The following is a 57671-nucleotide window of genomic DNA, read 5'->3' as shown; positions in this document are numbered from 1 at the left end:
CCCACCTATGCGGTGCAGAACCTCAAGCTGCCCTCCTACGCCGGCTACCTGGGCGGCATCATCTCCGGGATCATCACACTCATCGGCGCACCGTTCGCGGGTAAATTGGCCGACCGGATCGGCTGTGTGAAGGTCATGTTCAGCGCTGCCGTGGTGGCCATGGTCGTCGCGTTCCCGCTCTTCCTCATCCTGGTCGCCTCCCCCAGCGTTGCAGTGCTGACCATCGTCCAAGTCGTCCTGGGAATCCTGATGGCCACCTACTTCGGTCCGTTGCCTGCCCTGCTGGCCGACATGTTCCCCACGAACATCAGGACCACCGGCATGTCCATCGCCTACAACGTCGGCGTCACCCTGTTCGGCGGGTTCGCCCCGCTGATCCTGGCCTGGCTGGTCAGCACCACCGGGTCGTTGCTGGCACCGAGCTTCTACTACATCGTCATCGCGCTGATCTCCCTGGTCGGGTTGGTGATTGCGCGCCAGCGCTTCGGGAAGCGGTGAGCTGGTGGGCGGTCGCGGTGCACGGGGTTCACTGATGACGACGGCGGCGTCCCCAGACGAAATGCGATCGCTGAGTACGACGTCGGGTCGTCACCTAGGGGCGATGTGACCGCCGGGGCCCTACCGCCGCTCTCGCCCTCGGGTGAACGCCCAATACTCGATCTCGTCCAGCTCAATCTTGCGGCCAACCTGTTCCGATGCATCAGCTGCCCACACACCCATCGCTTCCAGCGCGCTCCGGTACACCCGGCGTCCAAAGTTAAAGCGAAGGTCGAAATCGCTATTGCCCAGCTCCGAGTGAAGTGTGTCGAGAACGTACTGGTCGACAATGGCCGACGAGTGTCCGTTCCTACCGGCCTCCGCAAAATACATGAACTTCGTGAAGAAGGCTGGCCCGAGGTACGCGAACGTATTTCGACCACGTACGGACCTGAAGAGGCCAAAGGCTTCATCAGGGTCATTTCGCGACGCTGCTGCGGCATCCTGGAGAATTTGACGCGCATCGGGAGATGATTGAACGGACAGGATCCTTTGGCCGTTATTCCGCGATCGCGTGCCTGTTCCCCATGCCAAAGCGTTCCAAAGCAACCGTTCTGCCCAATCGTCATGTCCATCATCATGAGCGAGCTCGAAGAGATCCGACCGGCGAATGGCCCCCTGGGGACGTGCGCTGCCTGGAGCGACTGCCTCGGACCCCAGCCGTCCGTCCCACCACGCAGTATTCACGGGAACCTCGTGGTTGTGCACAATTGCGCGGTCAAACTTCTCGAGATGCTCGAGCAGCTCTTGCGGAGCCCGATATTCCCTGGTTGACATGACACTCCTCATAGTTGGTTGAAGCTGAATTTGAACGGCATGGTCGGCCGGCGTTATTCGTTCGCCGCCTGGTCATTGACCTTTTATGCAGGGGCCTTCTTTGCAGGGTATTTCCACACCCAACCGCCCTCCCCATAGGGGACAAAAGCGACCTCACCGGACTTCGATGTCACGTCAAGCAGAACGGTGCCCTTTGCTTTTTCGCCCTTCCCGATATATTCCGGTAATAGCGCGCCACGCGAGTTCATGCAGTTCTGAATGGTGTCACTGTTGAGGTCGTTCATACGCGTGCCATCAGGCTGGTAACCGTTCCAATATTCGGCTCCAAACGAGATTTTGCCTGACGCCCCGTCGACCTCCAGTGGGCCTTCAAAATCCGCCGAAGTCTGCACTTCGATGTGCACAGCCAGGGCTCGCCCGTTTAGCTTGCCGGCGTATGCATTGGTGCACTTCACGAATTCGAAGCCCGTGACTGTGAATTCCAAGGAACGGTCGTCGGCCGAGTCCCCGATTCCGGCCGACTGGCCAACCTTTTTCACCAATTGTCCGCGCTCATCAGTTGTGCTCGTCGGCGATGGAACCGAATTTTCCGGTACCTCACCCGAGGGCTCTGCCGTCACGGTGGCAGTAACAGTTACCGTTGAGGCCGTCGGCGTCGAAGCCCCGCAAGCAGTAACGAGAAAGCCGAATGCCACGGTCGCGGCAGCAAGTCTTATTTTCATTTGTCCCCCAAAGTTCAACTTTCAAGTCATGATAGCCCGACAGCTCATCGGTATCCGCGCTCACGGCGTTGAATGTCCCTCCACCTGCCGTCCCACATTTGCCAGGCTGCTCCCTAAGGTCTCAAATCCAGCGGTCGGACGTCGTGATTTCGGATCGTTTCCAGCAAGTCGTCCTGACGGGCCTGCCCCAAGGCCAGCCGGTACGTGGCCAGTCCGGAAAGCATGCGCCTGGTGCGCGGGACGTCGCGACTTAATGGATGGTCGAGCAAACGCCGCTCGATCTTGTGCTCGCCGGGATGGACCCAGTATGGGGTGAACTCCCGGACTCCCGGAGGTTGCACGGCTGTGTGGGCCTCTGCCTCCTTGAACAGCTGCTCCCAAACGTTGCTTGCGCCGTTGCCCAAGACTTCGCCCCGGTGGGTCGCCGCAACGTTCTTTCGGACGGCGTGCCCCATGTACCGATGCACCCGCCCCTCGCGTTGTTCGAAATCGACAGGGTTCGTCGGAACGTTCCAGTGGATCACGGAGTGGCTCCACCAATGGAAGTCGATCCCCTCCTGGCCCACCGACGTCGACGTGAGGACGAACGGCCAGAACGGGCTGTTGAACGCCGCGCGCACATCGGGCATGCGCTGGGCAGCTCCGTCCTCGGATCGACCGCCCCCGTATCGCACGGCAAACCGCGTCCCCAAGGCCATTCCGCGGCCCTCCTCGGCTGGGTCCTTCGCCCACAATGTGGCGGAAGTCAGCGATAGCGCACGTCGAATCCCCATGGCGATCTCGTCTAGTTGGCTGACAGTGACCGCTCCACCTGGCTGCTGGCTGCGGAGTTGGAAAACGTACTCGTCGAGGACCGATTGCAAGTTACCATCAGCGCAATACCTCAGCACGGCCTGCCAGTAATCGAGTCCCGGATACAGGCTGGTCAGCAGGACGGTGGCATCCTGCCGATTGAACATCGTCCGCAGCCCCTCGGCCGCGAACAGTGCGGCGCGCCAGTGCTCCACCTTGTCGAACGATGCAGGAAGGATTCGCCCCAGCGCACGGTACACACAGTTTGCCGGAGAGTTCAGGGCAAGATCGCCCAGCCCCTCGCGCCATTTGCCCTTACCAGCGGCCACTAGATCCAACAGCCGTTCAACGTGGATCATGAAGTTCGATTGCTCGGATCGCGTGGCATCCGCTGACGATGGCGACTCATCAGCTGCAAGCGAATCGATGGCGTTGATCGCCTCGCTGGCTGCTTCGCGCTCCCGGTTCCATGCGGGTGTCAACGCCTTCCCGGCTCCGTAGTAGTGGCCCCATAGCGTCCGGCCGTCATCCTCGTCGCCCAAACCCAAGCGTTCACGCAGTGCGCTCTCGGCTCGCTGTCGAAGTTCGTCCGCCTCGGCTGGGGATCGTCCTGCCCCTTCAAGCAATCGCAAAGGATCCACGAGGTCGGCGAGTTCTGCATGAGGGACAAACAATGCCAAGGCCGACATCGCCTGAGGTGCACCGTCCCGGACTCGCCACGTCAACCGCTGGGCGAAACGCGCGCGGGCTTCGGCCGTGTTTTCCGCGACCTCGCCGGGCAGGGTCATGATCCGGCGTTCCGCTTCGTAGGACAGCAACGTGCTCACTGAATTCGGGGTGGCATTCCACGCCGAGAAGAGCACCTGTTTCGTTGCCCCGGCATCCACCCCAGCATAGGCGCCGGCAGGTTGGCTGTAGGAGAACGACGGCGGCATCCACAGCAGCCGCCACAGTCCGGAGTCCAGGATGTGTTCTTCCACGGCACGGTACTTGGCGTTGTCCCCTTCCAGCCGTTGGAACGACGTGAACTGTCCCCGGTCGATCGTCGTGGTCGATGTCGCAAATGCCCGCAGGTCGGCGCCCTCGTCTGCCGGCTCCCGTTCGAGGGCCTTGCCCAGTTGGTACTCCCCCAGGAAGTTGGCGAAGTACGGCACGGACTTCCAGTACTCGAGGGGATTGCCCGTTCCTGCGGCGTGGGACAGCCGGGTGAGTGACGCAAGGCTCCGCAGGTCGGCCGGGCGAACATCATCGGGCACCATCTCGATGACGCGGAGCATGTCATCGTCTCCGAGCTGCGGCCGCTCGGTCCGGCACATGTACTTCTTGAGGTGCCGTTCGACGGAGGCCGCGTTGTCCCCCGGTTCGATGGCGGCCAGCTGGCGGCGTCGGCGGGCCAAGAGCTTGTCGAGGTTGGCCATCCACGCTGGTTCGTCGTGGGCCAGGAAGCCCAGCAACTCCGTGAACTCCTTGGCGTGGTCCTCGCCGGCGTCATCCTGTCCGTTGGTGAGCGCCTTGTAGGGCGTCGCCGAGAGCAGCAGGAGCTTGGCGCCGTCGTAAGTGAGGAATTGCCGTGCCAGCTCGGCGGCGTTGACCAGTTCCGCGTCTGCCGCCGGAGGGCGCAGCAGGTCCTGGAAGCGCTGGAACTCGTCGAGGATAATGAGGTCGGGCTCCAGGCACTCAAGGCCCACCTCGGCCATGGCGGCGCGGAGGTCTCGGATGAGATCGGGCATGCCTTTCCGCAGTTCTGCGGTGGGTTCGGTGGAACGCAGCAGCTTCTTGAAGCGGCGCATGAGGTTCCGCTCGGTGGCCCGGTGCCGGAAGTCCTCGCGGACGGACGGGGAGTAGCCCTCGGGGTGGAGTCGCTTGAGCCGGTTTACGTGGTAGCGGAAGCCCCGGGTACCCGATCCTCCGCGGAGGAGTTCGACGACGTGCGGCTCGACGTCGGCGGGGAAGCGCTTGGGTTCGGACCGGCTATCCCGTTCGCCCAGCAGTTCCTCGAGCATGAGGTAGAGGGCAGCGCGTTCCTCGGCGTTGCCCAGCCGCTGGCCCTCGCTGAACGAGGTGCCGGGGGTCAGCGAGATGAAGTTGACGCGTTTGGCAGTGTTCGCTGCGGGGGCTGCATTCAGGCGCCGCAGTTCGAGCGGCAGCAGGGTCAGGCGTCCGGATTCGACGATGTCGGTCTGCCGGGTGACGTTGATGCGCGCGATGTTCTGCTTGGCCAGGTCGACGTTGGAACACATGTAGACGACGTCGATGCGTCCCACCGCGTCCACGGATTCGAGGTGTTCTATCGTCCTGGCAACCACACCGGCGGCGACGACGGACTTCCCGAGCCCGGTTTCGTCGGCGACCAGGAATCGGTCCGTGGAGTCGCTGCCGTTGTAGAAGCGCTTGATCACGTGGTTCACGGTGCGCTTTTGGAAAGGCTTCAGGCCGGACAGTATGGGCTTGGGGTTGAAGGCCGTCATGCCTCCACCCCAATGGCTTCCACGGCCACGTTCCAGAGTCGGCGAACCTCGTCGATTTCCGGGTCGTCACCCATGACGGTCTCCAGCCGGTCCATGATGGGTTTGAGATCAGAGAACATCTGGGCGGCATCGGGACTCGCCGCCGCTGCGGCCACCGCCTCGAACAAGCCCGCGAAGGTGCCGGTAGTCGAAGCAGCGCCGAACAGGCCATGGAACGCCCCGCCGTTGCCGAGCGGGTTCACATCCTCCGGGGTGAGGAACAGCAGCAGGAAGGCCCGCAGCTTCTCCGGCGTATTGAGCTGGCTGGCCACGATGTGGTCGATCCGGCCCTCGATATCCGTTCGCAGGACACCCTGCACAACGGCGGTGCGCACCAGTCCGCTGGCCACGTCGCGGAGTTCGATGAGGACGTAAGGGGTGACCAGTTCGAGGAGGACTCCCCGGAACAGGTGGTGCTGTCGGTCCCCGTCGGATCCCATGGCCGTGAGTTGCGACGGAAGGGTCAGGAGCCCGACGCGGGCAGTCATGGTCGACGGCGGAATGTAGTCGTGTTCGATCCTCACCTCGTACGCCGGCGGAGCGGTCGCCGGTATGGCATCGAGGACGAAGGCGTGGGCCGCTGCATTGATGAGTTCGTTCTGCAGCCGCCATTCGGCCTTGTCGTCCTCGGTGCGCTCCACTCCACCGTCTCCGCTGAATCCGGCGAATGGCAGTCCCGCCAGCGATTCGCGGATCTTGTCCGTGCCGATGCGGCTTTTGGGGCCCGTCATTTCAATGGAGAACTCGATGTTGCCGTGGAAGGCCGCCCGAGTGGCGTTGGTGGAGCCCATGAAGACGTGCGTCGTGCGGTCGAAGTCGGTGAAGAGGGCCTTGGCGTGAAGGCCTCGCAGGTCCTCGGCTGCGGGTCCCGGCTCGGAGGGGTCGTCCGCGAGTGGGCTGCCGATGTCGTCGAGGGCCTGGAAGGTGATCCGGTCTTTGGTCAGCGTGTTCGGGGACAGGCGGTCCAGCTCGGCCCCCCGTCCGTAGATCTCGAGTGCCCGCGCGCCGTGGCTGGACAGGATGTCCACGGTGGCGTCGTCGACGAAGGGCGCGACGAGGAGGCGTTCTCCGCCGAACGAGCGTCGGGCACCAGTTTGCCCGTTGAGTCCGGTGCTGACCTCGGGATCACCGAGGAACGTCGCCAAAGAATCAGCGGGATACTCCTCCCCCGTGCCCAGGGGGCGGAAGGCCAGCGAGTGGATGTCTTGGGGCAGCTCCCACCGGACGGCGGCCACGTGTTGTGCCAGTTCGGCAATTTGCTGGGAACGTGCCGCAGGCAAGGTGGCCGTGGCGAGATCCGGAAGGCCTGCCACGAACCGTGCCAGCGGCGAGATGTCGATGGGAGCCGCGGCCTCGTCGTCGTAGTCATCCTCGAGTCGACCGTCGAGTCGGATGAGGAGATCCCAGGTGGTGTCCGGGGTGAGGTTGCGACTGCCGCACAGGAAGCGGTAGCAGCGGTCGACCTCGGATTCGAATTCCAGGAGCCAGATCTTGGGGTGGAACAGGCTGCCGCGCCGCGGTGGGAGGACCTGGTGGATGATCGGTTCGAGGACGGCGAGCAGGTCGTTCGCCTGGCGCGGAGCGCGGATCAGGCCGGCTTGGCAGAAGATGTCGATGCGGTCGGACACTTTGCGGACGGCGTTGAGCACGGCGACAGCGTTCGAGGGGTCGTCGCCGGATCCCCTGACGAAGCTCAGCGGCACGGCCAGGGCGCTGAGCATGTCGAGCGTAAAGGTCGTGCCGACAGCGTGGCTGAGCCGGTATCCGGCCGGCGGACGGAGTTGTTCGGTGAGTGCCTCCCGGGCACCGGGGTCAAGCACGAGCGAGCCCTTCCCTCAGGTCGATGATCATGTTGCGGACCTGTTGCCAGCGGAAGGTCTGCGTGTTGACCCGTTCGGGCGGCATCCACGAGCGCAGCCGGCGTTCGTTCACGAAGCGCGAGTTGGCTCCCTTGGCGCGTTTCTCCCGGTCACGGACCATGCGGTGGAGTTCTTCGTTGTCGGCGAGGGGTTTCCCGGACGCCAGTTCCTCAACGCTGCGGCGCAGGAAATAGGTACTGGCGGCTTGGATCCGCGGGTTGGCCCTATTCGCGCGGGCCATAAAGTCGTCAAGGTCCCATCGTTGGAGCAGCTCTCGGTAGTGCTCGTCGGCCTGCCATTCGTCGACGAGGGCATGGTCCGGCTCATCTTCATCGCTCCCGTACCGTGCGTGTGCCTGCGAGGTGACGAGGTGGTAATACGTGGTGTCGAGTCCGCGCTGCAATGCCGAATAGGCTTCAGCGTGGTTGAGCCAGACGGCCGCGTCGTCGGCCGCGCTTTGGGCGCACGGGTCCGTCCACGGGGCGGGACTGGTCTTGAGGAGTCGTTGCGGCTTGGCTGCCATCTGGGCCAGTAACGAGCCACCGATGGTCGCCAAGAGGCGGTCGCGGATCCACTCGGCCTCGGAACGGTTCAGCGCGATGCCCTGCTCTTCCGTCGAGGGAAACCCTGCGGGTGCCACCGGGAGTCCGGCATGCCAAACCGGTTCCCCGGACAGGCCTTGTCTGCGAAGCTCCCAGTCTTCGATCATCGCGTCTCCGATACCGCTGCGCTCGACGTCCATGCGGACGATCCCCCACGCACGGAGCGCCGACCAATATGCAGCTGACGGCAGCTGGGCGACACGGTCCCCTGCGCTTCTTCCGATGAAACGGTCCACGCCCAATTCCTGGAACCGGCGGATCAATCGGCGCTCGGTCTGTTCACCGGCGGCTCGAAGGATCTCTCCCGACTTGGCGTTGGGCAACGCCTGATAGCACCATGGCACCAACAGCAGGTACCGGGCCGAGACATGCAGGACCGAGGTGCCGGGAAACAGCGAGTTGCTGATGATGTCGCGAAACTGGCCCATGGCGAGATCGTCGACGCTCTCGGGCACCTCGAAGAGTCTCACGAGCTCGCGCATGCGGCTCGTCTCAGCGGAGCTTGCGTCAAGCCAGGCAATCACGGACGGCATGGCGATCCCATTTCCCATGCTCGGCACCGACCCCGAGTTATGTCGAGTCGCATGTTCCCCCTGACTCCTGCGTGCAATATCGTTACTCGGTTCTACCACCGCAGGTCGTTCTTTCAGAACCATCGCGCCGCCCCTCCGGGCTCAGCGGCAGAACAGGTGTCGTGATACCCAGCATGTCGAACGGGTCGAAATCCGTCGAGGCAACCTGAGACGGGCGAATGAGTTTCGTACGCGGCTTATGAGGCGCGTTAAGGTTCAAATTTTGGTGTCAAAACTTGCCGTTCCAAAAACGGTCCTTTTCGAACACCTCTTTTCCGGCAGTCGAAATGTACATCGATGTTTGGTCGAAGAGTTCCCAAAAGGCAAAGAAGTCATTCGAGTGTTGACACGTGACGGATTTCATATCTAGAGTTCTTAAATATCAGAAGCCGTCCAATATGTTGGACGAAGAAAATCATTCTTCTCCCCTTTCCCACGGAGCACCTATGTCAAAACAACAAACACGAAAAGTCGCCCTCGCCGGCGGCATAGGAACAACTGTTGAGTGGTACGACTTCTTCGTTTATGGCACCGCCGCTGGCCTCGTTTTCAACGATTTGTTCTTCCCAGAGTTCGATTCCCTCATCGGCACACTCCTGTCATTCGCTACGTTTTCGATAGCGTTCGTCGCCCGGCCTCTCGGGGGTGTGATCTTCGGACACTTCGGAGATCGAATCGGACGCAAGTCGATGCTCGTCATCACACTCACTGTGATGGGCCTCTCGACGCTTGGAATCGCGCTTCTTCCCACGTACCAGACGATCGGGGTCCTGGCACCCATCCTGCTCGTCGCTTTGCGCTTCACGCAGGGACTGGCCTTGGGCGGCGAGATAGGCGGAGCAATTCTCATGGTCGTCGAACATGCTCCGCCCGGGCGTAGGGGCTTCTACGGCAGTTGGGTCCAGATGGGCGTACCGGCCGGCCTGATGCTCGGCAATGCGGTTTTCCTTCTCATGGCAGGCCTCTCACCTGAGGCCTTCCAACTCTGGGGGTGGCGTATCCCGTTCTTCATCGGTGGCGTGTTCGTGGTCATCGGTTTGTTCATCCGGTTGCACGTAGGCGAAAGCCCCGATTTCGAGGAACTCAAAAAGAAGTCGCACCTGGAACGCCTTCCGATTGCCGTCGTGATCCGCAAGTACCCCAAACAGCTCATCTTGACGTGCGGAGCATATTTCGCGATCGGCGTGACGTTTTACGGGGCCACGGTCTTCGGACTCAGCTATGGGGTTAGCCTCGGGTTCTCACGCAACGAGATGCTCGCCATGGTACTCATCGCGATGGCCGTCACCTTCGTCGTCCTTCCCGTCTTCGGAAAACTCTCGGACCGATACGGCCGACGCCCGATATACCTGATTGGCGTCACCGCGATGCTCCTCTTCACGTTCCCCTGGTTCTGGCTGCTCAACAGCGGCTCGTTCGTGTTGGCGCTGTTCGGATTCGTCGTCTTCTGTATCGCCTTCTCCTGCTCGTATGGCCCACTAGCCGCATTCTTCGCAGAATCCTTCGACACGAAGATCCGATACACGGGCATCTCTTTCGGCTACACCATCGGCACCATGGCTTCTAGCGCACCAGCCCCAATCGTCGCGACTTACCTCCTTGCTAAGACAGGTTCCTACGAAGCCATTGCCGTTTTCATGGTTGCAATGTGCCTCGTATCCGTCGTCTGCGTACTCCTCATGAAGGAGACCTATCGCGTGGCATATGGCGTCGCGGACGAATCATCAGCCGGTAATGCCGAAACACCGCAGGGTTCTTCACCTGCCGAAAACCAAATTGCCCGAAATGTCCACGAGTAGGAGAACGCCACACCATGTTCCAAGTACAGGAAGCAACCACCAAAACGCAGATTCCTAAACCGCTTCAGGGCATCCGCATACTCGACATGACCCGTTTGGCTCCGGGCCCCTATGCCAGCATGCTGCTCGCAGACCTCGGCGCAGAGGTTCTCGCCATCGGCGGCGGCCGCTCAGGTTTGCCAGTCCCCGCCCTATCCCGTGGGAAAGACTTTGTCGCCATCGATCTGAAGACCGACGATGGCCAAACGGCCCTAAGGCATCTGGTCACGAACGCCGATGTCATCATGGAAGGGTTCCGACCAGGCGTCGCCGAGCGGTTGGGTGCCGGCTACGAGGACCTCCGAGCGGTGAATCCCAACATCATCTACTGCAGCCTCACCGGGTACGGCCAAGATGGGCCGCTGTCACAAAGAGCAGGTCACGATATCAACTATCTTGCCATGTCGGGTGCGCTGGGCACCTTCGGCCCCGCGGGCGCCCCTCCCATCCCACCCCTTAATCTCGTGGCGGACTTCGGCGGTGGCGGGCTCTTCGCAGCGGTGGGGATCTTGAGCGCGCTGCACTCCCGGAGCCAAACAGGCGAGGGATCCTACATCGACGTAGCCATGATCGACGGGGTGATGTCCCTTATGGGAATGAACTTCGTGGATTGGGGCAGCCCTACTCTTCCGAAGCGTGGCGAGGGCGTGTTGTCCGGTACTTTGCCCTTCTACCGCTGCTACAAGTGTTCGGATGGCCGATTCGTCGCCGTGGGAGCGCTCGAACGGGCCTTCTTCGCCAATCTTTGGACGACGCTCGATTTGGGGGACATACCTGACCATCTCGATGAAAACACCTGGCCCCTGATCGAGGAACGCTTGACAGAGGCATTCGCCTCACGCACGAGGAAGGCCTGCGAGGAGCTATTCGCCGAAGTCGATGCCTGCGTGTCCCCGGTTCTCGAGCCCCACGAGCTCAAGGACCACCCTCACATTTCCTCGCGGGATCCTCTCTTCAATCTCGATTCACCACCTCTGGCACCAAAGATCGCTCCGCATGGCCAACGGAATCCCACCAACACCGAACCGGCCAACTTGGAAACCCTCATGCGCTATGGCCTTCCTGCAACTCTTGCCGACAGCATCGTAGCCAATACGAAGCACACACCGGTCACCGGATTGAGTTGGCCGCCGCTCTAAGAAGGGTCGAAACGCATACAGTGCATTTTCTTGAGATCCGCTGCAAGCAGAGAAACCCCCTGCACAACAGCGGGTCAAACGTCAAGGGACGTTTCGCTGGATGGGATTCGCCCGGGGTGGGGCAGTCCAACGGACTGCCCCACCCCGGGCCAAAACGTCTCGTCAGGACTTCACGTTGTCCGAGACACGCTCACGGTTTCTACGTTCGCCGGATTGCGATCGTCAGGCGGAGACGAGGTTCGGCCCCGACCCGTTCTGGGCTTTCCGAGAAATAGGGCTGCAGCTGCCCGGTCAAGGGGCGGCAAGTCGGCGCATTTCCACACCTTCGCAGCAATTCGAAATGATGGTAGGAGCGGCCGGCAGCACGCCTCATTGCGGACGCGCCGCTGAGGGTGAGGATTCCAACCTGGGGATCTGCACTAGCTACTTGCTGATTACCTCGACTTTGTTCCGGGGCAGGACCTTACCCGCGGCGGATTACAGCAGGCACTCCGGCGACAGCGCCGGACGGCCAAGGCGCAGCTGAAAACATTCAGTGAGTATTTGATGGCTTGAGAGCCTGTGGATATTGCCAAAGGGAGCCTGCATTATTGCCGAAGAGCGCCAGCAGCGGCCTGTGTGGGAGCCACTGGCGCTCTCGGGGGCTTCCTACCTGCCAGCCGCGCTGGCCTGCTCTCGCATGTTGAAGGCCCCGGTCTCCATCCATATCGTGTTGTGGATGATCCGGTCCATGATCGCATCCGCGTGGATCCCGGAGCCGAGGCGCTGGTGCCAATCCTTTTGCGGGTATTGCGTGCAGAAGACCGTGGACGTCGCGTCGTAGCGCCGCTCCAGCAGCTCAAGGAGCATGCTTTGCATCGGCTCCGACGGCTTGTCCAGAAGCCACTCATCAATTACCAACATCGTGAACGAGGCGTACTTCCTCACGAACTTAGCGGCGCCGGATGGTTTGTCCTTTGCCTGGGCCCAGGCCTCCTCGAGGTCGGGCATGCGAATGTAGTGCGCCCGGATCCTGTGCCGGCAGGCTTGTTTGGCCAACGCGCATCCCAAGTACGACTTGCCGGATCCGGTGAAGCCCTGGAAGACGACATTGTCCCGACGCTCGACGAACGAGCAGGTTCCCAACTCGGCGATCATGGTGCGTGATAGCCCGCGTTCCTCGATGAGATCCACCCTGCGCAAGTCCGCATTCGGATACCGCAACCCGGCCCGCCGCAGCAGTCCGGCCACCTTTGAATTGGCGAACCCCGAGTATGCGTCGTCAACGAGCAGGCGCAGACGTTCCTCGAAGGCCAGGTGCATGCTCGTGGCCTCGTCCTGGGCCTCGATGGCCGCGAGCAGGTCCCCGGCATTCATCTCGCGCAGCTTGCGCTTGGTTTCGATATCCACGGTGCTCATCGGTTCCCTCCTGCGTAGTAGCCGGCACCACGGACGTAGCCGCTGGGTTCGCCCGGATCCGGCGGTGGTGTCCGCATTTGGTCTTGCCGGGTTTCCAGGATCGGACGCAGATGCGCATAGCGTGGGGATCGGACATTGCCGCGCAAGGCGAGCTGGCAGGCAGCTTCCACCCGTGAGGGTGAATATCGCCGGGACATACGCAGCACCGCCAGCGCCGCGTCCAACCCTTATTCCTCGATGGCCACGGATTCGAAGATCCGCTCGATGACCGTCAGCGTGCCGGAACCAATCCGGGATGCCCACGACCTGACGCATGGCCCGTCCCATTCGCGCCATCGGCGGTCCTCGGGCAGGTCGGCATCATTGGTGCGGTACGCGTTGATGGTCCCGGCTGGTTGAAGCCGGTGGCTGCTCAGCCGCTGGTGATCGCGATAGACCTCCAACACCGATTCGCCCACCCGCAAGTCCACGAGGGCCCCGATATGGACGAAGGGCACGGAGTAGAAGTTCCGCTGCCAGGACACGTAGCTGTTGCGCCCAACACGTCGGCCGCTGATCCACCGGCTGATCTCATAGGGCACCGCGGGCAGGGGCCGCAGCAGGGGTTTCTCCTCGCTGGTGAACACGCTCTGGCGGGATCCGGCACGCTTTTGGAACGGCTCGCGGTTATAGGCATCGACACGTTCGCCGATGGCCATGCGCAACTGCTCCAACGTGGTGAAGGAGTGCTCGCGCAGTGGGGCAATCACCCAGGTGGCCACGTGCCCTACGGTGTTTTCCACGCTGGGTTTGTCCTTGGCACGCTTCACCCTGGCGGGCAGCACGGCTGAGCCGTAGTGCCCGGCGAGTTCACGGTAGGCGTCGTTGAGCACGATCTCGCCCTCGCGGGGGTGGGAGATGACTCCGGTCTTGAGGTTGTCCGGGACGATTCTCGGTACCGAGCCGCCCAGGAATTCGAACATCGCCACGTGCACGCGCAGCCAGCTGTCCTGTTTCATGTCCAGTGTCGGAGCCACGAAGGCATACCTGCTGAACGGCAGGCAGGCGACGAACAGGTAGACGGTCCGCTTCCTGCCGGTCATCGGATCGTCGAGGTGCATGGTCGGGCCCGACCAGTCGACCTCGACACTGACGCCGGCTTTATGCCCGACCCTAGAGGCGGCGCCGGCGACGAGGACGTGGCGTTGGTAGGACTTGCAGAACCGGTCGTAGCCCATCGCCGGCTGCCGTGACGCGGCGCAGGCATCCTGGTATTCACCGTGCAGCAGTTTCAGCGTGACCCCGACCCGGGCCAGTTGCCGGTGCACCTGGTTCCAGTCGGGTTGGACGAACACGCTCTGGTGTTCGCCGCGGCCGGGGAACAGCAGCGCATAGACCTCGCTCTCGGATCGATCGCGCAGCTCGTCCCAGTCGGTACCGAGCCGGTCTGCGGCTTCGATGACGTCCGCGACGCTGTTCCTGGAGACGCCCTGCGAGGCAGAGATTGCCCTGCCCGAGAGGCCCTCGGCGCGAAGACCGAGGACGGCCTTCGCATTGATTTTCTTTACCATTGGAATTGCTCCTTCCACCACGTGCCCTCACATGGTGGAAGGAGCCTAAGCAGGTGGCTCTGACCGACGTCAATGGTGGCTCCCAAGCGCAATAATCGGCGCAACGGGAACTGGCTCTGAACCGGACTACTGCTGGCCCTCAGCGACGCAAATATTCACATTCAGCCCGGAGAAGTGCCCTAAGTGCCCCCTTACGGTTTTGGCAACCCCTATTTTTGCAAGTACCACGTATGCCGGCCTGCCGGCCCGAACCTTCGGCAGGGTGCTTTGAGAACTCCCGGTTGGGAAGCTCCGGACAAAGATGGACGTCGTCGTTGCCGCAACAGGATCTGCGAGACCGGCGGTTTATCCAGATCTTACGGATTTGATGGACTGCGCAACGGCGGACACCGCGGCCTCCGATAGAGGCCGCGGTGTCTCGGCACCAGAATCTGAAAGGCAATCAGTCGGTTTCGGGACCATTGCAATATGGGCAGTCCGGATCGGCGATGTCCCCCCGGCAAGGGCCTGTTATCTCAGTCGAAGCTGAAATCCGCGGAGCCGTCTTATGCTGCTGGGCTATTGGGCGATTGGGCAAATGCGTGTTCATGTATCCAGCTTTCTCACGTCAGCCCTTGGGGCCGGCAGGGTTTTGCACTCCTCCATCGACCCTCCGCGGGAGATTCCATGGATTGCCATCTTGGAGAGAAGCCGGCAACAGCGTGGCAGGTACGTCCTGATAGCTCACAGGTCGTTGGAAACGGTTGATGGCCGCGGACCCTACCGAGGTGGTACGGGAATCTGAAGTCGCGGGGTAGGGCCCACCGTGGACCATGGAGCTGTTTACCTCCACCCCCGTGGGCCATCCATTGAAGAGGATTCTGCCGACCCTGTCTTCAAGTTCGGGGATTATCGAACGGATTGCTTCTTCATCACCTTCTTCCCCGTGGACGGTGGCTGTGAGCTGCCCTTGCAGGCCCTGCACGAGAGCGAGGAGCTCGGCATGGTCCCTATAGCGAACCAGAAGTGCCGCTGATCCGAAGACTTCTTCCTGGAGCCCTTCAGCGGTCCCAAGGAAGTGGTTCGCAGTGGTTTCGAAGAGGATCGGGGCCGGAGCGTTCTCCGCGTCACCTGCAGATCCCTCGGCCAACGTCACGATGTTCTGGGCCGATTTCAGGCGGGCTACCCCGTCGCCATAGGCGCGACTGATTCCAGGGTTCAACATCGTCTGTCCGGTTGTCTGCTGGATGGCACGGATCGCGGTTTCCGTGAACTTCCTATCAGCATCCGGCAAAAAGACGAGGCCGGGGTTGGTGCAGAACTGCCCGGCACCGAGTGTCAGGGAGGCCGCAAAACCGGCGGCCAAGGCCTCCGGGCCCTCGGCGGCGGCCCTTGGCATGATAACCACCGGGTTGATGCTGGACATCTCGGCGTAGACAGGAATGGGTTCATGTCGACGGGCTGCCGTCTCCATCAGAGCGATCCCCGCTTTTCGTGAGCCGGTAAAGCCGATGGCCTTGATGCGCGGGTGCGCGGCAAGGCGTTGGCCGATGGTATGTCCATCGCCGAAGACCTGCGAAAAGGTTCCCTCGGGCAATCCGGCTTCCACGACGGCGTCCGAAACTATCTGTCCCACCAGTGCAGCTGTCCCCGGGTGTGAGTTATGGGCCTTCACGACGACGGGACATCCCGCGGCAAGAGCCGAGGCCGTGTCACCGCCGGCAGTTGAGAACGCAAGCGGAAAATTGCTGGCCCCAAAGACCACCACCGGCCCCAGTGCGATGTGGCGTTGTCGGATATCCGGAGAGGGCACCGGCCGCCGATCAGGCAGAGCGTTGTCGATGCGGATGTCCTGGTGCGTACCGAGACGAAGTTCTCGCGCGAACAGGCGCAGCTGGCCCGCCGTACGGTCGAGTTCACCTTGCAGCCTGGGCTCCGAGAGCCCCGTTTCCAACTGGGCGCGGTCGACGATGGCGGTCCGCCGTTCCTCGAGGCGTCGTGCGATCAGCTCCAGGAATAGCGCACGCCGCTCGGGTGGTGTTTCTCGGTAAAGGTGGAACGCTTTTGCGGCAGCATCGGCGGCCGCATCTGCCTCTTGCACGCTGGCGACCGCGAAAGCAGGTTCCACGGTTTCGCCTGTGGCTGGATTGAGGGCACGGATCTGCTCCGCTGTCGTAACCGCAGCTTGTGCTGTGGAAGTTGGGCTCGTGGTCATTGTCTGATTCCCCTCTAGATATGCTTTTTCTCGGGAGATGGATGTGAAATGCCAATGTAGGCTTTCGGGCACGGTGAACTCGGACGATTCGTACCTCTGGATGGCTGGTTGGCTATGGCTTCCAGCCTGGCCACCGGGGAACTGCCGCTACGCCTGTACGGCTACTCCGTTGCTGACAAAGGCGGTGATTTCGTCCGGAGAGTAACCGAATTCGCCTAGCACTTCCTCGGTGTGCTCTCCAAGTAGTGGTGCCGCTTGATAAGTATCTTTGCGCACTCCCGAGAGGCGGATCGGGTTGTCGATGACCCTCACCTCCCCTAGCGTGGCGTGCGGAAGGCTACGGACGATGTCATTGTGAAGGACCTGGGGGTTTTGAAGAACCTGGTCGAAGTCCTGGACGGGACCGCAAATTACTCCCGACTTCCCCAAACGTTGGATGGCCTCTTCCGTGCTGAATTCACTGATCTTCTCGTCGAGGATGTGCCACAACTGCTCGCGGTTCTCCTGTTGGAGCTCCGCTGTCGAGAACTCATTGCGTGCTGTTAGGTCCTCGGTCCCCAGAGCAGTGCAGATGGCCCGGAGCGGATCGGGGCGGAAAAGACCGACGATGGTGACCCAGCCATCGGAAGTCTTGAAGGAACCTACAAGGTTGTCCCGTTCCCAGTGGACCTCGAAACGGCGCATCATCCAGGCTGTGTATTCCTGCATTTGCTCGAACATGGCCGTGTCAAGCAGGGATACATCGACCCGCTGTCCCTGCCCGGACACGCCTCGCTCGATCAGGGCAAGCAGGATTCCTTGCACCAGCGCCATGCCGGCACCGAAATCTATGAACGGAATGGGATATATGGCCGGCCTCCCGTCCGTCGCCCGATTGTGCCAAGTCGCCCCGGAGAATGCTTGCAGGGCCATGTCCTGTCCTCCGAGCTCTGTCAGCGGGCCATCCTCGCCGAAGCCCGTTCCAGAGGCGTAGATCAGCCGGGGGAACTTCTTGTGCAGCTCCTCGAAGCCAAGCCCCATCCGTTCGGCCACGCCGGCGCGGTAGTTCGAAACAATGACGTCCGCGCCCTCGAGCATTCTGTGGACAATGGGAAGGGCACCAGGCTCCTTCATATCGAGCGAAATGGATCGCTTGTTTCGATTCAAGGCCAGGAACATGGCGCTGTCCTCGATGCCCTCAGATTTCACATCGATCGAGCGGCTGATGTCCCCGACTGCAGGACGTTCAACTTTGATGACTTCCGCCCCGAAATCGGCGAGAATTTGGGTTGCCATTGGGCCGAATTGGACCTGGCTGAAGTCAATGACTCGCACACCTTTCAACGGCAAACGCTGGCTGGTACTCATGGTGCATACTCCGTTATCTATGGTTTTCAGACCCGGCCCGGGGAAAGTGTCCCCGCCAGGACGGCAAGGCTCTCAAACAAGAAATAGCTGCCAAAAATGAGTTCAACGTCTTCGGCGCCGGCGTCACTGCTCCTGACCGTCGCGCGCTGCGTAAAACAACCACCCGCCAGGATCCCCTGGGGCCTACGGTCCCCTTCGCTCGTCGGTGTTAGGAAACCAGAGCTCAATGCCTTGACGGTGCGCTCGGCGAATTCCCGATACACCTTCCCTTCCTCCGCGCCCAACGCATGTGCCAAGCGCAGGCAGGCGGCCGCGGCCATTGAGGTGGCTGCGGTATCCCGGCTTGCGGCGGGAATCTTTGGGTCATCGAAATCCCAATAGGACACCAGATCCGACGGGACATGCTCGATCCACCAGTCGATCGTGCGCTTGGCGAAGTCGCGCCACTCCGGCTGCTGCGGGCGGACCATTGCCGCATGGGCGCTATATAGCATTGCCCATCCCTGGGCCCTGCCCCAGGTGCTGGTGTCGTTGTAGCCCTTGTGTGTATGAGTTCTCAGCACACGACCGGTCTCTGGGTCCAGGGTCGATGACTGGATAACTGAGTCGTCGTCCCTTACATGGATTTCCAAAACACGGCGCAGATGGGCCGAGGCGATGCGTTCCATGGTCTCGTCCTGGAGATTCTCAGCAGCCCAGAACAATAGGGCGGTGGCTTGAAGCGAGTCAATGCTGCTTTCGGCCTGTCCTACACTCGCGGCCTCCTCGGCGTCTTCGCCCAGGGGAATCAACCCAAGTCGCTCGTCGAACATACCCGCCAAGGACTTGGCAGCACTCAACGCCGCACGGCGAGCAGGCTCGTGGTCGAACAGCTCGGCGCCGACTGCTGCCCCGAAGTAGAATCCGAATCCTTTGAATGCCGTGCGCTTTTCGATCCTGGGCAACATCACCGAAAGGGCCTTGTACGCCTGATCCGGCGTAAATCGGGCCGGGTCGGCAAGTGCTGCAAGCCACAGCTCCCCTACATATGCACCTCCAGTCCAATCACCGTCCGGCGTCAACACCCATTCGCCCGTCTCGGGCCTTGCCCAATGCGGCAGTCCACCGGATATGCTCTCCCTGGTCGATGAAATGCGCGCTAGCATCCGCTTTTGTGCATCGATGATCAAAGTTGTCCCTCCTGGGTACCTCTGGATTCAAATATTGAAAATGTGTCTGAAATATTGAACAATGTCTAGTATGTCCAACAATACAAGTGTCGACGCCCTGCAGTCCATCCCCTCCGGCGATGCGCCCCGAAAACCCACCCACCGGCAGACCTCCCCCGCGCTGAGGCGCGGGCTCGACATATTGGAATTGTTCCTGGAGCCGAACGACGGGCTCAAGATCCCGGAAATCACCAGGAGATTGGGGCTGCCACGGGCCAGCGTCCACGAACTGGTCGGCACCCTCGTGGAACGCGGTTACCTCCGGCCGCTTGGCGAGGAGGGAGCGCGCTTTGCCCTGGGGGTTAAACCATTCCAGCTGGGTGGCGCTTACGAGCGGGAGCTCGACCTCGCCGAACTTGGACGCGACATTGCAGCCAACGTGGCCTCGGAATGCGACGAAACCGTTCAGGTCGTCGTGCGTGATGGCCAATACGCGGTATACGTTGTGCGTATTGACAGCACGCACTCCGTTCGGCTGGTTTCGCAGGTGGGCAGCCGCCTGCCGGCTCATTGCACGGCCGGCGGCAAGATGCTGCTGGCAACGCTGGCGGATGAAGAACTCTCCTCGCTCTTTCCGGACGACGCTTCGCTGATACGCATGACCGAACATAGCATCGACAGCACCGCGCGGCTCCGCAACGAACTGGCCCTTATACGCTCGCGTGACTGGGCGGAGGAGCACAGCGAGTCCAACGACGATGTGACCTGTGTGGCCGCACCTGTCCGGGACTCCCACGGCAACTGCCTTGCCGCCATGAGCATTTCCGTGCCCAACATACGTTGGAGCGAGGAGGGCAAGGCTCACTACATCGACCTTGCATCCACTGGAGCGAGACGGCTCTCCCGTGCACTGGGTGCGTAGGGTGTGCGCGCGGATCCGCCAACGTCGATAACGGAGCGTCCCACGGCGCTCCGAACGAGGTCCCGGTAGGCTTCGTTGACCTCATCGAGGGCGTAGACCCTCCCCACCAGCCGCTCGAGCGGGAGCTTTCCAGATCGGTAGAGCTCCAGGATCTGCGGCAGCTGAACAGGTGGGTTCGAGGACCCGTACAGGCTTCCGACCACACGCCTTTCCCGCTGGACCAGTAGATTGATCGGGACCGCGAAAGTTTCTTCCACCCTGCCAAGTCCCACCGCAACGAGCGTGCCGCCGGTGCCGAGCGAGCCGAAGGCCTGCTCCATTGTCGTTGACGAGCCCACGGCATCCAGAGCCCATTTGACGCCCCCGGGGGCGACGTCGTCGAGGACGTCGGAGAGATCCTGCTGGCTGACATTGACGGCGTGGGTGGCGCCCAGCTCGAGGGCCAGGTCCAATCGGGCCTCCACGGTGTCTGCAACGATGATCGGGCCAGCCCCCACCAGGTTCAACCCCATGATGGCGCTAAGCCCGACTCCCCCTGCGCCGACGACCAGAACAGACTGCCCGGTCGAACCGGACATGTGGTTCAACACCGAGCCGACGCCGGTGATGACGGCGCAACCGGCGATGGCAGCCACGTTCGCAGGAACATCGGCGGGGATCTTGACCACCGATCGCTCGGACACCACGCAGGCTTCCGCGAAACAGGACACCCCCATCAAGTGGTGCACCGTCTTCCCGTCCTGGCTGATACGGCTGCTGCCATCAGGGAGTCCTCCAGTCGAACCCTGCACCGCACCGAGGACGCAAAGCCCTGGCCGTCCGCTGGTGCAGAATTCACATTCCCCACACCGGGGACGCCAGGTCATAACCACCCGGTCCCCGGGGTTCACCCGCGTGACCGATGCTCCGACGGCGTCGATGATGCCGACGCCCTCGTGGCCCAGCACCGCTGGCAGGTGCGCGTGCAAGTCCCCGTTCATGTAGTGCAGGTCGCTGTGGCAGACGCCGGCGGCCTCTACCCTGACGCGGACCTCGCCGGCTTTCGGTTCCGCCAATTGCACTTCTTCCAGGGACAAGGGATCTCCGGCCCGCCGTAAAATAGCTGCCTTCATATTTGGTCTCCTTCGTTGGTGGTTGTTTAGTCTTCGAGTTTCAGTCGGCGCGGCTGGTGCTGGAGCCGGCTTCCCTGGGGCGACATGGGCAACTGGAACGGCGCCCGATCGAGCAGGTCCAAGCCCAGCCGCGCCCGTCGAACCCGTTCACGGCATGTTTCCACGACCAACGACTGCAGGTGCACCCCGGACGGGTACACGTCCGGCGCATTGCGGAGGCCGAATTTGACGTAGACGGGCGACGCGACGCGGATGATCTCGTAGATTTCGTGATGCCTGACGAACCCGCCGATGTTGTCGGGAGCCTCGATGTAGAAATCGAGTGTCGTATCGCAGGCCTCGCGAATCTCGCGCAGCTGCTGCAGAGACATGTCCGAGGGAACGTTGACGGTATCAGCGCCGAGCAGGCCATGTACGACAACTGCTGCGGGATTCAGGGGCGCTGCCATAACCGAGGTCTTGAATTGGATCCCAGGTGGCAGGAGTCCGGAGACGCGAAGTTGATGGGCACTTACGAGCAGGCCCTCGTCGGAGACCAACAAGCTCTTGACGCCGAGGTCCGAGGCTCTCTGGATCTCCGCGATGGCGGCGCTGAGCTGAGACAGCCCCCTGGCCCTGCCGGACAGGCCGCCTGCGGCATCGCGCGCGGCACCGATGTCCCAGTTGGCCCCAGGGCGGGCGAACAGACAGAGTTCGATCCCCCGCTCCTCGCACATGAGGACCATGTCCCTGATCTCCACGTCCGTCAGCATGGTGACGCCTGAGCCCTGCGAAACGCGGTGGATTGGCACCTCAAGTGACTCGGACTCCTCGAGAACGGCCTCCAGGGCCTTTGGCCCCTCGACACTAGGGATCTCCACCCGCCACAATCCGCCATCGGGGAATGAGGAGGTCGAAGAGGGCGGGGCGAAGGCGCTCGTCTCATAGCCAAGCTGCCGCAGGGCTGCGGCACCAGGGATGAACGGCAATACGCCTTTGGCAGGCTTCAAAACGACTCCTTTTGTTTTATATTTCAGACGTTGTCTGTAATGACGTACAGAATTCCACTAAAGAGTGCCCCGGTCAACCACGCGACAAGAATTTGACGTGACCTGGAGCACGTGCGAGTATGGCTCACATGTCGGATCTCGTCTGAAATATTAAACGTAAGAGGTTTTTGTGGACGCCCTGAAGTACCTACGGATCGAGCAGCGCGGAGGTGTTGCGATCATCACCCTCGACCGCCCGCCGCTCAACATCCTCAACTTGAGGATGCAGGACGAGCTCGCCGCAGCAGCGGAAGAGATTTCACGCAACGAGTCGATAACTTCAGTCGTCATCCACGGGGGGCCCAATTGCTTCGCTGCCGGGGCAGATATCGCAGAGATGTCCACGCTGGCAGTCGCGGACCTAAGTACCCGCCCACGGCGGTTGCAGCATGGGTTCGATGAAATTGCCGGCCTCGACGTGCCCACCGTTGCTGCGATCACGGGTTACGCGCTGGGGGGCGGTTGTGAATTAGCGCTCTGCGCAGACCTGCGCATGATCGCGGACGACGCGGTGATGGGACAACCAGAGATCAAGCTCGGGGTCATCCCGGGGTGCGGAGGCACGCAGCGCCTCCCGCGCCTGGTGGGGCGGGCCCGCGCAAAGGAGTTGATCCTAACCGGACGCCACGTAGCCGCGGAAGAAGCCCTGGACATCGGCCTTGCCGACCGCGTGCTGGACAACGCCGCGGTTCTTCCGGCGGCTATCGACTGGGCTGCCCAATTCGAAACGGGCCCCAGGGTGGCCCTCGCTGCAGCCAAACGGGCCATCGACCATGGTTTCGAAGCAACTCTCGCGGATGGTCTCGCCATCGAGCGCGACGAATTCGACACCGTCTTCGCCAGCGAGGACCGCTCCACAGGCATGACCCACTTTCGCAGCAAGTCCCCCGGAGAGCCGCACTTCCGGGGACGCTGATACCAGCCGTTCCCGCACCCTAGAATCACTTCAAGTAGGAGGCCCTTCCATGGAGACCAAAGTCGGCATAGACCCGCCAAATCCATCCGCAGGCACTAGTCCCAAGCGAACCAAGCGCATGACCGCAGGACTCGGGGGCGGCGTCGCCCTTGAATGGTTTGACTGGAATGTCTACGGCCTCATGGCAGCCTTTCTGGCCCCCCACTTCTTCCCGTCGGAAAACCCGGTGACATCGGTTCTGGCCGCTCTCGCGGTTTTCGGGGCCGGGTTCTTCGCCCGACCACTGGGAGCAGCCATCCTCGGGCCGATTGCCGACCGGATCAGTCACAAGAAGGTCATGATGACTTCGGTCACCGCCATGGCTGCCACCTCATTCATCATCGCCTTGATGCCTACCCACGAAACGCTGGGCGTAGCGGCCGGGGTCATCTTGTTGGTGCTACGCCTCCTCCAAGGCCTGGCAACCGGCGCAGAAGCAGGCGTGGCCAACGCGATTGCCATCGAACTCGCCGAACCCCACGAACGCGGCAAATATCTGGGCCTGATCAGCGGAACGTTCATCCAGATCGGCATCTTTGGAGCCAGCCTATTCGCCTTCCTCGTCAGCGCATCCGTTCCCGCCGGAACAATGGGTGAGTGGGCTTGGCGCATTCCCTTCGCCTTTGGCGGCGTCCTGGGCCTATTGGTCATCTACCTTCGATCGGCCCTTCCAGAAACTCTGATCGAGTCGGCCATGCACAAAAAGGAGGACGAACTCGACGTCATTCAGGAAACTACCGGAGGGGTCTGGAAGGCACTTTGGAAGGTCCGGCTTGCCCTGCTCGCGGTGATTCTCGTCATCGGCTCCGTGCAGATCGCAAACTACGCATGGATCACCGGCTTACCGAGTATGGCGAACGGGGTCTACGAGGAGAACAGCACGTGGGTGTTCGGAATCACCACTGCGATGGGCGTCATCTGGATCGTGTCCGGCCCCCTGATCGGGGCATTGGCCGACAGGGTCCGTCCATCGCGTGCCTTCACGATCTTCCGGGCTCTGCTCATCCCTGGTTTCTTCACAATGCTGCTCTACAGGGAACAGAGCCTGGCGATGTTCGCCTTGGTCATGGTCCTGGGGGGCATCATCGTCGGGTTCAACATGAGCCTTTACAACTACATCGCAGTAACCCTCATGCCAAAGAGCGTGCGGACAACCGGAGTTTCTATCGGGTATGCCCTGGGCGTCTCCATCTTTGGCGGGACTTCCTCCTATCTACTTGTCTGGCTGCGGGAGGCCGACCTAACGTGGGTCTTCCCCATATACGGTTCCATCGTTGCCGTCCTCAGCATCGTGGTCTACTGGATCGCCAAGAAACAAGGACATGTGCATGTGGGGGACTAATGAAATCACTCGTTCGGCTGAGACCCCCTACATGGACAAAGGGAGCAACGCAATGACGCGGTACGAAGACCCCAGCGAAACGCCCGGGCCTGTTTGTGGCAGCGGGATGGCGCGTGCCGAAGTCGACGACTACACGCCCAGCTGGGTCAATTTCCACCGCCTCCTGGACGAGCGCTCGACATCAGTCGAGGAGTGCCTCCTTTGGTACGACGAGAGCCGTGGCGAAGAATGTCGGTGGAACCACCGCGAGTGGGCCGGAGATGTTGTCACCTCCGCCTCGCTGCTTGCCGAAGCCGGCGTTCGCCAAGGATCGACCGTGACCATGCTTGCCGCCAATCGTCCTGAGACCCTCCTGACCGCTTTCGCCGCATGGTCTCTCGGGGCTTGCTTCATGCCGCTCGACCCGCGGGACACACCGGAACACCACCAGCGCATCAGTCAGGACATCGACAATCTGTGGATCGTCCACGTCGGAACGGGGCATACATCCCTACCTGGTCGCGCCGTCAAGATGCCAGACTATGCGCGCCTGCGTCGCCTTCAGTCCAGCCGGTCCTACGTTGAAGCGACCAGTCTGGACGTCCCCGCCCTGCGCATGCACACGAGCGGAACGAGTGGCCCGCCGAAACCGATCCTCATTTCGATGCGCGCGCTGCTGACGAACAGTGACGCGATGCACCAGGCCTTTGGGTGGACCCCTCGGACGCGAGCACTTACCGTCCTGCCTATATCGCATGCCAACGGCCTCATAATCAGTTCATTTCTGCCCTGGTACATCGGGGCATCAAGCGTTCTCCTGGACCGGTTCCGCCGTGGAAGCTTCTGGGCCACGGCGGCACGCCTCAGGGCTACGACTTGCAGCCTCGTTCCCACCATTCTCGAATATCTGCTTTCCGACAATGGCCGGGTGAGGGAAATGCCCTGCCCTCTCCACCTGGCGGAGGTGTTCTCAGGGAGCGGCCCTCTTCGAGCGGCAGCCGCCGAGGAATTCGAGGACCTGTTCGGCATCCCGGTTCGCCAGCTCTACGGACTCTCGGAGACCACCGCCGTACTGACAACGACCCCCAAGAGGCCCGCCGGGGGAACTCCCTCCGATTTCCGGCCATCGATTGGTGTTCCCGTTCCACACGGGATGGTCGAAGTCATCGACGCGTCCGGCAACCCATGCGCGGAAGGCGAACGCGGGGAGATCGTCGCCCGGGGCGCGATGCTTATGGACGGATACGCGAAAAACGCCGAAGCCACAGCGGAAGCGTTTGCAGAGGGTTGGTTCCATACCGGCGACCGTGGGTACTGGGTTTCCGATGATGCAGCTGAACGGTGGTTCTTCCTCGAGGGGCGCCTGCGCGAGGTCATCCGCCGATCTGGATCCACGATCCTGCCGCAGTTGATCGACGACGTTGTGGCCTCCCACCCGGCTGTGGAACGAGCCGGAGTCATCGGCTTTCCGAACAGGTGGTATGGAGAAGAAATCGCTGTCTTCGTGGTAGCACAATCCGCCGTGACGGAGGAAGAAATCCTCCAGTGGTGCGCCGATCGGCTCGACTTCGAACACCGTCCCAAGGTGGTGCTGTTCGGAGACGACTTTCCGCTGACAGCCGTTGGCAAGATACGACGCGGTGTCCTCTCACGGAAACTTGCGGCACAGCTCGAACCCTACTGGGAGGCGACCTTCCGCTCCACTTCCCCTCCCAAAGAAGATGATCCCCTAACCGGCAATCATGAAAGAAGGAAACATGAATAACGTGACGATCACGCGTCCAAGCCTCGAAGTCGTCGATGACTTTATCGAGCGCATGGCCCGCGAACGCGGCGAGCAGATGGACCGCACCGGGGAATTCGACAAGGAACTGCTGGATGAGGCGGCACGCCTCGGCCTGACGAGCATGTTCTTCGACGATTCGCTGAACCTGGATCTTTCATCCATGCCCCTTGCACACGACATCAGCGAACGCCTCGCCGCAGTCTGCGCTCCACTCGCCATGGAGGTGGGTGTAATCCGGCTGGTGGCATATCTGATTGCCCGTTACGCAGGAGAAGAAGTCAAGAACCGTTGGTTGCGCAGCACCGCAGAGGGGCGGACGTACGGCGCCTTCGCACTGACGGAGCCAGAAGCAGGCACGGACCTGCGTGGAATGAGATCTGTTGCCGTGCGAGACGGAGATAACTATGTTCTCAATGGCCAGAAGTGCTGGGTCGGGTTCGCCCCCTATGCTTCCTATGCCATCGTCCTCTGCAAGGAGGGGTCCGATGACCGTAACGCACCGACCCTGGCCCTGGTCGTCGACATGGAAAGCCCCGGCGCCCGAGGGGCATGGGGGCCACGGCTTTCCGGTTTCCGCGGTCTGCCCAACGGAGAACTTTTCTTCGACGACGTGGTCGTTCCAGCCAACCAGGCACTGCAGGTTGATGGCTTCGCCGGGATGATGGACGGTCTGAACATGGCCCGCATCGATGCTGCCGGTTACGCCTGCGGCCTCTTGCGAGGCGCCCTGGAGGAAAGCGTTGAGCGCGCCGCCACCCGCAAGGCCTTCGGAAAGAGGATTGGCGACCTGCCCAGCATCCAAATTAAACTTGGACGCATGCGGGCGGGCTACCACACCGCACGCGAACTGGCACTCAAGGCATGCCAGACCTACATGGACAAGCCTGGCGGAGACCAGGACCTCATTTCCGTGGCCAAAGTGACGGCGTCCGACCTGGCACGACTGCATACGGACCACGCCATGCAGATTTTCGGTGCTTCCGGCCTGACCTTCCATGCGCGCGTGGAACGGCTTCACCGGGACTCGAAAGCCACCCAGATCTTCGACGGAACAAGTGAAATCCATGAGACCATGATCGGCCGCCGATTGGTCGGCGCATACGAGAAGCACTCGGGAAAGAACTTCGTCGACACCTTGGTATAGCGGCGCCGCGACAACGCACCGGAACCATTCGATTCTCGGTTTCGGTGCGTTCTCCGCGCCTGTAAATCAACCACGCGTGGGCCCGTGATCATCACGAGCCCCGCAATTCCAATCCTTGGCCAACCCCACGGGCGCGACAAGATGATCCGTCTCCAGTGAAGCCCAATGTACGGGTGGTAGTACAGCCCTGGGGATGCACCCCAACAAGAAGGAAAGTTTCATTGACCCCACCCGAGCAGGGCGCCCTGGATGAGGGCCCTGGCCAAGTACAGCTGTTGAGACCCGATGGAACCGTGCGTGCGGACCCGATGTACTCGCCATATGTGCGTGATGTCGACGCCAAAATGTTGCGCAGCTTGTACCGTGACATGGCATTGACCCGGCGCTTCGATGAGGAGGCCACGGCGTTGCAGCGCCAGGGCCAGCTGGCCCTCTGGGCGCCATTGCGGGGGCAGGAAGCCGCCCAGATCGGCTCGGGCCGGGCGACCGAGGCGCGTGATTACATCTTCCCCACCTACCGCGAGCACGGCGTGGCGCTGACCCGTGACGTGGACTTCCCGCAGATGCTGCGCATGTTCCGCGGCCTCTCCAACGGTGGGTGGGATCCCCGGGAGAAGAACTTCCACCTCTATACATTGGTGCTCGCCGCCCAGATGCCGCACGCCGCCGGATACGCCATGGGTATCCAGCGCGATCAGGCGGGCTGGGATGCCGAACGGCTCGCCGCAGAAGGTACCGCAGTGGTCGCCTACTTCGGCGACGGCTCATCATCCGAGGGCGACACCCATGAATCCATGGTCTTCGCCGCGAGCAACCAGGCGCCGGTGGTCTTTTTCTGCCAGAACAACCAGTGGGCCATCTCGGTGCCGTTCGAGGTCCAGTCCCGCGTGCCTCTCGTGCAGCGTGCCGCCGGGTACGGGTTCCCGGGCATCCGGGTGGATGGCAATGACGTCTTGGCCGTGCATGCCGTCACCCGGTGGGCCCTTGAGCACGCCAGATCCGGCCGCGGGCCGGTGCTCATTGAGGCCGAGACCTACCGGGTCGGCGCACATACGACGGCCGATGACCCCACCAAGTACCGCACGGCGGTCGAGGAGGAGACCTGGGGGCCGAAGGACCCCCTGACCCGCTTGGAAAAGTACCTGCGCGCCCAGGACCTGGTCGATGACGACTTCTTTGCCCAACTCGCCGTCGACGGCGACGAGATGGCCGCCCGGGTCCGCCGCGAAGCGCTGGCCTTCCCGGCACCGACCCTGGCCGACTCCTTCGCCAACGTCTATGCAGAAGCCCACCCCCTGATACGCGAAGAGCTGGAGTTCCACCGCCGCTATGAGGCCGGGTTCGCCGACGCCGACCTCTCCGCAGCCGACGCGCAGGGAGAAGCCCGATGACCACGATGACCATGGCCAAGGCCCTCTCCGCTGGCCTTCGTCGCGTGCTGGACGGCAACCCGAAGTCACTGCTGATCGGCGAGGACATCGGCCGACTCGGCGGCGTCTACCGTGTCACCGAGGGCCTGATGGCAGATTTCGGAACCGATCGGGTCGTCGACTCGCCGCTGGCCGAATCCGGCATCATCGGCGCCTCGATCGGCATGAGCCTGCGTGGCTACGCCCCGATCGCCGAGATCCAGTTCGACGGCTTCGTCTTCCCGGGGTTCAACCAGATCACCACCCAGCTGGCCAAGATGAGGGCCCGCTCCGAGGGTCGGTTCGGTGCACCTGTCGTCGTGCGCATCCCCTATGGCGGGGGCATCGGCTCCATCGAGCACCATTCGGAGTCGCCCGAGGCGCTCTTCGCGCACACCCCCGGCCTGCGCATCATCACCCCGTCCAATCCCAACGACGCGTACTGGATGATCCAGCAGGCCGCCGCCTGCCAGGACCCGGTGATCTTCTTCGAACCCAAGCGCCGCTATTGGCTCAAGGGAGAGGTCGACACCGAGACGCCGGCGCAGGACGCCTTCAGCGCGCAGGTCATCCGCGAGGGTGCCGACGCCACGATCGTCACCTATGGGCCGCTCGTCCCGGTGGCGTTAGCAGCTGCCGAGGCAGCGACCGAGGACGGACGCAGCATCGAGGTCATCGACCTGCGATCGATCAGCCCCATCGATTTCGACACGGTGATCACCTCGGTGCAGAAGACCGGCCGACTCATCGTGACCCATGAGGCCCCCACCTTCGGGGGGATCGGTGGCGAAATTGCCGCCCGCGTCTCCGAGCGGGCCTTCCTCTCACTCGAGGCGCCAGTGATCCGGGTCGGTGGATTCCACATGCCCTACCCCGTGGCCAAGGTCGAGGATCAGTACCTGCCGGACATCGACAAGTTGCTCGAAGCGCTGGACCGTTCCTTCGAGTACTAAGCCAACCGGCACCCCGAACAGCACGCGCCCAAGGAGCCATCCATGAGTACCTTCAAACTGCCGGACGTCGGCGAAGGCCTGACCGAGGCCGACATCGCCTCCTGGAAGGTCCAGCCCGGCGACACCGTGGAGATCAACCAGGTCTTCGTGGAAATCGAAACGGCCAAGTCCCTCGTCGAGCTGCCCAGCCCGTACGCCGGCGTGGTGACCGAGCTGCATGCGGCCGAAGGCCAGACCGTAGAGGTCGGCCAGCCGCTCTTCTCCGTCGACGAAACCGGACAGGAGGTCCCGGCTCCCCAGGAGTCCGGCACCGAGTCCGCGCCGGTCGCTGCCGATCCGGTCGTCGAGCCGCCGGCAGTGGCAGCCGCCCCTTCCGAGGAGAAGGCCCCGGGTCCCTTGGTCGGCTCCGGGCCGAAGGCGGACCCCGTACGACGTCGGCCGCGCACCCACCGCGGCACCCCGGCTCCAGCCCCCGCCGTTCCCCCGGTGTCTGCGGCTCCCCGCATACCCTCGACCGGAACGCCGGCCGCGGTGCCCCAGGCAACCACGGCACCGGGCAGCACAGGCATCAGCGCCGGGGCACGCGCGGTCGCCGCCCGCCAGTCTGTGTCCCAGCTGCTCGACCGTGTGCTTGCCAAGCCGCCGGTCCGCAAGATCGCCAAGGAGTTGGGCATTGACCTCTCCAAGGTCCGCGGCACCGGCGGGCGGGGAGAGATCACCCGGGAGGACCTCATCTCCTACCGGGCCCAACGCGAGGCCGAACAGGACCAGGCCCCGACATTCTGGATGCCGGGAACCGTCGACGAGGACCGGGTCACCCGCGAACCCGTCCGTGGCGTGCGCAAGGCCACCGCCAAGGCCATGGTCGAGTCCGCCTTCAGCGCCCCTCATGTGAGCATCTTCGTCGACGTCGATGCCTCCCGGACCATGGAGTTCACCCAACGACTCAAGAAATCCCGTGACTTCGAGGGCATCAAGGTCTCACCGCTGCTGATCCTGGCCAAGGCAGTCATCTGGGCCGCCGCCCGGAACCCCAGCGTCAACGCCAGCTGGGTCGACCAGCCCGACGGCGCCGCGGAGATCCACGTCAAGCACTACATGAACCTGGGCATCGCCGCGGCCACCCCGCGCGGCCTGCTGGTCCCGAACATCAAGGACGCCCAGGACCTGAGCCTGAAGGAACTGGCCATCGCACTGAACTCGCTGGCCGTCACGGCCCGTGAAGGCAAGACCACGCCGGAGGACATGCGCGGCGGATCGCTGACCGTGACCAACATCGGGGCCCTCGGCATCGACACCGGCACCCCGATCATCAACCCCGGCGAGGTGGCCATCGTCGCGTTCGGCACCATCCGGCAAAAGCCCTGGGTCGTCTCCGGCGAGGTCATCCCGCGGTGGATCACCACTCTGGGCGGAAGCTTCGACCACCGCGTCGTCGACGGTGACCTGTCGGCACGTTTCATGGCCGACGTCGCCGCCATCATGGAGGAGCCGGCCCTCCTGCTCGACTAGCGAGCGCCGGGTGTTCACCCGTTCATATTCGACGGGCACATGGCCGAGCTCGCCGTGCAGACGCCGGAAGCCCCCCACCTTTCCGGTAGACGAGCTCCCGCCACCTACGCCTATCTGCCAAAACGATATCCGCTAGGAACGGAAGGAGGGCGTTCGCACGCAGGCATGCGAACGCCCTCCTTCTGTTCCTGACTCGATTTCTTCTCAGTTCCCTGGCTGTGGTCTCAGAGCGGCCTTTGTAACCGCGCCTGATGCTACGTCGGCAAGTGCTTCATTCACGTTCTCCAAGTCGTATACGGAGAGTATGGAAGCCAAATCGTGGTTTTTGACCAGCTGCGGTAGTGATTTCACGTACTTGACGTAGTGTGCTGGCGAGAATCCCCATGATCCGAACATCTTGAGCTGCTTCTTGGTGATCAGGTGGGGATTTATCGGAGTCGCGCCATGGTCCGTGTACTGCCCGAGCACCAGTACCTGGGCGTTGGGCCGCGCCAGGTCTATGGATTCGGCCACCGCGGATGGTACGCCGGCGCATTCGATCACCACGTCCGCGCCCTGCCCCGCGATCTGGTGGAAAGCCGCAAGACGTTCTCCGGCGGTCCGGTAGGTATCCATGTCGATCGCGGTATCCGCAGCACCGATCTTCATGGCGACTTCAATACGCGACGCTGGGCCGCCGAGGAGGATGACCTGGGCGGCCCCCATGGCCTTGGCGTACATGGCTGATGCCAGGCCCACCGGCCCGGCTCCCTGGACCGCGACGATTGAGCCGGGTTCAATCGTGAGGTTTTCAACGACCCCGTGGATCGCGGTTGGACCCGCGCAGCCCAGTGTGATCACCTCCTCGAAGCTGACGGAGTCCGGCAGCTTGATGATGGTGGTACCTGCTTCCAGGGATATGGTTTCCGCCCAGCCACCCTGAAGGTGTGGCTCGTCCGAGGCCTTGCGGTTGATGCCGTAGATCTTGCGGTTGAGGCAGAGCGTGGGCTCTTTCAGCACAAGGCACTCGTAGCAGCTGCCGCAGGGAATGTTGTTGGCCCATACGACACGGTCACCGACCGCGAGGGGTTGGCCCTCGACGTCCGTGGTGAGCCCCTCGCCAAGCGCCCGGACATGGCCGACTCCTTCGTGCCCCATGGCCAGGGGCAGTGGCACGGAAAGGTGCCCGGTGCGCAGGTGGACATCAGTGCCGCAGATCCCGCCGAGCGCGACATCCACCAGCGCGCCACCGGGCGCTGCGGAGGGCATTGCATACTCCTGCAATTCGACCGCTTCATTGAATTCTTTCAACACAGCCACTCTGGGCATGTAACTACTCCAATCTCGAAGGCCTTGAACAGGATCATTCTTCCTGCAAGGCCCGGGTCCAGCGATTTTGATTCCCGTATGGGAAGCGTTGTGGGATTGCGCCTTCTCGACCGTCAATCGGCCGGGACGGAAATGGCACCGGTTTCCAGCAGGTTGCGGGGATCCTTGGCCTTCCGGCTCAGGGCAATGGCCACGAATCCAATGGCCGCGGCAACGGCGATATACGTGGCGACGGCCATGGAGGACCCGGTATTTTGCACCAGGTATGCGGCGATGAACGGAGCCGGAGCCGAGGTGATGATTCCACCGAGTTGATAGGCCAGGGAGCTTCCGGTGAAGCGGACCTCGGTCTGGAAAAGTTCGGGGATGAAGCTGGCCACTACTGAATAGGCGGTTGCGTGTGCGATGGGCAGAGCCAGGATCATCGCAGCAAGAGCACCCACCGTTTCCCCGGTATCGACAAGCCAGAAGACCGGGTAGATCAGCAGGGCAACCAGGGCCGCGCCGGCCAGCATGACGGTTTTCTTGCCAATTCGATCGGCGAGCATCGCGACCAGCGGGATGGTGAAGACCTGGATGATGGCCGCGATGATCAGGGCAATGAAGACGGAGTCGCGGCTGATCCCAACGTGTGCAGGACCGTAGCTGAGCAGGTAGACGGAGGAGATGTAGAAGATGATGTTCGGTGACGCCAACGTCAGCGTGCCGAGAATCAATGGCCGCCATGCCGTGCGCAGCAACTCGAAGAGCGGAACACGGACTTCGCGCTTTTGCGACTTCATCCTGAGGAATTCAGGAGACTCCGTGATCCGCAAGCGGATGAACAACCCGACGACGATCAGGAGGGAAGAAATCCAAAAGGGCACGCGCCATCCCCACGCGTGGAAGGAGGCCTCGTCCATCTGCTGCATCAGCAGGAAGATGACGGAGGAAAGGACAAGTGCAGCAGGAACACCCGACTGGGTCCAAGATGCGTAGAAGGCCTTCTTGTTCTTGGGCGCGTGCTCCAGGGCCATGAGGACCGCGCCGCCCCATTCCCCGCCGACGGCCAAGCCCTGGAGGAAACGGAGCACGACCAGGAGGATCGGAGCCCAGATGCCAATGGCATCGTAGTTGGGCAGGAAGCCAACCAGGAAGGTGGAAGCACCCATCATCATCAGGGACCACACCAGGATGGTCTTGCGGCTGACCTTGTCGCCGAAGTGGCCAAAGATGATGCCGCCAAAAGGACGGGCGATAAAGGCCACGGCAAAGGTGGCAAGAGATGCAAGGGTGCCGGCTGCAGGGGACAACTCGGGGAAGAACTGGTCATTCAGCACAAGGACCGCGGCAGTGCCGAAAATATAGTAGTCGTACCATTCGATGGTGGTGCCGATCATCGAGGCGGCTGCTACGCGTCTCGCCGGGAGGCGAGGCGTCTGCGCAACGTCGGACATGTATTACTCCGCTCAAAGTGGGTGGAAGCGACATTGGATGTACTGTAAGTCACAGCTATACTTGCTTGCATGTAACGTGCATGTCAAGATGATCGCTGAATCCAGCGAGGAAAACGGGCAATCTAGTATAGAAGGAAAATGTCATATGACTGACGCTCCATGGAAAACGATCACCGGGAAGCATGGCGAGATAGAGCTTCCGCTGGGGCTGTACATCGACGGTCAATGGCGGGCAGCGGAGGGGGGGAAGACCCTTTCCGTGCAGAACCCGGCAGACGAGACCGAGATAGCCGCCGTTTCCGATGCAAGCCCGCAAGATGCCCTCGACGCCCTGGGCGCGGCGACTGCTGCCCAATATGCCTGGGGAACCACCACGACGCGCCACCGTTCCAATATTCTTCGCAAGGTCTTCGAACTGCTGGTGGAGCGCAAGGAGGAAATTGCGTGGGTTATGTCGGCTGAAATGGGCAAGCCGCTCACGGAGGCGCGTGGCGAAGTCCAGGTGTCGGCGGACTACTTCCAGTGGTTCTCGGAGCTGGTCACGCAACAGCAAGGCACCTACACCGAATCACCCACCGGCGGCTTCAAAATCATCACCACCCACCAGCCGGTCGGCCCTTCCTATCTCGTCACCCCATGGAACTTCCCGCTCTTCATGGGTGCGCGCAAAGCGGCTGCTGCCCTGGCGGCCGGTTGCACGATCATCATCAAACCGGCTGCGCTGACCCCGCTGGTGACACACATGTTCGTGCAGGTCCTACACGAGGCCGCGCTTCCAAAGGGCGTGGTCAACCTTGTCACCACGAGTTCGTCTTCCAAGCAGTCGCAGGCCCTGATGTCGCGCACCGAGCTGAAGAAGGTCAGCTTTACGGGCTCGACGGCAGTTGGCGTCACCTTGCTCAAGCAGGCAGCGGACAACGTGATGGCCGCGTCCATGGAACTGGGCGGAAACGGCCCGTTTGTCGTCCTTTCCGATGCCGACGTGGAAGAGGCTGCCGCAGGTGCGGTGGTAGCGAAGTTCCGCAACGCCGGACAGGTTTGCGTTGCCGCGAACCGCATCATCGTGGAAAAGTCCGTGGCTCCAGCCTTCCGGGAGAGCTTCTTGGCGAAGGTGGCCGAACTCCGGGTGGGACCAGGTACAGAAGAAGGGGTCAATGTAGGACCCTTGGTCGATCGGAAGCAACGCAACAGCGTGCAGCAGCTTCTCAGCGACGCGGTGGCCGACGGGGCGGAAATCATTTTCGGCGGCGAGTCGGCCGAGGGGTCGGGCTTCTTCTTCAACCCCACGGTGGTCGCGAATGCCGATCCGGGCTCAACCATCGCCACGAGTGAAATTTTCGGTCCTATTGCGTGCATCTACGAGGTCGAAGGTGATGACGCGGCGCTTGACCTGGCCAACCAAACGCCCTTCGGCCTGGTTTCCTACGTCTACACGCGGGAGGTGGGCAAGGCGCTCAAGGCCGCTGAACGACTCGACAGCGGCATGGTCGGCGTCAACCGCGCCGTGGTCGCCGATCCGGCGGCACCGTTCGGTGGGATCAAGGCCTCCGGCTTTGGCAAGGAAGGCGGGCACGCGGGCATCGAGGAATACCAAATCGAAAAGTACATCGCCCTCACCATCTGATCGGCAGGGGAACCCGGGGTCAGGAGGCACCTCTGCTCGGCTCGGACAACCAGGCGAATGACTGTTCGATGTCCGCCATGGCGAACTCTGGTCGATTCCGGGTCTCCTGGCGGCTCAGAATCCGCGCCGTATTCGCAATATGCCTGAACACCGCCCGTTCAACCGCCTGGACATTGCCCTCTCGATAGCCACTGATGATATCGGCATGGTCATCGAAGCATTCCATGGCAGAACGGGAGGTGGGGACGGTACCCACGCCGGTGCTGAGAACGAAATCGCGTTGTTCGTGAAGCATGGTCAAGGCCTTTTCATTCCCCGAACCGGCAAGCAACGTCTGGTGGAAGTCCCTGTCCGCGCGCAGCACCGCTTCAGGGTCACCTGACTCGGCAGCTGCCCGAAATTGTTCTACCGAGGATTCAAATTGAGCAGAAGTGGAGCGGTCCTTCCGCATGGTTGCCAGTCGCGACAGTGGTACTTCAAGCATCAACCGGACCTGGAAAACCTGGATCAGGGTCTCCACAGACGTATTGACGACACGAAACCCTTTCTTGTCCTCGATGCGAACCATGCCGCGACGCGCAAGCTCCATGAGGGCCTCCCGGACCGGGGTGCGGGAAACCCCCAGCTTAAGGGCGACCTCCGATCCCGTGTACAACGGGCCGGGAATGAGAGAGCCCTTGACGATCTCCAGGCGGATTGAATCGACGGCTTGTTCAGTCAGGGTTGCGCTGCGAGTGACGTATTCCATTTACCTATTATCCCGATTCAAGTAACAGCCAAGACAAATTCACAAGGAGAGACGTAGAAATGCCTACATATTCGTTCGGCGTTGTGGGAGCCGGAATCATCGGTGCGGCAGTGGCAAGAGAACTGACACTGCGCCACCCGGGAGCGCAGGTCACGGTCATCGAGAAGGCAAGCGAAATCGCCGCCCACCAGACTGGCCATAATTCAGGGGTTGTCCACGCCGGGTTGTACTACGAGCCCGGAAGCCTCAAAGCCCGGCTATGCAGGCGAGGCGTCGACCTACTGCGCGACTACGCAGTTGCCAGGAACGTTCCCTACGACGAATGCGGAAAGCTAGTCGTGGCGCTCACCGCTGAGGAAGAGAACAGGGTCCGGGACATCTACGCCAAGGCCGTGGCGAACGGTGTACCTGACGTCGAACTCATCGGACCGGACAAGATCCGGGAAATTGAACCCAACGCCGCCGGACGCTTGGCGCTGCATTCCCCGCATACCGCAATCATCGACTATGCAGCTGTTACGCGCGCATTGATGGACGACGTGACCACCGCGGGCGGGAAGCTCCTGCTGGGCAGCGAAGTCACAGATATCTCCAATACGGGGGAAACGTGCACCGTTGCCGTCAACCACAAGGGGAAGGTAACGAACCACCGGTTTGACTACCTCATCGTCTGCGCCGGCCTTCAGACCGACCGGGTTGCCCGTCTCGCGGGAGGGGCGACGTATCCCAAGATCGTTCCATTCCTTGGCCAGTACTCGATGCTCGCTCCGGAACACCGGAGCATCCTCAACGGGCTCGTATACCCGGTTCCTGACCCCGCTTACCCGTTCCTAGGCGTACATCTAACCAAGCGAGTTGATGGCGAAATGCTGGTGGGCCCCAACGCGTTCCTTTCGTTTGGACGAGAAAACTACAGCGGCTGGGGCATCGGGATCAAGGACAGCCTCGACGTGGTGTTCAGCGTAGCCTTCTGGAAGTTTGCGTCACGGAACATCAAAGCCGCGATTCACGAGTTTGGCGCAGTAGTTTCCCGCAAGAAGTTCCTTGCGGGAGCCGCCGCTTACGCCCCGGCCCTGGACGGAGCACGATCCACGCCCATTACCCGCGGGATCCGCGCGCAGGCGATGGATGAAAACGGGCAATTGGTGGATGACTTCGTCATCGAGCAACTGGGTCGCGTCACTGCGCTGAGAAATGCCCCCTCTCCCGGAGCGACATCTGCGTTGGCGATTGCCGAGCACCTCGTCCAGGAAATCGATGAAACCATGGCAAGGTTCACAGGCGGGGCGTCGAAGAGCGACGTCCGCTAGCCCAGGGGTTCATCGCAGTGCGGGAAGCCGTTGATGTCCGTTTTTAGGACTCAGCGGCTTCCTGATCCAATGCCCGTCGTTCCCACCGTGGTCACCGGTGTGTACCCCGGGCCCCACACCTTTCGGTTGTTGTTCTCATATTGCATCAGGCAGATGGGTGTCGATTCATCCGGCAAGGTTGGCGTTGGAGCCATTGCTTGGGGCATTCACGGAGGCGGGCCAACCCGGGTGTTTCATTCCCACATGGGCCCGGCGGCCAATGACTGGACGGCGGCAAGTAGGACCGTCATGCCTTGGTCTCATCAGACAGCAGACCAACGTAGCGGTAGACAGGTGCCCTGCTGACGCCCAGCAGCTTCCCGATCTCGGATGGAGGTGAGCCCGGCCGTCCGGTATTGGCCGGCTTGCCTGGCCTCGGCTTCCCACGGTCAAAACCGCCTGGGCATTTGGCTCCATCGGCGGCGAGGGTCTCCAGCCGGTTCCTAGTCGGTGCCGCCGAGCAGGGCGATGACGTCCTGAAGCGCGGGGTGGGCGGGTTCATGCCAGATGAGTTCGACGGGGACCAGCAGTGGCGGGGAGAGAGGCCGGATGACGATCCCGGGGGCCGGGAGGTGCCCGGTCATCGCCGGGGCGATCGGAGCGACCCCGTGACCTGCGGCGACGGAGCGGAGTATGGCTTCGGGGGCGTTGATGAGGTCTGGTCGGGTGAGCACCTGGTCGATTCGGGATTGGCCAGCGGGGAGCAGGTGGCCGATGATGTGGTCCCAGATGCCGAGGAAGAGGTCGCGGGGGAACATCACGATCGTCTCGGCGGCTAGGTCGGCGACCGGGATCGTTTGCCGGGCGGCGAGCTGGTGTCCGGCTGGCAGGGCGAGGTGCACCGGTACCTGGAGCAGGGCGGTCCCCGCGAGGTCCTGGTCCTGGGTGGAGCGAACCCACACGATGGCGGCGTCGATGTGTTCCTCGCGGACCGCGCGGATCGCGTCGCTGTCGGTGCTGGTCGCGGTGGTGACCTCCAGGCCGGAGCCGGGCCCCGACAGCTGGTGCAGGGGACCGTCAAGGATGTGCTCCATGGCCGCCGCGACGCGCAGGGTGAGGTGCCGGTGGCGTCCGTCGGCGCAGTGGACTTCGTTGCGGGCGCGTTCGGCTCGAGCGAGCAAGATGTGGGCGTGCTCGAGCAGCACCTCCCCGGCAGGGGTGAGGGTCACGCTGCGCGGGCTGCGTTCGAGCAAGGTGACGTGCAGGTCCCTCTCCAGGGCCTGGATCTGTTGGGACAGCGAGGGCGCGGCGATGTGCAGCCTGCGGGCGGCCCGCCCGAAGTGCCGTTCTTCGGTCACAGCGACGAAGTACTGGAGTTGTCGGAGCTCCATACCAGCCATGTTAGTCCCTGGCTAACGTGCAGAAGGAATCGCGACCTGGCCGTGAGCGGCGGTCACGGCCAGACTTGACGATACGTCGCCTCGGTAGCCCGGTGGGTTACGGGCGGCGACCGGGCCGCTCGGTCCGGACCTTCCTCGGCGCAGTACTGATTCCAGGAGGCTCACCATGAAAGCTGTTGTGTACAACGGACCGCACGACGTCAGCGTCAAGGACGTCCCAGACGCGAAGATCGAACGGCCGACCGACGTCCTGGTGCGGATCACCGCCACCAACATCTGCGGTTCGGACCTGCATATGTATGAGGGGCGCACCGATTTCGAGACCGGTCGCACGTTCGGGCACGAGAACATGGGCGAGGTCATCGAGGTTGGTGACGGCGTCGACAAGGTCAAGGTCGGCGAGCATGTGGTGCTGCCGTTCAACATCTCTTGCGGGTTCTGCAAGAACTGCGAGCGAGGTTTCACCAACTACTGCCTGACCACCCAGCCCGATCCGGCAGCTGCCGGCGCGGCCTATGGCTTCGCGGCGATGGGCCCGTGGGCGGGCGGGCAGGCGGAAATGTTGCGGGTGCCGTACGGCGACCACAACTGCCTTCGCCTGGGCGAGGACGCCCAGGAGAAGGAGAACGATTACGTCATGCTCTCCGACATCTTTCCCACCGGCTACCACGCCACCGAGATGGCCGGGGTGATCCCCGGGGACTCCGTGGTGATCTACGGCGCCGGCCCGGTGGGGCTGATGGCGGCCCTGTCGGCCACGATCAAGGGGGCGGCCAAGGTGATGGTCGTCGACCGCCACCCGGACCGGCTGCGGCTGGCTGAACAGATCGGCGCCATCGCGGTCGATGACTCCAAGACCGATCCCGTGCAGTTCGTGCTCGACCAGACGATGGGCCTCGGCGCGGACCGTGGATGTGAGTGCGTGGGCTATCAAGCCCACGACCCGCAAGGGACCGAGGATCCGGTGATGACCCTGAACCGTCTGGTGCAGTCGGTGCGGTTCACCGGCGGCATCGGCGTCGTCGGCGTCTTCCTGCCCCAGGACCCCGGCGGCCCCGACGAGATGGCCCAGCAAGGGAAGGTCGCCTTCGACTACGGCCTGCACTGGTTCAAGGGCCAGACCATGGGCAACGGCCAGGCACCGGTGAAGAAGTACAACCGCCAGTTGCGGGACCTCATCGCCGCCGGCAAGGCCACGCCCTCCTGGATCGTCTCCCACGACCTGGCCCTGGACCAGGCCCCCGACGCCTATAAGAACTTCGATGAGCGCAACGACGGATGGACCAAGGTCGTGCTGCACCCGGAGGGCTCTCACCGGCATAAGGCCGGAGCCGGGACCCGCTGAGACCTCCCTCCCCTACAGCTGGCCGGTAGGGACAGTCGGCGCCCTGCCCAAGCACCCGCAGGGCGCAGCCAATCACAGAACGGAGCAGAACATGGCAGGCGAATTGAACGGCAAGCGGGTCGCGATCCTGGCGGCGGACGGCGTGGAGCGCGTGGAGCTGGAACAGCCAAGACAGGCGCTGCAGGATGCCGGGGCCACGACCGAGCTGCTGTCACTGCACGAGGGCGAGATCCAGGCCCGCAACAACGACCTGGATGCGGCCGGAACGTTTTCGGTCGATGCCCTGGTGAAATCGGCCTCCATCGACGACTACGACGCCTTGTTGCTCCCCGGCGGCACGGTGAACCCCGACCAGCTGCGAGTGGACCCCGACGCGGTCGGCTTCGTCCGCGATTTCATGGGGGCCGGCAAGCCAGTCGCCTCGATCTGCCACGGACCCTGGACGCTGATCGAGGCTGGCGTCGCGGCGGGCCGGACACTGACCTCCTACCCGAGCATCCGCACCGACCTGCGCAATGCCGGCGCGAACGTCGTGGACGAAGAGGTGGCACGTGACGGGAACCTGGTCACCAGCCGCTCACCCGACGACCTCCCGGCCTTCAACTCCGCGATCGTGGAACTGTTCAGCCAGGCCGGTGAGACATCATGATCAAGGTTGCGCTTTCAGTGATCGTTCAGGCCAAGCCCGGCAAGGAGAAGGACGTCGCGGACTTTCTGCGCGACGCGCGCTCCATTGTCGAGCAGGAGCAGGATACGAGGGCCTGGTTCGCTCTTCAGCTCGATGAGTCGACCTTCGGGATCTTCGACGTGTTCCCCGACGACGACGCCCGCCAGACCCACCTGTCGGGGGGCGTCGGCCAGGCACTCACCGCACAGGCAGCAGAGTTGTTCAGCGCGGAACCGAGCATCCAGAACATCGACGTGCTCGCGTACAAACTGCCCGGCGAGAACGACTAGATGAGTGAGTCCGATTGGTGTGGGCGGCGTGGGGGCTGTGAACCGGTGGCGGAGGGTGTTAAGCCCTGTGTGTGAAAACCGACCTCAACACCCTCTTGGCCGCACTCTACGTTGACTTGGAAGATCGCGTCTTCCCTGTTCTGGGGTGGTCGCGGGCTCACCGGCCCGGGGCCAAGCCCACGCTCAGTGATGCCGAGCTGGTTTGCCTGGTGGTGGCCCAGCAGCTGCTCCAGGTCGCCTCTGACCGGCGCTGGATCCGCTACGTGCGCGCCCACTTCCACGGCATGTTTCCCAACCTGCTGGACCAATCCGGCTACGGCAAGCGGCTACGGGCCCAGTCCGGGCTGATCTCGGCGGTGATCACCGAGTTGGTCCGCGATGTGGATTCCTGGCACGACTTGTTGCGGCCGGTGGACTCCACCCCCATCCCCTGCGGGACTTCCCGGGAGAAGGTCAAACGCTCGGACCTGGCCGGCCACGCTGCCTACGGCTACTGCGCCTCCCACTCCCGGTTCTTCTGGGGCATGCGCCTGTACCTGATCGCCACCGCCGAGGGGATGCCGATCATCTGGGGACTGGCGGGGGCCAAGCTCGGTGAATGCGAGGTCACCCAAGCACTCCTGGAACGCGACCACCACCTCATCCGTGCCGGACAGGTCATCATCGGCGACAAGGGTTTCGCCGGCGCGGACTTCGAGACCTTCATCACCGATGAGCTCGGCGCGCACCTGATCCGTCCCGACCGCAAGGACGAGAAACCCAGGTTCGGCAAGGTCGCCCGCTACCGGCAGTGGATCGAAGCGATCTTCGACACCCTCAAAGGACAACTCGCCCTCGAAACCCACGGCGCACGCACCCTGGCCGGACTCCTCGCCCGCATCGCCGCCCGCCTCCTGGCCCTGGCCACCGCGATCTGGCACAACTGGAAAACCGGAGCCACCACCAAACGATCCCTCATCGCCTACGACCACTAACCAATCGGACTCACTCATCTAGAGGGCCACCGCCGCTGTGCGTCGTCCGATCCCTTAGGAGGCACCAATGGATGTGAATGCCTCCGAGCCGGGCACCGAGACCGACGACCGGACCACGGACCCTCTCGAGCTGTTCTTCGACTTGGTCTTCGTGTTCGCGATGTCCCAGGTCACCCAGTTGATGCTTGCCGAGGGCACGTGGCTGGGACTCGGACGAGGCGCGTTGGCGTTGACCGCGGTGTGGTGGGCCTGGGTCTGCTTTGCTTGGCTGACCAACACCACCGCCGATGCCGGGATGACAACACGGATCCTGACCCTGGCCGCTATGGCGGCGATGCTGGTCGCCGCCATCGCGCTACCCGATGCGTTCGGCGATCGGGCCCTGCTCTTCGCGGTGGCCTTCCTGTGTGTTCGGCTCGTGCATCTTGTGCTCCTGGCACTCGAGACCTGGCACAGTCGCGAACAGCGATCAACGGCAATCCACCTCGCGCCCAGCCTGCTGGCCGGACCCTGCCTCGTCCTGATCGCCGCGTTCCTCAGCGCGCCGTACAGGGAGCTGGTATGGATCCTCGCCGCCCTGGTCGACCTCGGTGGCCCGCTGGTCGTCGGAGTCGGGGGACTCCGCGTGCTACCCCGCTACTTCGTCGACCGGCACGGCTTGATCATCATCATCGCCCTAGGCGAGACCCTCGTCCAGGTCGGGACCGGCGCTAACCTACACCTAAGCCAACCGGGCGTACTCACAGCGGTGGTCCTGGCATTGCTCATCGCCGGCGAGCTCTGGTGGTCCTACTTCGGCCTCACCGACGCTGCCCAGGCACGTCTGATGTCCACCCGCGGGCCAGAGCGGAACCGGCTGGCCCGCGACGCCTACAGCTACCTGCATCTGCTCATCGTTGCCGGCATCGTGTTCTTCGCACTCGGAGTTCATCTGGCCATCGACAGGATCCTCGACCCGCTCCACCTGCTGCCCGCTATCGCCCTGGCCGGTGGAGTGGCCCTCGCCTACGCCGGCGACGTCGCCTACCGCTGGCGCGACCACCACCGGATAGCCGCCGATCGACTCGTCGCCGCCGCCGCCTCGGCTGCCCTCATCGATCCCGCCCTGCTCACCCCGGCTTGGCTCACCCTCACCGCGCTAATGGGCATCGGTGCGGCCCGCATCGGATGGGAGGCTCGACACCGGCATAAGCCGTGGTTGAACCCCAGACCGACGTAAACACACGCCGACAATGAGAGCCGCAGGGACCGGCGCGACCGTCTCACAACCCATGGGATGCAAGACGCCAGGTCGAGACACTCCCCCGCCCGCGGCAATCCGCAGAATCAGCAGTCCTGCTACCATGTCTCGCAAGTAATCACCTGAGAACAGGTGCCAAACCAATGTTGCGAGACAGATTCAGGGACTCGAATGGGAAAACTCATCGGATACGCACGGGTCTCCACCCGAGGACAGGACACCGACCGCCAAACCACCGACTTGCTGGCAGCAGGTGTCCGCCGCGATGACCTCTATGCTGACCGCGGAGTCAGCGGTGCCCGTGCCGCTCGGCCGGCCCTGGACCGGGCACTGGATGCACTGCATGCCGGCGACACCCTGGTGATCACCACCCTGGACCGGCTCGGGCGTTCCACCACCAACATGCTCACCCTCGCCGAACACCTCAAAGCGCAGGGCGTGAACCTGCGGGTGTTGAACCTCGGTGGAGGCGACGTGGACACCGGCACCCCCATGGGTTCCATGCTCTTCACCCTCACCGCCGCGTTGGCCCAGATGGAACTGGAGATCAAACGCGAACGCATCACCGACTCTGTCGCCAAACGCCGCGCCGCCGGCCGCGACCTCGGCGGCCGCCGCCCCACCTTCACTGATAGGCAGGTCGAAAATGCACGCCGCCTGATCGACGCCGGCCAACCAGCCATCGAAGTCGCCCGCGATCTGGGTATGTCCCGGGCCACGCTGTACCGCAGGATCGCCGATCTCGATGCAAAAGCGTGGCTGACAACGCAAGAATGAGAAACGTATTGGCCCAGAACTAGGGCCTGAATGCAGGCATCTCACAGTCCAGATTCTCGATCATGCTAAGTAGTGCCGTTCGGGTAGTGGCTTGGAGAGGACCTGCCGGGCTGCGGACGGTCGAGGTCGCAATGATTCCGCGTTTAACCAGGATTTCCTTGTGCACCGCCCACGCGAGCCCGGGTTGCACACCGAACAGCAGTAGCGGCATGAGCGCTGCGAAGTCCCGCCGTGCCGACCTCTCCTCTCCCGCATGCCAGCTCTCGAGAATGGGCGCCAGGAGATCCGTGAATTCGCATGCGGGCATGGTGCCAATGGCGCCCCCTGCATATTCCTCAAGGCAGAGCTGCGCATTGTTTCCCCCGAGTACAGCGAACTCTTCACTCGCTGAGGCTTGAACCACTGCGGTGACTTTCTCCGCTGTCGGTGGAGCTTCAACCTTGACGGAAGTGACGCCGGGTATCTTGCTCAATTCAGTGATCGTTTGAACCGACATCTGCACACCTGTCGGGCCAGGGGCGTCTTGAATCATGATCTCGGCAGGGGTGGACGCTGCTACGTCAGCATAGAATTCAAGGATCTGTGCTGCAGTGGGTTTCACCATGTAGGGAGGCAAGACCATGAGGCAGGATGCTCCTGCTTCTGCCGCTTCTTGGGCCTGCTCGATCGCGGTCACGGTGGAAGTGGCATTGATGCCGCATACAACGGGGCAGGCCCCATCGACTACCTCTACTACAGTCCTCAGGACCTTTTCCCGTTCTCCGGCGGTGAGTGCAAAGGCCTCGCTCGCCATGCCGGATACGGCTACACCACTGGCTCCAGACTCGACAGTGAAGGTCGCAAGTCGACGAAGGCTGGGGATATCGAGCTGTCCTTCCGAGGTAAAGGGTGTGGCAAGGATTGGAACAAGTCCACGGATTGTATGTGTCATTGGTTAGGACTCCTTTGCGAGGCTTCTGATCTTGGTTTCGTCTACTTCGATGCCCAGTCCCGGTCCCGAGGGAAGGTTGAATCCGTTGGACATGGTGTCCAGAGGTCGATGCAGGACTGCCTCTCCGACTTTTGTTGACGTTGGCTGGTATTCGAAGACGAGGAAATCTTGTATCGCCGCACTCACATGTAGCCCCGCAGCCAAGACGATTCCAAGCCCTACCGAATGGTGTGGTGCTACGGGAACATGCTGCGCAGCCGATAATTCACTGATAACCATGGCTTCGGTAATACCGGTGCGACCAACATCTGGCTGCGCGATGTCCAGCGTGCGGTTCCGAAGCCAGCGTGAGAACTGATAACGGTTGCGCAGGGTCTCGCCGACCGCAATTGGAATCCGGCTCCGTGCGCGGAGCTCGGCATGCCCTTCCTCATCTTCCGGCGCCAAAGGTGCTTCCAGGAACCAGGCTCTGCGATCGGCCAGTTCGCCTGAAAGGCGGAGCGCATCGGACAAGGAGTAGGCCCAGTGCGCATCGACGGCGATTCGGAGACCGGGGGCAGCCTGACGGATGGCATCGACAGTTTCAAGGTCGCTATCGACGCCGTGTCCGAGATGAAGTTTCACCGCAGTGGCACCCTGCTGCTGCCACTCGACGGCCAGTTCCGCGCGCTGGCTGTTGTCCGGTCGTGGCAAACCAGAAACATAAGTTGGAATGAATGATCTGAAAGCTCCGCCGAGAAGGGCGGCAATGGACCGGTTGGCCAATTTCCCCGCCAAATCCCAAAGGGCGATGTCGACGGCGGCCAAGGCGTCGGCCTGGTGCCCCACCAAGTGCCCCCTCTCCCGCATGAGCTGACTCAGCATGCTCCAATTGGGACGCGGGGTCGTCGCGTCGGCCCCCTTCAGAAGAGGACCCAGCAACAGATCGATGATGGCAGCTGGCACCTCGGGAGCTACAGGGGCCAGGGCTTCTCCCCAGCCGGCCGTCCCATCCTCGGCGGTGATCTTAACGATCACGGTTTCAAAGTGCTCCGAATAGAGGCTTCGCCAGGGGCTTCGCACATGATACTCAGCCGGTGGAGTCGTGCCATCGGGGAGCCGTCCAAGGTACGCCTCGGAAGAGCGCACCCGCAAAGAAAAGGTCTCAATACCTACGATCCGCATATTCCATCCAATTAATGGTTGTGATCATCCGCTACATGGATTAGCGTATCCACTACAGGCATCTTAAGTCCACTAGTGGAATGTCGATATGCGAGAGTGAGCTCATGACTAACGAACTAACAAATAATCAGAGCCTCGACCGCGCCGACGCCGTTTTGAATGCCCTGTCCAAAGGGCGCCCCATGCGGGTTTCCGAGATTTCGCAAAGTGCCGGAATCGGCCAGTCGACAACCTCGCGCATGCTATCGGCGCTGGAACATCTGGGGTATGTCGAGCGTAACCCCGACACCGGCCTCTATGAGCTGGGCATGACTTTGCTTTCCTTCGCCGGTGCGGCACTAAATGCCCACCCGGTCCACCGCTATGCTCGGCAACCCGCACAAAATCTGGCAGCAACTCTTGGGCTCGGTGCCAACGTCGCAATCCTGCGTGGCGACGAATTGTTCTACCTATGCAATTTCGAGGGCAGACTTTCCCCGAAGTTTTTCAGCTTGATGGGGCAGCGCAACCCTTTGCACGCCACTGCCATGGGGAAGTGCCTACTGGTGGGGCTAAACAGTGGACAGCGACGCGCGCTTCTTCCCGAATTGCGGCGCTTCACTCCCAACACCCTGACGACCCACGAAGAACTCGACGAAGCAATCAACCTGATTGCCGAAACGGGGTATTCGACCGAGCGCGAGGAACTCGCTTTGGGCAGGACGTGCTTGGCGGCACCAATCTTTGACCAGAACGGTTCGGTAGCTGCAGCCATTTCGATATCAGGCCCCCTATCGGCTCTCGACTTGCCAAACAGGGAATCGGAGATCTCTCGAATCGCCATTGAAGTCGCCGATTCGATAAGCAGTGGCCTGGGCTACATGGGCCCAGCTTCTGACCAAGAGAACGCGACGGTTAGCGGGGCATAGCCTTCCCGCGTGAAACCGTCGGACACCTACGACGAAGGACTTGTTCGATGATGAGTAAGCATTTCAAGCTCCCCTTGGTTGCGGCCGTCACTGCCTCGGGGCTACTGCTCACGGCATGCGGTGGCGGATCTGGAGACGCCGAGGCCAACGGGATTGAGTTGGAGTTTCCGAGCTGGCAAGCGGAGGATCCAGCCTTCGGCCCCTGGTGGAAGGAAGTGATCGCCGCCTACGAAAAAGAGAACCCTGACGTATCTATTGATTTTTACCAGCTTCCGTTTGGAAGCTACGTAGACCAAATGACTACGCGTTTCGCGGCCAACGATCAGCCGGAAATCGTTCAATTGCCGGCCCGAAACGCCACCGAATTCGCAAGCCGCGGCTGGCTGGAGCCGCTATCCGACAGGCTCTCCAAGACCGACATCCCTGAGACCTGGACGCCACTTCAGGAGGAAATGGACTGGGACGGGCAGCCTTATGGAGTCTTGCTGTTGGGGTATGGATACACGCTCTATTACAACGAAAAACTCTTGGACGATGCGGGCGTAAAGGTCCCCACATCGCCCGAGGAGTTGGCGTCGGCAGCGCAGGCCGTAACCGGGAACGGAAACTTCGGCTTCGGAGCCACCACCCAGCAGAGTCCGGACAACTATACGGAACTGATGGCATTTGTTGTAGGAAACGGCGGAGCACTCAGCGACGACCAGGGAAACTTTCAAGTGGATTCCCCGGAATTTATCGAGGCAATGAACCAGTACCGCGAGGTGCTGGAAGAAGCCCCTGCAGGAATGCAATCCCAACAGCGCAATGAGCTGTTCCTCAATGGAAACATCGCAATGCTCCTGGATGGCCCCTTCTTCAAGTCCGAGCTTGAGGGCGCAGCAGAAGGAGTGGCGGATAACCTGAAGATTGCCGCTCCACCTTTCGAAAACGTTCCCGGCGGGGTGAGTAACAGCATCCACCTTCCAGCGGGGCTGGATGAGGCCGAAGAAGATGCGGCGTGGGGGTTCATCGAACTCGCTGCCAGCCCCGACTGGCAGGAACGCTACTCCGAGCTCGCCAGCGTACCGGCTCCTCGAGAGGGGTCGATCTCGGCGAAAGCGTTGGAGGACAACCCCGACCTCGAGCTCTTTCAAGAAATTGCCGAAGAAGCAAACACCATTTTTCCAACCGCTCCGGAACACCGTGAGTCGTTCAGTCGAATCAGCCAAGCAGTATCGCAGGCAGCGGTGCGTCTCATCTCCTCCGAGGATTCCACGGAATCGATCGCTGCCGACCTTCAGGCGGAGCTCGAGAAATCCGTGGGCAGCAGCAAATGAGTCCAGTGACCACCATACTTCCTGACGCCACGGAACAAATAGAACAGAAGCCACCACCAAAAAGAAGCCCAACAAAGAACACAGCACGGAAGAGGGACCGGCGGTTCGCGTATGTGATGCTGTCCCCGACTTTGGTTGTGGTGGGTCTGTTGATGGCCTATCCGTTCTACATTGCCATCGACCTCAGTCTTCGCGGCGGCAATGTAAGGAGCCTTGCAGGGGTAACGGACCTGCCGCTGTCCTGGGGAAACTACGTTGCCGTGCTCACTGATTCCGGGCTGTTGGCCGATATCTGGCGGTCAGCAGTATATACATTGGGTGTACTGGCACCAGCGTTCTTCCTTGGATTGCTTCTGGCCCTATTGCTGAACCAGAAGTTTCCAGGCCGACGGATTTTTCGTCCCCTGGTCCTGATCCCCTGGGCAGTTCCCGGCGTTGCTGTCAGCGCCGCGTTCGTGTGGATGTTCGACGCCTCCTACGGCGTGGTCAACTATCTATTGCGCACCGTGGGCCTCATAGACGAAAACATTGCCTGGCTGGCCGACGCAGATACAGCAATGTTTGCTGTCATCGTTCCCACGATCTGGAAGTACTACCCATTCTTCACCCTTGTCCTCCTGGCTGCCCTGCAGGCAATCCCCGGAGAACAATACGAAGCAGCGCAGTTGGACGGAGCCGGCACTTGGAAACAATTCCAGCACGTCACCTGGCCAGCGGTCCGTACCGCTTCTTCCCTCGCAATCGTCATCACCGGAATTGGAATTTTTCGAGAATTCGATTTCATCTTCCCGCTCACAGGCGGCGGCCCAAACGAGGCCACACAAACATTGGCTATCCGCATCTACAACGAAGCATTCCAATTCTTCGAACTGGGTCTCGCTGCCGCACTCGGTGTCATAACCATGGCAATTGCAGGATCAGTTCTTCTCGCAGCGCAACGGTTCATTCGCCAAACCGACTAGAAAGGTATCTCCGATGAGAGAAGTATCAAAGCGCCGCCAGATCGGATTCCTGGCTATCGCACTGGTGACGGCCGCCATTCTGCTTTTTCCCCTCTATTGGATGGTCATGACCTCCATAGTGCCCTCCAGAACACTCCTGACGGAGAACCCGCCCTTGCTACCCCCCTTAGATACTGCATCACTAGATGCGTACGCCAGCGTGATCCAAGGCCGTCCCATCCTGACTTGGCTGGGAAACTCGGCTCTCTCCACTGTAGGCGCGGCGATCATCTCCACCATCGTGAGCGTACTTGGAGGCTATAGTCTCTCGCGCTTCCGTTCGCGCGGCCAACAAGCGATGGGCTTTACATTGCTCTTCAGCCGAATGCTTCCCGGTACGTTGCTGATCATCCCAATCTTCGTCTTGTTTTCCTCAATCGGGTTGTCCAACAATCTCTGGTCCGTGGTACTCGTCAATGTCGCAGCCACAGTGCCGTTCACGACCTGGCTCATGAGGGGATTCATCGACAGCGTGCCGGTGGAGATTGAACAGGCCGCGATGATAGATGGATGCTCACGTCTACGTGCCCTTTGGCACGTGGTGTTGCCCGTACTGTTGCCCGGCCTTGCTGCAACCTTCACCTACGCGTCCATCCTCACCTGGGGAGACTTCCTGTTCGCCCGCACATTGATGTCCAACCCCGATGGCTGGACCATTACCGTCGGAATCGCATCGTTCATTGGGGAATTCAGTGTCGACTGGTCGGGGCTGATGGCAGTGGGACTGATGTCCACAATCCCGATGGTAATCCTGTTCATCTTCCTCGAACCGTTCCTGGCCCGAGGAATGACGGCAGGGTCAGTCAAGGGCTGAGTTCCACCCGCGACGCCAGATCACAGACGCCCCAACCCCGCATGAATCGTCCTGAAATTATAAGGAGGACCGTTGGAACGCCTTAGCGTCAGCCCCGGCCCCATCGCCATCATTCGCACCAACCATCCCGTTCCTGACCAGGTCTTTGGCGCTCTGGTCGAAGGAGGTATCAGACTGATAGAAATCACACTTGGGACTCCGCAGTGCTTGGAGACAATCGCCCGCTGGCTGGATTTCGGTGGTGCCAGCGTAGGCGTGGGCAGCATTCGTACCCTGGCGGATGCCAAGCAGGCTATAGAGGCCGGAGCCCAATTCCTGGTTACCCCGACTACGCAGGATGCCATATTGAAAGTCTCCACCGAAGCCGGGACACCCGTGGTTTGCGGGGCGATGTCACCGACCGAGATCGATTCCGCTTGGCAGCAGGGTGCCGCCAGCGTAAAGATCTTTCCGGCCGATTCGCTGGGCAAAGTCTCCTACGTCAAGTCGCTCAAGGGCCCCCTGCCCGAAATCCGGCTTTCCCCCACCGGTGGAGTCAGTGTTGATGACGCCGCCAGCTATGCAGCGGCGGGATGTTGGGGAGTTGGGGTCGGTAGCAACCTCGTCTCGCAGCACACGTTGGAAACCCGGGATTGGGAAGCCCTCGCTGCCCGCGCCAAGGACTACCAAAGAGCTTGGGCCGAAGGCGTGCTACACCGGGATGCCGATCAATGACCTGGGCCCCGCATGTCCGCCCGCTAGGCCAAACCCTCGATGTGGTTGGTGTAGGCGAAGCGATGTTGCTCCTACAGGCTCCGCCACCACAAGAACTATCCAGCGCCGAAGCGCTAGAAGTACATGTCGCCGGTGCCGAGTTTAATACCTGCGCAGCTGTGGCACGGTTCGGGGGGAACACCGCACTGCTGACCCGTGTTGGCGATGACCCTCCCGGTCGCAGGATCCTCAGCGAGATGAGCAACATGGGCATCTCAACCAACCTCTGCGCAGTCGACCCGGTTAACCCCTCCGGCATCTTCCTCCGGGAGACCCCAATGGACGGCAGCAGGAAGGTGACCTACTACAGGAAGGGGTCAGCCGCATCTCAAATGACAGAGTCCGATGCCCACCGGCTCTCGGAGCTGCCGACGCCGCGGGCGCTACTGCTCTCAGGGCTCACCGCAGCTTTGGGCCGCGGCCCGCGCAGGCTGCTGGAACAGCTTGCACATGAAGCGGCAAACAAGAACATCGCTGTGATTGTGGACGCCAACCTACGCCCGGGGCTGGGGAATCTCGATGAGACTCTCCAAATGCTGCACAGCGTACTTCCTCTGACCGACCTTCTAGTCTTAGGGGACGATGAGTCTGAAGCACTCTTTGATTCCTCGGACCCAACCTTGGTGCTGGCCTCCGCCGACCAAGCCGGGGTGGGCGAAACAGTCCTCAAGGGAGGATCTAGGGGGTGCTGGTATCTCGATGAAGATGGCGTGCTAGCACACCAAGGACCTCTCGCTGAGGCCATCGTAGACACTGTTGGCGCCGGAGATGCCTTCCTGGGAGGCTACATAGCTGGCCGGCTCTCCGGTGCGAACCGAAAACTGTCAGTGGAGCTTGGATCCCGTACCGCCGGTGCAGTAATAGCCGCTCCCGGAGATACATGCGGATTGCCCGCGGTCTCGGAAGCCAAATCGTTGATACGAAAAATCGTCCCACTTGACGCACAACGGCTGTAGTCCCCATGAATGAAACCGGAGAATGCGAGAACAGCACAGGATGAATTACATTGTCTCCGCCTATAACGCCGCTCCTTCATCACAGCCATGGGATGCCACCCAGGAAGCGGGATACTGGAGGGGGATTGCCAGTCACGAAAAAATCAAAGGCGTGGAACTGCCGTTTGATATGTCCCTACATTCCGTAGATGAAGACTGGCTGCTAAAGCAGATCCCGCAGAAGTGGGACATAGTGGTCACCCTGATCCCAGGCACAGTCCGGAGGATGAAGGAGAATGCGCGTTTCGGCTTGGCGTCGAAGTCCGCCCAATCGCGCGCTTCCGCATTGGACTTCTGCCGTCGCGCCAGACTCGCGATCGGCCGTATCAACGCGGCGCTTGGACGAAATGCCGTCGTAGCTGTACAAATACACTCTGCACCGTCAGTCGTGCATGCCTACGATGCCGGCAGCAAAGCGGCACTCGTGGACTCATTGTGCGAGATGTCCTCATGGGACTGGATGGGAGCCCGCCTTGTAATCGAACATTGTGACGCGTTTAGCGACCGGCATCAACCGGCAAAAGGGTTTTTGTCTCAGCAAACCGAGATACAAGCAGTGCTCGAAGCCAACGAGCAAACAGGTGCCAACATCGGTGTGAGCGTGAACTGGGCGCGGTCGGTTATCGAGGCACGGCAGACTTCAGCTGTCCTAACCCACATCGAGAATGCCCACAGCGCAGGAGTCCTCGCTGGCATCGTCTTCTCTGGGTGTTCCCCTGAAGATACGCACTATGGCCCGGCATGGGCCGATGCCCATCTTCCCCCAGCTGCCGTCCCAGGGTTAGGCGAACGCTTCGAGGAAGCGGCGTGTGGCTCACTGCTGACGCAACACGAAATCGTCCTCGCCCTTTCTCACTGTGACCCCAACACACTGGACTTCCTCGGGATCAAAGTCGCCGCGCCCAGGGCGCCAAACCTTACAACACAGGACAGAACAGAAATCGTTCGCGGTTCAATCGATGCCATAGCCTCCGCCGCGCAGCTCGGGCCTCTATGCGAAGCCCTCGGCATACAGCCCGGACCCTGACAGCACCATGATTCGATCAAGAAAATGACAGTGGAATTCTCAAATACCCACCTAGTACTGCCAAGTTGAGAAATACCAAATGAAACAGGATATTGAGACACGGCACGCACAAGCGAAGGACCAAAAATCTTTGGGCCGTCGCAGGAGTTGGCAACTTCTCTATTACTGCTATTTCACTCGACTGCGTCTCTCATCAAACGAACATATGATGAGACGCCGAGATGGCAGCCACTCCGTCCTGTAAAAGGACGAGGGGAATGATGAGGGCCATAGGTCAGTTGGTAGCTTTTTAGGCCTTTACATGCTCTGCGTACCGCTCAAGCAGTAGTCTCTGTCGATCGAGTTCGCGGGCGTTCTCTTTCACACCGAAGTAATGCTCGACCCGCTTGTCGAGAACTCGGTGAGCATCCAGGAGATCCTTTGGCATTCTGTTCGAATCATAAAGGTCTTCAAGTGCTGTCCCCGGGTGGTTTGCGCGGACAGCTAGTACACCCTTTCCGGCCTCAACTATGGAGTTCCTCGCTTCAGGAACGGTGTTCCCTAAAGGAAAGTTGTTCCAGACAATCGTGTTGGAGAAACGATAGTCCGACTTGATTCGCCCCCCCACCATTCGTTGCCACACCAAGAACATAGAAGAGGAAATCAGCGAGAACAGGAAGCCATCAGGATCTAGGGCTGTGAAGTTCGCGTTGCTCGCAATCACTTCAACATCGAACCGCTGGACTGTGGCATATAGGCGGTTCTCAGTGAAATGCGACGGAATGCACAGGTAGGAGTCTTTTGGTTGGCGTATCTCAGTGAAGAGGTGTGGTGTTGATGCTTGTTTTTGAGTGGGAATCTTGGAGCTCTTGAGGCGCATAGTCCGGACTTTTGCAATGCGCTCCCGTAGGACCGGAGAGTTTTGGAGGTCCATCTCCGTCGCGTCGGTGAGCCAGAGGCACCAGCGTTCCTTGCCTCCTATAAGTTCATCGGCCCCAATGAAGGAGCGTAAGTACTTGGCGGCTATCGGGTCGGCACCAACCTCGTCATAGGACTCTTTCTTGACGACCAAATGGCCGCCATCGACCGGTTTGGAACCGTAAGTTACTTCCGGAAGTGAGCTAGTAATCGGCTTGGTACGTTTGCGAACAAGAACGTTGGGGCCGTCGACCAAGTAGGCATTGATGAATGTCACTTCATGGTGAATGATAGGGCCGCGGCCTTCGTTGTAGTCCCACAGCTGGGGTGTTGAGTCGCTCTTGTCGAATCCGACGATCACACAGTGGACTGCCGCTTTCCCCGATGCTTCTGATTCCCAGGGGAACGTTCGGTGGGCGAAGCGGATACGCCATCCATTCTGGAATAGAGGCCCGAAAAGCGCGGGAACTGGCTGGCCTTGGGAGATTGAGTTGGTGGTGACGAATGCGAATCTGGCGCCTGGAGCCGGTTCGAGGAAGCTCATGGTTTTGGCGTGCCATCCGGTGACGTAGTCGAGGTAGCCGTCGTAGTCACGGCCCCAAGCGAGTTGGAGGTCCACGGTCTGGTCATCGGTGCGTAGGGATGGTCCAACGTAGGGCGGGTTTCCGGCAACCACAGTGTCGTTGTCTGCTTCGAACAGCGTCTCCCAACCGAAACGCAGGGCATTGCCATTCGACGCGTTCTCGGCTGTTTTGGTGATGATGGTGGCCTGGTGGGCTATGGGTAGCCGTTGCGGGGTGTAGGCAAGCCGCGCTTCCAATTGGAGGTCGCATTGGCGTTCCATGAGGAACATGGCGGTTTCGGCGATCTTGGCCGGCCATTCATCGATCTCGATCCCATAGAAGTGGTCGAGTTCCACGACGGGCGTGGGGTCATCGATGCGGTCGACGTTGTCGGGTTCCCTGGCGGGGCGTGCTTCGCGGAGTGCGACGCTCAGTTGGCCGTTGGTGATCGCCGGTACACCAGTGCCGAGTTCGCGGAGTTTTTCCACGATAGCGATTTCTAGCAGTCGGAGTTCCCGGTAGGCGAGGATGATGAAGTTTCCGCATCCACAGGCCGGGTCCAGGAATTTGATGCGCCCGAGGCGGTTCCTCAGTTCCCTCAGGCGTCTTCGGGCATTCGTGGTGTCCGCGGCCCCGTCTGTGAATTCGGTGCGTAGTTCATCGAGGAAGAGTGGGTTGAGCGTTCGGAGGATGTCCCGTTCTGAGGTGTAGTGTTCCCCGAATTCGCGTCGCACCTCGGCGTCCCGGACGGATTGGAACATTGAACCGAAAATGGCCGGGGAGATTCCGGACCAATCCGTCGAGCAGGCGTCAAGGATGGCAGCACGAAGGTTTTTGCCGACGGGTGCGAGGGTGATCTTTTCCTTGAAGATGCCGCCGTTGACGTATTTGAATCCCTGCAAATGGGCAGGGATGCGCGCACCTTTGGCCGGTTTGTGGTCGAGGTAGGCAAAAAGTTCGGTGAGGTGTTCGGCGAGGTTGCTGCCGTCGGGGCGGGTGTGGTCGAGGATGAAGTCCTGGAAGACGTCCTTATCCCACATGCCGGTGTCGTCGCCGAACATGAGGAACAGGATGCGGGCGAGGGTGACGGAGATGTCGTGCTCCGGGGTGTCGACCTTTTCCAGCGCGTCATACATGGCGGCCATGAGTTTCGAGGCGCGCTTGGTTTCGCGTTCGGTTTCCACGTCGAAGGCCTGCTTGACCCGCTCGATGATCTCGGTCGCTCCGAGGTTTTCCCCGGGCTTGAGGGCGATCAGGTTCAGCCGGTCCAGCAGCTTCGGGTTATCCCGTCCCGCCACGTGGGTGTGGGAGGTCAGTCGGGTGGTGGTGGATCCGCCCTTGGCGGTGCGTGATGGCCACCGCCAGACCTGCTTGGTGTCGTTGTGGAAGATGACGATGCGGTCAACGCTCTGCTTGGCAATGGCCCGGTCGACGGCCGCCTGGGCGGCGGAGTTCGGCAGCTGTGGGGTGACCCACACCCGCAGGCCCCTGTAGGTCGAGACGTTGGTGGCGGTATGCGTCTGCCCGTCGACGTCTATGGACAGCGGGTTCAGGTCGGGTTTGGACCAGCGCAGGTGCTTGAGGAAAAGGTCCTGGTACTGGTGGGCCTCGACGAGGTCGAGGAGGTTGGTGGGCATTAGTCCTGGACTCCTAGTGAGCAGACGATCCTGGCCGGATCGTTTTCCGTGGTCTTGATGACGAGCTTGTCGTCCTCGTGCAGCTGGTTCAGTGTTTCGACCAGGTCCTCGTCGGAGGCCCGGTTGCGCAGCACTGCGCGCAGGCGCAGTTCCGCCTGGCGCTGCAGTGGTCGTTCATGGAGGGCGTTGAGTGCGTCCTCGGCTCCGCGCAGGAACAAGGTGCCCACGAAGCGTTCCCAGATCCGTTTGCGGACTCCCTTGAGGTTCCCCGCGGCTATTCCATCACTGGATAGCGGGCCGTGAACCAGGTGCTCGAGCCGCTCGTAGTGGTCCACGCGCTGGGGCACGGTGGGGGTTTCCGGTTCGGCCCGGAACAGCTTGAAGGCCTCATAGGGGGTGATGAGCCGTTCGCGTTCACGCAGCCCGTCGTTGCCGCCGCGCGAGAGCGCGAAAGCGTCAATCCCGGAGACGGTGTTGACGTAGCAGACGACCCCTCCCTGGGTTTCGTGCACATACCGGTTGCGGGTCGAATGGACCATGTCGGGCATGCCCATGACGCGGCGTGCCGCCTCGGAGTGGTTTTCCAGGGCATTGGACCAGACCAGCCAGGCCTCGCTGACGGCGTCTGCTTCTTCCTCCTCGGCCTCGTCTTCGGTGAGTTGGCCGTTGTAGAAGTCTCCGAGGAGCTTGATTTCCTTGTCCGTTCCGAAGAACTGCTCGTCCGATCCGAAGGCCTGGGCGGAGCTTTCAAGGCGCGCCTTGATCCGGATGCGCAGGCTGATCTGTTCCTCGACCTTTTCGTGGGAGACGAGGTAGACGTGGACGGTGTCGGATTTCTGGCCGATGCGGTCCACGCGCCCGGCACGCTGGATCAGCCGGATGATCGCCCATGGCAGGTCGTAGTTGATCACGATGTGTGAATCCTGCAGGTTCTGGCCCTCGGAGAGCACATCGGTGGCGATCAGCACGTCGATCGGGTCATCGATCCGCGTTTCCTCCGACTCCCCGGGCAGCTTGTTCGAGCCGGGCGAGAACCTGCGGGCGACCGCCCCTGGGTTGTCGGTGTCGCCCGTGGCGAGCCCGACGTTGTCGATGCCGGCCTCGGCGAGGGTGGTGGCAATGTATTCGGCGGTGTCCTTGTATTCGGTGAAGAGCAGGACCTTTTCCCCGGGGTGCTCGGTCCGCAGCAGGTCGATGACCGCTTTGATCTTGGAGTCCTTGGCCGGGTCCCACTCCCCGAAGCGTTCCAGCAGCCAGGTCAGGATGTCGTTGTCCTGGGTGAGGTCGGCGTGCAGGTCGCTGCTGAAGATGGTGGAGTTGATCCATTTCGTGGACGTGGGCAGCGTTTTTTGCAGGTGCGCATAGTGGGTGTCCCCGCTGCCGAACATCCCGGCGCCGCCTTCGATGTCTTCGTCGGTGGCACCCAGCTGGGCTTGGGTGAAG

General features: G+C 61.8%; 45 protein-coding genes and 1 pseudogene (2 of these 46 only partly in view). 26 read left to right on the top strand and 20 right to left on the bottom strand.

The window, feature by feature from the left end; genetic code table 11:
* Positions 1-498 carry the final stretch of an MFS transporter gene (locus ABD088_RS15025; RefSeq protein ID WP_343902775.1) on the top strand. 825 nt of this gene lie to the left of the window's left edge, so only the last 498 of its 1323 coding nucleotides appear in the window; its start codon lies off the left edge, out of view; its stop codon occupies positions 496-498.
* Between the two features lie 120 nt (positions 499-618).
* Here ABD088_RS15025 and ABD088_RS15020 read toward each other — a convergent pair whose 3' ends face one another.
* The 5 genes from ABD088_RS15020 to ABD088_RS15000 form a co-directional block, all read right to left on the bottom strand.
* The gene (locus ABD088_RS15020; protein WP_343902774.1) at positions 619-1314 is read right to left on the bottom strand and encodes an 8-oxoguanine DNA glycosylase OGG fold protein; all 696 of its coding nucleotides are present in this window, start codon (positions 1312-1314) and stop codon (positions 619-621) included.
* Between the two features lie 83 nt (positions 1315-1397).
* Positions 1398-2036 carry a hypothetical protein gene (locus tag ABD088_RS15015; protein WP_343902773.1) on the bottom strand — a complete coding sequence of 213 codons (639 nt, stop codon included), beginning with the start codon at positions 2034-2036 and terminating at the stop codon, positions 1398-1400.
* Positions 2037-2149: 113 nt separating this feature from the next.
* Complete coding sequence (locus ABD088_RS15010; RefSeq protein WP_343902772.1) at positions 2150-5236, bottom strand: C-terminal helicase domain-containing protein; 3087 nt, start codon at positions 5234-5236, stop codon at positions 2150-2152.
* Positions 5237-5292: 56 nt separating this feature from the next.
* Positions 5293-7155, bottom strand: coding sequence for a phospholipase D family protein (locus ABD088_RS15005; RefSeq protein ID WP_343902771.1), 1863 nt, complete (start codon positions 7153-7155; stop codon positions 5293-5295).
* Complete coding sequence (locus ABD088_RS15000) at positions 7148-8329, bottom strand: DUF6361 family protein (protein ID WP_343902770.1); 1182 nt, start codon at positions 8327-8329, stop codon at positions 7148-7150. Before ABD088_RS15000 ends, ABD088_RS15005 begins: the two co-directional genes overlap by 8 nt.
* Positions 8330-8718: 389 nt before the next feature.
* Between ABD088_RS15000 and ABD088_RS14995 the strand changes: the two genes are divergently transcribed.
* Entirely contained in the window at positions 8719-10167 is a 1449-nt protein-coding gene (locus ABD088_RS14995) for an MFS transporter (RefSeq protein WP_343902769.1), read from the top strand.
* 14 nt (positions 10168-10181) lie between these two features.
* The gene (locus ABD088_RS14990) at positions 10182-11345 is read left to right on the top strand and encodes a CaiB/BaiF CoA transferase family protein (protein WP_343902768.1); all 1164 of its coding nucleotides are present in this window, start codon (positions 10182-10184) and stop codon (positions 11343-11345) included.
* A gap of 648 nt (positions 11346-11993) precedes the next feature.
* Here ABD088_RS14990 and ABD088_RS14985 read toward each other — a convergent pair.
* The 5 genes and pseudogenes from ABD088_RS14985 to ABD088_RS14965 all read right to left on the bottom strand — a co-directional run bounded on the left by ABD088_RS14985 (position 11994) and on the right by ABD088_RS14965 (position 19003).
* A complete protein-coding gene (locus ABD088_RS14985; protein ID WP_343902767.1) occupies positions 11994-12743 on the bottom strand; it encodes an ATP-binding protein in 750 nt (249 codons plus the stop codon).
* Positions 12740-14293 (bottom strand): annotated as a pseudogene (gene istA / locus ABD088_RS14980) (IS21 family transposase). The gene ABD088_RS14985 and the pseudogene istA overlap by 4 nt, the downstream one beginning before the upstream one ends.
* Before the next feature lie 607 nt (positions 14294-14900).
* Positions 14901-16487 (bottom strand): aldehyde dehydrogenase (NADP(+)), encoded by a 1587-nt coding sequence (locus ABD088_RS14975; protein ID WP_343902766.1) that lies wholly within the window; start codon positions 16485-16487, stop codon positions 14901-14903.
* 147 nt (positions 16488-16634) lie between these two features.
* Entirely contained in the window at positions 16635-17834 is a 1200-nt protein-coding gene (locus tag ABD088_RS14970) for a CaiB/BaiF CoA transferase family protein (RefSeq protein ID WP_343902765.1), read from the bottom strand.
* A 26-nt stretch (positions 17835-17860) separates the two neighbouring features.
* Positions 17861-19003, bottom strand: a complete 1143-nt coding sequence (locus ABD088_RS14965) for a hypothetical protein (protein ID WP_343902764.1) — start codon at positions 19001-19003, stop codon at positions 17861-17863.
* Positions 19004-19073: 70 nt separating this feature from the next.
* Between ABD088_RS14965 and ABD088_RS14960 the strand changes: the two genes are divergently transcribed.
* On the top strand, positions 19074-19904 hold the full coding sequence (locus ABD088_RS14960; protein ID WP_343902763.1) for an IclR family transcriptional regulator: 831 nt from the start codon (positions 19074-19076) through the stop codon (positions 19902-19904).
* Here the strand turns inward: ABD088_RS14960 and ABD088_RS14955 are convergent.
* Together ABD088_RS14955 and ABD088_RS14950 are read right to left on the bottom strand one after the other, a co-directional pair.
* On the bottom strand, positions 19847-21016 hold the full coding sequence (locus ABD088_RS14955; protein WP_343902762.1) for an alcohol dehydrogenase catalytic domain-containing protein: 1170 nt from the start codon (positions 21014-21016) through the stop codon (positions 19847-19849). The genes ABD088_RS14960 and ABD088_RS14955 overlap by 58 nt on opposite strands.
* Before the next feature lie 26 nt (positions 21017-21042).
* Entirely contained in the window at positions 21043-22005 is a 963-nt protein-coding gene (locus ABD088_RS14950; protein WP_343902761.1) for a U32 family peptidase, read from the bottom strand.
* 169 nt (positions 22006-22174) lie between these two features.
* Here ABD088_RS14950 and ABD088_RS14945 point away from each other — a divergent pair, with 169 nt between their 5' ends.
* The 7 genes from ABD088_RS14945 to ABD088_RS14915 all read left to right on the top strand — a co-directional run bounded on the left by ABD088_RS14945 (position 22175) and on the right by ABD088_RS14915 (position 31124).
* Positions 22175-22960, top strand: a complete 786-nt coding sequence (locus ABD088_RS14945) for an enoyl-CoA hydratase/isomerase family protein (RefSeq protein ID WP_343902760.1) — start codon at positions 22175-22177, stop codon at positions 22958-22960.
* Between the two features lie 49 nt (positions 22961-23009).
* Positions 23010-24341, top strand: a complete 1332-nt coding sequence (locus tag ABD088_RS14940; protein ID WP_343902759.1) for an MFS transporter — start codon at positions 23010-23012, stop codon at positions 24339-24341.
* A 52-nt stretch (positions 24342-24393) separates the two neighbouring features.
* Positions 24394-26085, top strand: coding sequence for a class I adenylate-forming enzyme family protein (locus ABD088_RS14935; protein ID WP_343902757.1), 1692 nt, complete (start codon positions 24394-24396; stop codon positions 26083-26085).
* The gene (locus ABD088_RS14930) at positions 26078-27250 is read left to right on the top strand and encodes an acyl-CoA dehydrogenase family protein (RefSeq protein WP_343902756.1); all 1173 of its coding nucleotides are present in this window, start codon (positions 26078-26080) and stop codon (positions 27248-27250) included. The genes ABD088_RS14935 and ABD088_RS14930 overlap by 8 nt, the downstream gene beginning before the upstream one ends.
* A gap of 221 nt (positions 27251-27471) precedes the next feature.
* Positions 27472-28641 carry a pyruvate dehydrogenase (acetyl-transferring) E1 component subunit alpha gene (gene pdhA, locus ABD088_RS14925; RefSeq protein WP_372710983.1) on the top strand — a complete coding sequence of 390 codons (1170 nt, stop codon included), beginning with the start codon at positions 27472-27474 and terminating at the stop codon, positions 28639-28641.
* On the top strand, positions 28638-29612 hold the full coding sequence (locus tag ABD088_RS14920; protein WP_343902755.1) for an alpha-ketoacid dehydrogenase subunit beta: 975 nt from the start codon (positions 28638-28640) through the stop codon (positions 29610-29612). Before pdhA ends, ABD088_RS14920 begins: the two co-directional genes overlap by 4 nt.
* Before the next feature lie 42 nt (positions 29613-29654).
* On the top strand, positions 29655-31124 hold the full coding sequence (locus ABD088_RS14915; protein ID WP_343902754.1) for a 2-oxo acid dehydrogenase subunit E2: 1470 nt from the start codon (positions 29655-29657) through the stop codon (positions 31122-31124).
* Positions 31125-31328: 204 nt separating this feature from the next.
* On the opposite strand, the gene ABD088_RS14910 is transcribed toward ABD088_RS14915, so the two are convergent.
* Entirely contained in the window at positions 31329-32414 is a 1086-nt protein-coding gene (locus ABD088_RS14910) for a zinc-binding dehydrogenase (protein ID WP_343902753.1), read from the bottom strand.
* A 131-nt stretch (positions 32415-32545) separates the two neighbouring features.
* Positions 32546-33811, bottom strand: a complete 1266-nt coding sequence (locus ABD088_RS14905) for an MFS transporter (protein WP_343902752.1) — start codon at positions 33809-33811, stop codon at positions 32546-32548.
* 202 nt (positions 33812-34013) lie between these two features.
* Between ABD088_RS14905 and ABD088_RS14900 the strand changes: the two genes are divergently transcribed.
* A complete protein-coding gene (locus ABD088_RS14900; protein WP_343902751.1) occupies positions 34014-35492 on the top strand; it encodes an NAD-dependent succinate-semialdehyde dehydrogenase in 1479 nt (492 codons plus the stop codon).
* Between the two features lie 19 nt (positions 35493-35511).
* On the opposite strand, the gene ABD088_RS14895 is transcribed toward ABD088_RS14900, so the two are convergent.
* Entirely contained in the window at positions 35512-36240 is a 729-nt protein-coding gene (locus ABD088_RS14895; RefSeq protein WP_343902750.1) for a GntR family transcriptional regulator, read from the bottom strand.
* A gap of 59 nt (positions 36241-36299) precedes the next feature.
* Between ABD088_RS14895 and lhgO the strand changes: the two genes are divergently transcribed.
* Positions 36300-37550: an L-2-hydroxyglutarate oxidase gene (gene lhgO / locus ABD088_RS14890; protein ID WP_343902748.1), complete on the top strand. Its 1251-nt coding sequence runs from the start codon at positions 36300-36302 to the stop codon at positions 37548-37550.
* A gap of 482 nt (positions 37551-38032) precedes the next feature.
* Here the strand turns inward: lhgO and ABD088_RS14885 are convergent, their stop codons facing one another.
* Entirely contained in the window at positions 38033-38920 is an 888-nt protein-coding gene (locus ABD088_RS14885; protein ID WP_343902747.1) for a LysR family transcriptional regulator, read from the bottom strand.
* A gap of 175 nt (positions 38921-39095) precedes the next feature.
* On the opposite strand from ABD088_RS14885, the gene ABD088_RS14880 reads away from it, so the two are divergent.
* The 6 genes from ABD088_RS14880 to ABD088_RS14855 all read left to right on the top strand — a co-directional run bounded on the left by ABD088_RS14880 (position 39096) and on the right by ABD088_RS14855 (position 44222).
* Positions 39096-40274, top strand: coding sequence for a glutathione-independent formaldehyde dehydrogenase (locus ABD088_RS14880; RefSeq protein ID WP_343902746.1), 1179 nt, complete (start codon positions 39096-39098; stop codon positions 40272-40274).
* 91 nt (positions 40275-40365) lie between these two features.
* Complete coding sequence (locus ABD088_RS14875; protein ID WP_343902745.1) at positions 40366-40923, top strand: type 1 glutamine amidotransferase domain-containing protein; 558 nt, start codon at positions 40366-40368, stop codon at positions 40921-40923.
* Positions 40920-41231: a putative quinol monooxygenase gene (locus tag ABD088_RS14870; protein ID WP_253878114.1), complete on the top strand. Its 312-nt coding sequence runs from the start codon at positions 40920-40922 to the stop codon at positions 41229-41231. Before ABD088_RS14875 ends, ABD088_RS14870 begins: the two co-directional genes overlap by 4 nt.
* Positions 41232-41302: 71 nt before the next feature.
* Complete coding sequence (locus ABD088_RS14865) at positions 41303-42205, top strand: IS982 family transposase (RefSeq protein WP_343902744.1); 903 nt, start codon at positions 41303-41305, stop codon at positions 42203-42205.
* Between the two features lie 67 nt (positions 42206-42272).
* Positions 42273-43424: a low temperature requirement protein A gene (locus ABD088_RS14860; protein WP_343902743.1), complete on the top strand. Its 1152-nt coding sequence runs from the start codon at positions 42273-42275 to the stop codon at positions 43422-43424.
* Positions 43425-43616: 192 nt separating this feature from the next.
* Positions 43617-44222: a recombinase family protein gene (locus tag ABD088_RS14855; RefSeq protein WP_343902742.1), complete on the top strand. Its 606-nt coding sequence runs from the start codon at positions 43617-43619 to the stop codon at positions 44220-44222.
* 19 nt (positions 44223-44241) lie between these two features.
* Here the strand turns inward: ABD088_RS14855 and ABD088_RS14850 are convergent, their stop codons facing one another.
* Complete coding sequence (locus ABD088_RS14850) at positions 44242-45153, bottom strand: dihydrodipicolinate synthase family protein (RefSeq protein WP_343902741.1); 912 nt, start codon at positions 45151-45153, stop codon at positions 44242-44244.
* 3 nt (positions 45154-45156) lie between these two features.
* Positions 45157-46170: a mandelate racemase/muconate lactonizing enzyme family protein gene (locus ABD088_RS14845; RefSeq protein ID WP_343902740.1), complete on the bottom strand. Its 1014-nt coding sequence runs from the start codon at positions 46168-46170 to the stop codon at positions 45157-45159.
* A 251-nt stretch (positions 46171-46421) separates the two neighbouring features.
* On the opposite strand from ABD088_RS14845, the gene ABD088_RS14840 reads away from it, so the two are divergent.
* The 7 genes from ABD088_RS14840 (at position 46422) to ABD088_RS14810 (ending at position 53131) form a co-directional block, all read left to right on the top strand.
* Complete coding sequence (locus tag ABD088_RS14840; RefSeq protein ID WP_343902739.1) at positions 46422-47225, top strand: IclR family transcriptional regulator; 804 nt, start codon at positions 46422-46424, stop codon at positions 47223-47225.
* A 47-nt stretch (positions 47226-47272) separates the two neighbouring features.
* Entirely contained in the window at positions 47273-48541 is a 1269-nt protein-coding gene (locus ABD088_RS14835) for an ABC transporter substrate-binding protein (protein WP_343902738.1), read from the top strand.
* A 5-nt stretch (positions 48542-48546) separates the two neighbouring features.
* The gene (locus ABD088_RS14830) at positions 48547-49503 is read left to right on the top strand and encodes a carbohydrate ABC transporter permease (RefSeq protein WP_343902737.1); all 957 of its coding nucleotides are present in this window, start codon (positions 48547-48549) and stop codon (positions 49501-49503) included.
* Positions 49504-49516: 13 nt separating this feature from the next.
* Positions 49517-50356, top strand: coding sequence for a carbohydrate ABC transporter permease (locus ABD088_RS14825; protein WP_343902736.1), 840 nt, complete (start codon positions 49517-49519; stop codon positions 50354-50356).
* Between the two features lie 72 nt (positions 50357-50428).
* Positions 50429-51070, top strand: coding sequence for a bifunctional 4-hydroxy-2-oxoglutarate aldolase/2-dehydro-3-deoxy-phosphogluconate aldolase (locus ABD088_RS14820; protein WP_343902735.1), 642 nt, complete (start codon positions 50429-50431; stop codon positions 51068-51070).
* Positions 51067-52065, top strand: coding sequence for a sugar kinase (locus ABD088_RS14815; RefSeq protein WP_343902734.1), 999 nt, complete (start codon positions 51067-51069; stop codon positions 52063-52065). Before ABD088_RS14820 ends, ABD088_RS14815 begins: the two co-directional genes overlap by 4 nt.
* Before the next feature lie 40 nt (positions 52066-52105).
* The gene (locus ABD088_RS14810) at positions 52106-53131 is read left to right on the top strand and encodes a DUF4862 family protein (protein WP_343902733.1); all 1026 of its coding nucleotides are present in this window, start codon (positions 52106-52108) and stop codon (positions 53129-53131) included.
* Between the two features lie 289 nt (positions 53132-53420).
* Here the strand turns inward: ABD088_RS14810 and ABD088_RS14805 are convergent, their stop codons facing one another.
* Positions 53421-56228, bottom strand: a complete 2808-nt coding sequence (locus ABD088_RS14805) for a class I SAM-dependent DNA methyltransferase (RefSeq protein WP_343902732.1) — start codon at positions 56226-56228, stop codon at positions 53421-53423.
* Positions 56228-57671, bottom strand: the final stretch of a protein-coding gene (locus ABD088_RS14800) for a helicase-related protein (RefSeq protein ID WP_343902731.1). Its footprint extends 1853 nt past the window's final position; the window shows 1444 of its 3297 coding nt (coding positions 1854-3297); its start codon lies off the right edge, out of view; it ends in the stop codon at positions 56228-56230. Before ABD088_RS14800 ends, ABD088_RS14805 begins: the two co-directional genes overlap by 1 nt.

Source organism: Arthrobacter rhombi, from assembly GCF_039526245.1.
Lineage (GTDB): Bacteria > Actinomycetota > Actinomycetes > Actinomycetales > Micrococcaceae > Arthrobacter_H > Arthrobacter_H rhombi.
The sequence above is the reverse complement of the archived record's forward strand: the minus strand, read 5'-3'. Positions and strand labels throughout refer to the sequence as shown.

Bases quoted from the DNA above. Each gene is read 5' to 3' on its own strand.
- ABD088_RS14885 (WP_343902747.1), bottom strand. From the start codon at position 38,920: ATGGAGCTCCGACAACTCCAGTACTTCGTCGCTGTGACCGAAGAACGG.
- ABD088_RS14930 (WP_343902756.1), top strand. From the start codon at position 26,078: ATGAATAACGTGACGATCACGCGTCCAAGCCTCGAAGTCGTCGATGAC.
- ABD088_RS14880 (WP_343902746.1), top strand. From the start codon at position 39,096: ATGAAAGCTGTTGTGTACAACGGACCGCACGACGTCAGCGTCAAGGAC.
- ABD088_RS15020 (WP_343902774.1), bottom strand. From the start codon at position 1,314: ATGTCAACCAGGGAATATCGGGCTCCGCAAGAGCTGCTCGAGCATCTC.
- ABD088_RS14805 (WP_343902732.1), bottom strand. From the start codon at position 56,228: ATGCCCACCAACCTCCTCGACCTCGTCGAGGCCCACCAGTACCAGGAC.
- ABD088_RS14990 (WP_343902768.1), top strand. From the start codon at position 10,182: ATGTTCCAAGTACAGGAAGCAACCACCAAAACGCAGATTCCTAAACCG.
- ABD088_RS14955 (WP_343902762.1), bottom strand. From the start codon at position 21,016: ATGAAGGCAGCTATTTTACGGCGGGCCGGAGATCCCTTGTCCCTGGAA.
- ABD088_RS14870 (WP_253878114.1), top strand. From the start codon at position 40,920: ATGATCAAGGTTGCGCTTTCAGTGATCGTTCAGGCCAAGCCCGGCAAG.
- ABD088_RS14825 (WP_343902736.1), top strand. From the start codon at position 49,517: ATGAGAGAAGTATCAAAGCGCCGCCAGATCGGATTCCTGGCTATCGCA.
- ABD088_RS14840 (WP_343902739.1), top strand. From the start codon at position 46,422: ATGACTAACGAACTAACAAATAATCAGAGCCTCGACCGCGCCGACGCC.
- ABD088_RS14935 (WP_343902757.1), top strand. From the start codon at position 24,394: ATGACGCGGTACGAAGACCCCAGCGAAACGCCCGGGCCTGTTTGTGGC.
- ABD088_RS14975 (WP_343902766.1), bottom strand. From the start codon at position 16,487: ATGACCACGAGCCCAACTTCCACAGCACAAGCTGCGGTTACGACAGCG.
- ABD088_RS14985 (WP_343902767.1), bottom strand. From the start codon at position 12,743: ATGAGCACCGTGGATATCGAAACCAAGCGCAAGCTGCGCGAGATGAAT.
- lhgO (WP_343902748.1), top strand. From the start codon at position 36,300: ATGCCTACATATTCGTTCGGCGTTGTGGGAGCCGGAATCATCGGTGCG.
- ABD088_RS14895 (WP_343902750.1), bottom strand. From the start codon at position 36,240: ATGGAATACGTCACTCGCAGCGCAACCCTGACTGAACAAGCCGTCGAT.
- ABD088_RS15015 (WP_343902773.1), bottom strand. From the start codon at position 2,036: ATGAAAATAAGACTTGCTGCCGCGACCGTGGCATTCGGCTTTCTCGTT.
- ABD088_RS14875 (WP_343902745.1), top strand. From the start codon at position 40,366: ATGGCAGGCGAATTGAACGGCAAGCGGGTCGCGATCCTGGCGGCGGAC.
- ABD088_RS15000 (WP_343902770.1), bottom strand. From the start codon at position 8,329: ATGCCGTCCGTGATTGCCTGGCTTGACGCAAGCTCCGCTGAGACGAGC.
- ABD088_RS14835 (WP_343902738.1), top strand. From the start codon at position 47,273: ATGATGAGTAAGCATTTCAAGCTCCCCTTGGTTGCGGCCGTCACTGCC.
- ABD088_RS14810 (WP_343902733.1), top strand. From the start codon at position 52,106: ATGAATTACATTGTCTCCGCCTATAACGCCGCTCCTTCATCACAGCCA.
- ABD088_RS14850 (WP_343902741.1), bottom strand. From the start codon at position 45,153: ATGACACATACAATCCGTGGACTTGTTCCAATCCTTGCCACACCCTTT.
- ABD088_RS14860 (WP_343902743.1), top strand. From the start codon at position 42,273: ATGGATGTGAATGCCTCCGAGCCGGGCACCGAGACCGACGACCGGACC.
- ABD088_RS14900 (WP_343902751.1), top strand. From the start codon at position 34,014: ATGACTGACGCTCCATGGAAAACGATCACCGGGAAGCATGGCGAGATA.
- ABD088_RS14940 (WP_343902759.1), top strand. From the start codon at position 23,010: ATGGAGACCAAAGTCGGCATAGACCCGCCAAATCCATCCGCAGGCACT.
- ABD088_RS14815 (WP_343902734.1), top strand. From the start codon at position 51,067: ATGACCTGGGCCCCGCATGTCCGCCCGCTAGGCCAAACCCTCGATGTG.
- ABD088_RS14960 (WP_343902763.1), top strand. From the start codon at position 19,074: ATGTCCAACAATACAAGTGTCGACGCCCTGCAGTCCATCCCCTCCGGC.
- ABD088_RS14915 (WP_343902754.1), top strand. From the start codon at position 29,655: ATGAGTACCTTCAAACTGCCGGACGTCGGCGAAGGCCTGACCGAGGCC.
- ABD088_RS14970 (WP_343902765.1), bottom strand. From the start codon at position 17,834: ATGAGTACCAGCCAGCGTTTGCCGTTGAAAGGTGTGCGAGTCATTGAC.
- ABD088_RS14855 (WP_343902742.1), top strand. From the start codon at position 43,617: ATGGGAAAACTCATCGGATACGCACGGGTCTCCACCCGAGGACAGGAC.
- ABD088_RS14920 (WP_343902755.1), top strand. From the start codon at position 28,638: ATGACCACGATGACCATGGCCAAGGCCCTCTCCGCTGGCCTTCGTCGC.
- ABD088_RS14905 (WP_343902752.1), bottom strand. From the start codon at position 33,811: ATGATCGGCACCACCATCGAATGGTACGACTACTATATTTTCGGCACT.